This is a genomic window from Streptomyces sp. Mut1, assembly GCF_030719295.1.
GTDB classification, from domain to species: Bacteria; Actinomycetota; Actinomycetes; order Streptomycetales; family Streptomycetaceae; genus Streptomyces; species Streptomyces castrisilvae.
Genome location: NZ_CP120997.1, coordinates 288,358 through 345,319, shown reverse-complemented (window position 1 = coordinate 345,319; position 56,962 = coordinate 288,358). Strand labels below are relative to the sequence as shown.

General features: G+C 72.7%; 53 protein-coding genes and 2 pseudogenes (2 of these 55 running past the window's edge). 39 read left to right on the top strand and 16 right to left on the bottom strand.

Annotation, left to right across the window (positions count from 1 at the left end; all coding sequences use genetic code 11):
* The 12 genes and pseudogenes from P8A18_RS01375 to P8A18_RS01320 all read left to right on the top strand — a co-directional run.
* Positions 1-147, top strand: partial view of an extracellular solute-binding protein gene (locus P8A18_RS01375; protein ID WP_306050944.1) — the final stretch only. Its footprint begins 1,278 nt before the window's first position; only the last 147 of its 1,425 coding nucleotides appear in the window; its start codon lies beyond the left edge, outside the window; the stop codon is at positions 145-147.
* 93 nt (positions 148-240) lie between these two features.
* Positions 241-1,200 carry a carbohydrate ABC transporter permease gene (locus tag P8A18_RS01370; protein ID WP_306050942.1) on the top strand — a complete coding sequence of 320 codons (960 nt, stop codon included), beginning with the start codon at positions 241-243 and terminating at the stop codon, positions 1,198-1,200.
* Positions 1,201-1,214: 14 nt separating this feature from the next.
* On the top strand, positions 1,215-2,174 hold the full coding sequence (locus P8A18_RS01365; protein ID WP_018551025.1) for a carbohydrate ABC transporter permease: 960 nt from the start codon (positions 1,215-1,217) through the stop codon (positions 2,172-2,174).
* Positions 2,175-2,295: 121 nt separating this feature from the next.
* Complete coding sequence (locus tag P8A18_RS01360) at positions 2,296-3,921, top strand: glycoside hydrolase family 13 protein (RefSeq protein WP_306050940.1); 1,626 nt, start codon at positions 2,296-2,298, stop codon at positions 3,919-3,921.
* A 103-nt stretch (positions 3,922-4,024) separates the two neighbouring features.
* Positions 4,025-4,351 carry a cupin domain-containing protein gene (locus P8A18_RS01355; protein WP_018551027.1) on the top strand — a complete coding sequence of 109 codons (327 nt, stop codon included), beginning with the start codon at positions 4,025-4,027 and terminating at the stop codon, positions 4,349-4,351.
* 98 nt (positions 4,352-4,449) lie between these two features.
* Positions 4,450-5,076 (top strand): GNAT family N-acetyltransferase, encoded by a 627-nt coding sequence (locus P8A18_RS01350; RefSeq protein WP_306050938.1) that lies wholly within the window; start codon positions 4,450-4,452, stop codon positions 5,074-5,076.
* A 97-nt stretch (positions 5,077-5,173) separates the two neighbouring features.
* Positions 5,174-6,046 carry a substrate-binding domain-containing protein gene (locus P8A18_RS01345; protein WP_306050937.1) on the top strand — a complete coding sequence of 291 codons (873 nt, stop codon included), beginning with the start codon at positions 5,174-5,176 and terminating at the stop codon, positions 6,044-6,046.
* 112 nt (positions 6,047-6,158) lie between these two features.
* Positions 6,159-7,403, top strand: a complete 1,245-nt coding sequence (locus P8A18_RS01340) for a beta-ketoacyl-[acyl-carrier-protein] synthase family protein (RefSeq protein WP_306050935.1) — start codon at positions 6,159-6,161, stop codon at positions 7,401-7,403.
* 50 nt (positions 7,404-7,453) lie between these two features.
* Positions 7,454-9,355 carry an acyl-CoA dehydrogenase family protein gene (locus tag P8A18_RS01335; RefSeq protein WP_306050933.1) on the top strand — a complete coding sequence of 634 codons (1,902 nt, stop codon included), beginning with the start codon at positions 7,454-7,456 and terminating at the stop codon, positions 9,353-9,355.
* Positions 9,356-9,598: 243 nt separating this feature from the next.
* Positions 9,599-9,859 (top strand): acyl carrier protein, encoded by a 261-nt coding sequence (locus P8A18_RS01330; protein WP_306050931.1) that lies wholly within the window; start codon positions 9,599-9,601, stop codon positions 9,857-9,859.
* Positions 9,856-11,079, top strand: a complete 1,224-nt coding sequence (locus P8A18_RS01325) for a beta-ketoacyl-[acyl-carrier-protein] synthase family protein (RefSeq protein ID WP_306050929.1) — start codon at positions 9,856-9,858, stop codon at positions 11,077-11,079. Before P8A18_RS01330 ends, P8A18_RS01325 begins: the two co-directional genes overlap by 4 nt.
* A gap of 87 nt (positions 11,080-11,166) precedes the next feature.
* Positions 11,167-11,496: pseudogene (locus P8A18_RS01320) on the top strand (ATP-binding cassette domain-containing protein); the annotation flags it as partial.
* Between the two features lie 93 nt (positions 11,497-11,589).
* Here the strand turns inward: P8A18_RS01320 and P8A18_RS01315 are convergent.
* On the bottom strand, positions 11,590-12,621 hold the full coding sequence (locus tag P8A18_RS01315; RefSeq protein WP_306050927.1) for a PRC and DUF2382 domain-containing protein: 1,032 nt from the start codon (positions 12,619-12,621) through the stop codon (positions 11,590-11,592).
* 367 nt (positions 12,622-12,988) lie between these two features.
* Between P8A18_RS01315 and P8A18_RS01310 the strand changes: the two genes are divergently transcribed.
* The 8 genes from P8A18_RS01310 (at position 12,989) to P8A18_RS01275 (ending at position 20,560) form a co-directional block, all read left to right on the top strand.
* Complete coding sequence (locus P8A18_RS01310; RefSeq protein WP_371933751.1) at positions 12,989-13,672, top strand: adenosylcobinamide amidohydrolase; 684 nt, start codon at positions 12,989-12,991, stop codon at positions 13,670-13,672.
* Positions 13,669-14,574 carry an NAD(P)-dependent oxidoreductase gene (locus tag P8A18_RS01305; RefSeq protein ID WP_306050926.1) on the top strand — a complete coding sequence of 302 codons (906 nt, stop codon included), beginning with the start codon at positions 13,669-13,671 and terminating at the stop codon, positions 14,572-14,574. Before P8A18_RS01310 ends, P8A18_RS01305 begins: the two co-directional genes overlap by 4 nt.
* Before the next feature lie 246 nt (positions 14,575-14,820).
* On the top strand, positions 14,821-15,738 hold the full coding sequence (locus P8A18_RS01300; RefSeq protein WP_306050925.1) for an NADP-dependent oxidoreductase: 918 nt from the start codon (positions 14,821-14,823) through the stop codon (positions 15,736-15,738).
* The gene (locus P8A18_RS01295; RefSeq protein ID WP_306050923.1) at positions 15,735-16,487 is read left to right on the top strand and encodes a GNAT family N-acetyltransferase; all 753 of its coding nucleotides are present in this window, start codon (positions 15,735-15,737) and stop codon (positions 16,485-16,487) included. The genes P8A18_RS01300 and P8A18_RS01295 overlap by 4 nt, the downstream gene beginning before the upstream one ends.
* 171 nt (positions 16,488-16,658) lie before the next feature.
* The gene (locus P8A18_RS01290) at positions 16,659-17,873 is read left to right on the top strand and encodes a PP2C family protein-serine/threonine phosphatase (RefSeq protein ID WP_306050921.1); all 1,215 of its coding nucleotides are present in this window, start codon (positions 16,659-16,661) and stop codon (positions 17,871-17,873) included.
* A 98-nt stretch (positions 17,874-17,971) separates the two neighbouring features.
* Positions 17,972-18,640 carry a TetR family transcriptional regulator gene (locus tag P8A18_RS01285; protein WP_306050919.1) on the top strand — a complete coding sequence of 223 codons (669 nt, stop codon included), beginning with the start codon at positions 17,972-17,974 and terminating at the stop codon, positions 18,638-18,640.
* On the top strand, positions 18,637-19,413 hold the full coding sequence (locus P8A18_RS01280; protein ID WP_306050917.1) for an SDR family NAD(P)-dependent oxidoreductase: 777 nt from the start codon (positions 18,637-18,639) through the stop codon (positions 19,411-19,413). The genes P8A18_RS01285 and P8A18_RS01280 overlap by 4 nt, the downstream gene beginning before the upstream one ends.
* A gap of 106 nt (positions 19,414-19,519) precedes the next feature.
* On the top strand, positions 19,520-20,560 hold the full coding sequence (locus tag P8A18_RS01275; protein WP_306050915.1) for an NAD(P)-dependent alcohol dehydrogenase: 1,041 nt from the start codon (positions 19,520-19,522) through the stop codon (positions 20,558-20,560).
* Positions 20,561-20,636: 76 nt separating this feature from the next.
* Here P8A18_RS01275 and P8A18_RS01270 read toward each other — a convergent pair whose 3' ends face one another.
* From P8A18_RS01270 to dhaK, 4 genes are read right to left on the bottom strand one after another with little or no spacing between them, the layout of a single operon-like run.
* The gene (locus P8A18_RS01270; RefSeq protein ID WP_306050912.1) at positions 20,637-21,128 is read right to left on the bottom strand and encodes an NUDIX hydrolase; all 492 of its coding nucleotides are present in this window, start codon (positions 21,126-21,128) and stop codon (positions 20,637-20,639) included.
* 47 nt (positions 21,129-21,175) lie between these two features.
* Positions 21,176-21,586 (bottom strand): PTS-dependent dihydroxyacetone kinase phosphotransferase subunit DhaM, encoded by a 411-nt coding sequence (locus P8A18_RS01265; RefSeq protein WP_018551048.1) that lies wholly within the window; start codon positions 21,584-21,586, stop codon positions 21,176-21,178.
* Positions 21,583-22,197 (bottom strand): dihydroxyacetone kinase subunit DhaL, encoded by a 615-nt coding sequence (dhaL, locus tag P8A18_RS01260; RefSeq protein ID WP_306050910.1) that lies wholly within the window; start codon positions 22,195-22,197, stop codon positions 21,583-21,585. Before dhaL ends, P8A18_RS01265 begins: the two co-directional genes overlap by 4 nt.
* A 30-nt stretch (positions 22,198-22,227) precedes the next feature.
* Positions 22,228-23,220: a dihydroxyacetone kinase subunit DhaK gene (gene dhaK, locus P8A18_RS01255; protein WP_306060615.1), complete on the bottom strand. Its 993-nt coding sequence runs from the start codon at positions 23,218-23,220 to the stop codon at positions 22,228-22,230.
* A 150-nt stretch (positions 23,221-23,370) separates the two neighbouring features.
* Here dhaK and P8A18_RS01250 point away from each other — a divergent pair, with 150 nt between their 5' ends.
* Entirely contained in the window at positions 23,371-23,916 is a 546-nt protein-coding gene (locus P8A18_RS01250) for a DUF1697 domain-containing protein (RefSeq protein ID WP_306050908.1), read from the top strand.
* A gap of 16 nt (positions 23,917-23,932) precedes the next feature.
* Here P8A18_RS01250 and P8A18_RS01245 read toward each other — a convergent pair whose 3' ends face one another.
* The gene (locus tag P8A18_RS01245; RefSeq protein WP_306050906.1) at positions 23,933-24,328 is read right to left on the bottom strand and encodes a TOBE domain-containing protein; all 396 of its coding nucleotides are present in this window, start codon (positions 24,326-24,328) and stop codon (positions 23,933-23,935) included.
* 98 nt (positions 24,329-24,426) lie between these two features.
* Here P8A18_RS01245 and P8A18_RS01240 point away from each other — a divergent pair, with 98 nt between their 5' ends.
* The 6 genes from P8A18_RS01240 to P8A18_RS01215 all read left to right on the top strand — a co-directional run bounded on the left by P8A18_RS01240 (position 24,427) and on the right by P8A18_RS01215 (position 33,090).
* Positions 24,427-25,932 (top strand): MFS transporter, encoded by a 1,506-nt coding sequence (locus tag P8A18_RS01240; RefSeq protein WP_306050904.1) that lies wholly within the window; start codon positions 24,427-24,429, stop codon positions 25,930-25,932.
* A gap of 28 nt (positions 25,933-25,960) precedes the next feature.
* A complete protein-coding gene (locus P8A18_RS01235) occupies positions 25,961-26,992 on the top strand; it encodes a glutathione S-transferase family protein (protein ID WP_306050903.1) in 1,032 nt (343 codons plus the stop codon).
* 101 nt (positions 26,993-27,093) lie between these two features.
* Positions 27,094-29,313, top strand: coding sequence for an NADP-dependent isocitrate dehydrogenase (locus P8A18_RS01230; protein ID WP_306050901.1), 2,220 nt, complete (start codon positions 27,094-27,096; stop codon positions 29,311-29,313).
* Between the two features lie 174 nt (positions 29,314-29,487).
* A complete protein-coding gene (ctaD, locus tag P8A18_RS01225) occupies positions 29,488-31,218 on the top strand; it encodes an aa3-type cytochrome oxidase subunit I (RefSeq protein ID WP_306050899.1) in 1,731 nt (576 codons plus the stop codon).
* A 74-nt stretch (positions 31,219-31,292) separates the two neighbouring features.
* Positions 31,293-31,595 carry a hypothetical protein gene (locus tag P8A18_RS01220; protein ID WP_051094592.1) on the top strand — a complete coding sequence of 101 codons (303 nt, stop codon included), beginning with the start codon at positions 31,293-31,295 and terminating at the stop codon, positions 31,593-31,595.
* Positions 31,596-31,728: 133 nt separating this feature from the next.
* Positions 31,729-33,090 (top strand): NAD(P)/FAD-dependent oxidoreductase, encoded by a 1,362-nt coding sequence (locus P8A18_RS01215; protein ID WP_306050897.1) that lies wholly within the window; start codon positions 31,729-31,731, stop codon positions 33,088-33,090.
* A gap of 12 nt (positions 33,091-33,102) precedes the next feature.
* Here the strand turns inward: P8A18_RS01215 and rho are convergent, their stop codons facing one another.
* From rho to mutA, 4 genes are all read right to left on the bottom strand, one after another.
* Positions 33,103-34,245 (bottom strand): transcription termination factor Rho, encoded by a 1,143-nt coding sequence (gene rho, locus P8A18_RS01210; protein ID WP_306050895.1) that lies wholly within the window; start codon positions 34,243-34,245, stop codon positions 33,103-33,105.
* A gap of 314 nt (positions 34,246-34,559) precedes the next feature.
* Positions 34,560-35,558, bottom strand: a complete 999-nt coding sequence (meaB, locus tag P8A18_RS01205; protein ID WP_306050893.1) for a methylmalonyl Co-A mutase-associated GTPase MeaB — start codon at positions 35,556-35,558, stop codon at positions 34,560-34,562.
* Between the two features lie 11 nt (positions 35,559-35,569).
* Positions 35,570-37,771, bottom strand: coding sequence for a methylmalonyl-CoA mutase (scpA, locus tag P8A18_RS01200; protein ID WP_306050891.1), 2,202 nt, complete (start codon positions 37,769-37,771; stop codon positions 35,570-35,572).
* Complete coding sequence (gene mutA / locus P8A18_RS01195) at positions 37,771-39,627, bottom strand: methylmalonyl-CoA mutase small subunit (protein ID WP_306050889.1); 1,857 nt, start codon at positions 39,625-39,627, stop codon at positions 37,771-37,773. Before mutA ends, scpA begins: the two co-directional genes overlap by 1 nt.
* Positions 39,628-40,130: 503 nt before the next feature.
* Between mutA and P8A18_RS01190 the strand changes: the two genes are divergently transcribed.
* Positions 40,131-40,934, top strand: coding sequence for a tyrosine-protein phosphatase (locus P8A18_RS01190; protein WP_306050887.1), 804 nt, complete (start codon positions 40,131-40,133; stop codon positions 40,932-40,934).
* A gap of 87 nt (positions 40,935-41,021) precedes the next feature.
* Here P8A18_RS01190 and P8A18_RS01185 read toward each other — a convergent pair whose 3' ends face one another.
* Positions 41,022-41,591 (bottom strand): hypothetical protein, encoded by a 570-nt coding sequence (locus tag P8A18_RS01185; RefSeq protein ID WP_306050885.1) that lies wholly within the window; start codon positions 41,589-41,591, stop codon positions 41,022-41,024.
* Positions 41,588-42,163, bottom strand: a complete 576-nt coding sequence (locus P8A18_RS01180; RefSeq protein ID WP_306050883.1) for a hypothetical protein — start codon at positions 42,161-42,163, stop codon at positions 41,588-41,590. Before P8A18_RS01180 ends, P8A18_RS01185 begins: the two co-directional genes overlap by 4 nt.
* 266 nt (positions 42,164-42,429) lie before the next feature.
* Between P8A18_RS01180 and P8A18_RS01175 the strand changes: the two genes are divergently transcribed.
* Together P8A18_RS01175 and P8A18_RS01170 are read left to right on the top strand one after the other, a co-directional pair.
* Positions 42,430-42,831, top strand: coding sequence for a DnaJ family domain-containing protein (locus P8A18_RS01175; protein WP_306050881.1), 402 nt, complete (start codon positions 42,430-42,432; stop codon positions 42,829-42,831).
* A gap of 30 nt (positions 42,832-42,861) precedes the next feature.
* On the top strand, positions 42,862-43,353 hold the full coding sequence (locus P8A18_RS01170) for a GNAT family N-acetyltransferase (RefSeq protein WP_306050879.1): 492 nt from the start codon (positions 42,862-42,864) through the stop codon (positions 43,351-43,353).
* A gap of 8 nt (positions 43,354-43,361) precedes the next feature.
* On the opposite strand, the gene P8A18_RS01165 is transcribed toward P8A18_RS01170, so the two are convergent.
* Together P8A18_RS01165 and P8A18_RS01160 are read right to left on the bottom strand one after the other, a co-directional pair.
* Positions 43,362-44,189: a VOC family protein gene (locus P8A18_RS01165; protein WP_306050877.1), complete on the bottom strand. Its 828-nt coding sequence runs from the start codon at positions 44,187-44,189 to the stop codon at positions 43,362-43,364.
* Between the two features lie 165 nt (positions 44,190-44,354).
* The gene (locus P8A18_RS01160) at positions 44,355-44,687 is read right to left on the bottom strand and encodes a DUF6479 family protein (protein WP_306050875.1); all 333 of its coding nucleotides are present in this window, start codon (positions 44,685-44,687) and stop codon (positions 44,355-44,357) included.
* Between the two features lie 206 nt (positions 44,688-44,893).
* Between P8A18_RS01160 and P8A18_RS01155 the strand changes: the two genes are divergently transcribed.
* The 7 genes and pseudogenes from P8A18_RS01155 to P8A18_RS01125 all read left to right on the top strand — a co-directional run bounded on the left by P8A18_RS01155 (position 44,894) and on the right by P8A18_RS01125 (position 53,798).
* On the top strand, positions 44,894-45,280 hold the full coding sequence (locus P8A18_RS01155) for a hypothetical protein (RefSeq protein WP_306050873.1): 387 nt from the start codon (positions 44,894-44,896) through the stop codon (positions 45,278-45,280).
* Positions 45,281-45,374: 94 nt separating this feature from the next.
* Positions 45,375-45,947 carry a 2Fe-2S iron-sulfur cluster-binding protein gene (locus P8A18_RS01150; protein WP_306050871.1) on the top strand — a complete coding sequence of 191 codons (573 nt, stop codon included), beginning with the start codon at positions 45,375-45,377 and terminating at the stop codon, positions 45,945-45,947.
* Positions 45,944-46,930, top strand: coding sequence for an FAD binding domain-containing protein (locus P8A18_RS01145; protein ID WP_306050869.1), 987 nt, complete (start codon positions 45,944-45,946; stop codon positions 46,928-46,930). Before P8A18_RS01150 ends, P8A18_RS01145 begins: the two co-directional genes overlap by 4 nt.
* 10 nt (positions 46,931-46,940) lie before the next feature.
* Entirely contained in the window at positions 46,941-49,040 is a 2,100-nt protein-coding gene (locus tag P8A18_RS01140; RefSeq protein WP_306050867.1) for a xanthine dehydrogenase family protein molybdopterin-binding subunit, read from the top strand.
* Between the two features lie 190 nt (positions 49,041-49,230).
* Positions 49,231-49,764 (top strand): ATP-binding protein, encoded by a 534-nt coding sequence (locus P8A18_RS01135; protein WP_306050866.1) that lies wholly within the window; start codon positions 49,231-49,233, stop codon positions 49,762-49,764.
* Between the two features lie 191 nt (positions 49,765-49,955).
* Positions 49,956-51,368, top strand: a complete 1,413-nt coding sequence (locus tag P8A18_RS01130) for an NADP-dependent succinic semialdehyde dehydrogenase (protein WP_306050864.1) — start codon at positions 49,956-49,958, stop codon at positions 51,366-51,368.
* Positions 51,369-51,411: 43 nt separating this feature from the next.
* A pseudogene (locus P8A18_RS01125) lies at positions 51,412-53,798 on the top strand (phosphoketolase family protein).
* Positions 53,799-53,879: 81 nt separating this feature from the next.
* Here P8A18_RS01125 and P8A18_RS01120 read toward each other — a convergent pair.
* Entirely contained in the window at positions 53,880-54,995 is a 1,116-nt protein-coding gene (locus P8A18_RS01120; RefSeq protein WP_306050862.1) for a baeRF3 domain-containing protein, read from the bottom strand.
* Positions 54,996-55,143: 148 nt separating this feature from the next.
* Here P8A18_RS01120 and P8A18_RS01115 point away from each other — a divergent pair, with 148 nt between their 5' ends.
* On the top strand, positions 55,144-55,710 hold the full coding sequence (locus P8A18_RS01115) for a hypothetical protein (protein ID WP_306050860.1): 567 nt from the start codon (positions 55,144-55,146) through the stop codon (positions 55,708-55,710).
* A gap of 30 nt (positions 55,711-55,740) precedes the next feature.
* On the opposite strand, the gene P8A18_RS01110 is transcribed toward P8A18_RS01115, so the two are convergent.
* Entirely contained in the window at positions 55,741-56,562 is an 822-nt protein-coding gene (locus P8A18_RS01110) for an endonuclease I family protein (RefSeq protein ID WP_306050858.1), read from the bottom strand.
* A 248-nt stretch (positions 56,563-56,810) separates the two neighbouring features.
* Here P8A18_RS01110 and P8A18_RS01105 point away from each other — a divergent pair, with 248 nt between their 5' ends.
* Positions 56,811-56,962: the 5' portion of a hypothetical protein gene (locus P8A18_RS01105; RefSeq protein ID WP_306050856.1), read on the top strand. Its footprint extends 49 nt past the window's final position; 152 of the gene's 201 nt are visible here — the first part of the coding sequence; the start codon lies at positions 56,811-56,813; its stop codon lies off the right edge, out of view.

Below are 56,962 nucleotides of genomic sequence, written 5' to 3'. Positions count from 1 at the left end.
GGCAAGGCCGAGCCGCCGAAGGCGCAGGAGATCTACAAGATCCTCGACAACGCCATGTCCGGCGTCCTGACCAACAAGAACGCGGACGTCGACAAGCTGCTGTCCACCGCCGAGAAGCAGGTCAACCAGGTTCTGGCGAACCAGTAACGGACGCGCGGGGCCGGGTCACGCGGACCCGGCCCCGCATCCGAACCCCGTGCGCGTACCGCGCTCGACGTTCACCGGCACCGAGGAGACACCATGTCGGCCCCTACCCTGTCCCCCCGCAAGGCGACCAGGCCTCGCCCAGGACATTCAGGCCCCGCACGCCGGGACTCCGCCCGCGAGGAGTTCCTGCGCGCCGTGCGCCGCAACATCTCAGCCCACGGCTTCCTCATCGGAGCGGTGCTCTGCTTCTCGCTCTTCTCCTGGTATCCGATGGTCCGGGAATTCATCCTGGCCTTCCAGAAGAACGAGGACGGCAAAACCACCTGGGCCGGCTGGTCCAACCTGACGTACGTCTTCAACGACCCGGCGTTCTGGCAGGCCTGGCGCAACACCCTCCTGTTCACCGTCCTCGCCCTGCTGCTCGGCTTCCTCGTCCCGTTCGTCATCGCCGTCGTGCTCAACGAGTTCCGGCACGGACAGGGCTACCTGCGGCTCCTGGTCTACCTCCCCGTGATGCTGCCGCCGGTCGCCTCGGTCCTGCTCTTCAAGTACTTCTACGACCCCGGCTACGGCCTCTTCAACCGCATCCTGGCCATCTTCCACCTGCCCGAACAGCAATGGCTCCAGGACACCACCACCTCGATGCTCTCCGTCGTCATCGCGGCGACCTGGATGAACATGGGCGGCGCGACGCTCATCTACCTCGCCGCGCTCCAGGGCATCCCGGGCGAGCTGTACGAGGCGGCCGAGCTCGACGGCGCGGGACTGCTGCGCAAGATCTGGCACGTCACCATCCCGCAGACCCGCCTCATCCTCTCGCTGCTGCTGCTCATGCAGATCATCGCGACGATGCAGGTCTTCACCGAACCTTTCCTGCTCACCAACGGCGCCGGCCCCGAGGGCTCCACCACCACCGTCGTCTACCTCATCTACCAGTACGCCTTCAACTTCAACAACTACGGCAGCGCGGCGGCACTCGGCCTCGTCCTGCTCGTCGTCCTCGCGGGCTTCTCCGCGGTGTACGTACGACTGAGCCGCAGCAGCGAAGACTAGGACGGGAGCACACCATGGCATCGAACACGCTGGTCTCCCGGCGCGGGAGCACCGCACGCAAGTCGGCCCGGCGCGGGAACGAGGGCGCCGCCGACCGCAGCCGGCAGCGCACCCTGATCTCACCGGCCCAGCTCGGCAGACGCCGCGGCAAGGTCTTCTACTGGGTCGTCTTCGCCCTGGTGATGGTCCTGTTCACGGTGGTCTTCCTCGGCCCCCTGTACTGGATGGTCACCGGCGGCCTCAAGACCACCCAGGAAGTGGTGCAGAGCCCGCCCACCGCCTTCCCCAGCTCCATCCACACCGAGAACTACAAGCAGGCCTGGACCGTGATGGACCTGTCCAGGCTGCTCTTCAACACCCTGTACTACGCCTTCGGAGCGCTCGCCTTCCAGCTGATCTTCGACGTCGCGGCCGCCTACTCGCTCTCCAAGCTGCGGCCGGTGTTCGGCAAGGTCATCCTCGGCATGATGCTGGCCACCCTGATGATCCCCGCCACCGTGCTCGTCGTCCCGCAGTACCTCACGGTCCTGGACGTGCCCGTCTTCCAGCGGAACCTCGTCAACTCGCCCTGGGCAATCTGGCTGCCGTCGGTCACCAACGCCTTCAACATCTTCCTGCTGAAGCGGTTCTTCGACTCCATCCCCGGCGAACTGCTCGACGCCGCCGCCATGGACGGCGCCTCACCCCTGCGCACCCTGCGCTCGATCGTCCTGCCCATCTCCCGGCCGATCCTCGGAGTCGTCTCCATCTTCGCCGTCGTCGGCGTGTGGAAGGACTTCCTCTGGCCGATGCTCACCCTGCCCGACCCGAACAAGCAGACGCTCAACGTGGGCATCTACTCACTGGCCAGCGGTGTACCGGAGAACGTCCTCATCGCCGCACTCACCATCGCCTCGATCCCCACGCTGCTCATCTTCCTGATCTTCCAGCGCAACATCATGAGCGGTCTGACCGCGGGCGGCCTCAAGGGCTGACCCCCGCCCCGGGGGCACGCCCCCGGACCGCCACCCCCTCAGCACTCCGCCGCCGGCCCTTCCATCCTGCCCCGCTTGCCGGGCCGGCGGCGGAGTACCACCTGCCCGAAAGGAACGCCACGTGGCAGCCAACCGTCCGTCCGAGGCCACCGCACACTGGTGGCGCGACGCCGCCATCTACCAGATCTACGTACGCAGCTTCGCCGACGGCGACGGCGACGGTACCGGCGACCTGGCGGGGGTACGGGCCAAGCTTCCCTACCTCGTGGAACTGGGCGTGGACGCGCTCTGGTTCACCCCCTGGTACCTGTCGCCCCTGGCCGACGGCGGCTACGACGTGGCCGACTACCGCACGATCGACCCCGCCTTCGGCACCCTCGCCGAAGCCGAGAAACTGATCGCCGAGGCCCGCGAACTGGGCATCCGCACCATCATTGACATCGTGCCCAACCACGTCTCCGACCAGCACGCCTGGTTCCGCGCCGCCCTCGAAGCCGGCTCCGGCAGCCCCGAGCGCGACCTCTTCCACTTCCGCAAGGGACGCGGCGCGAACGGTGAGATCCCCCCCAACGACTGGGTCTCCGAATTCGGCGGCACCCCCTGGACCAGGCTGGAGGACGGCGAGTGGTACCTCCACCTCTTCGCCACCCAGCAGCCCGACCTCAACTGGGCCCACCCCGCCGTCCGCCAGGAGCACGAGGACGTGCTGCGCTTCTGGTTCGAACGCGGCGTCGCCGGCGTGCGCATCGACTCCGCCGCCCTGCTCGCCAAGGACCCCGCGCTGCCCGACTTCGTCATCGGCACCGACCCGCACCCCTTCGTGGACCGGGACGAACTGCACGACATCTACCGCTCCTGGCGCGCCATAGCCGACGAGTACGGCGGGGTCTTCGTCGGCGAGGTCTGGCTCCCCGACACCGAGCGGTTCGCCCGCTACCTGCGCCCCGACGAACTGCACACCGCCTTCAACTTCAACTTCCTGGCCTGCCCCTGGGAGGCCGGGCTGCTCCGGACCGCCATCGACGACACCCTCGCCGAGCACGCCTCGGTCGGCGCGCCCGCCACCTGGGTGCTGTGCAACCACGACGTGACCCGGACCGTCACCCGCTACGGCCGCGCGGAGACCGGGTTCGACTTCGCGGCCAAGACCTTCGGCACGCCCACCGACCTGGCTCTCGGCACTCGCCGGGCCCGCGCCGCGGCCCTCCTCTCGCTGGCCCTGCCCGGCGCGGCCTACCTCTACCAGGGCGAGGAACTCGGGCTGCCGGAGGCCGACATCCCGCTGGACCGCATCCAGGACCCGATGCACTTCCGCAAGAACGGCACCGACCCGGGCCGGGACGGCTGCCGCGTCCCGCTGCCCTGGGCGGCCGGCGAACCGTACGCCGGATTCGGGGCCACCACGGACCCCTGGCTCCCGCAGCCGGACGGCTGGTCCGGGTACGCCGCGGACGTGCAGAACACGGACCCGGACTCGATGCTCGGCCTCTACCGCGAGGCCCTGCGGCTGCGGCGTGCCGAACCCGGCTTCGGGACCGGAGGGGAGCCCGGCATCCAGCGGCTGACCTGGCTGGACGCCGCGCCCGGCGTGCTCGCCTTCGCCCGTACCGACGGACTCCTGTGCGTCGTCAACCTGGCCGCCGACGCCGCGGCCCTGCCCCCGCACAGCGCGCTGCTGCTCGCCAGCGGCCCCCTGGACGAGACGGGACGCCTCCCGCAGGACACGGCGGTGTGGCTGCGCGCCTGACACCGCCGCGGCCGCACCCCGGCCCGGTCGCGGACGCGTGGGAGCGCGACCGTGACCGGGCCGCAGGTTCGCGGCCGGGCCGGGGCTGCGGCACAGTGGGCATATGGACGCTCCCAACGATCTGAACGCCCTCGCCGCCGAGCACCTGGCCGCCGCCCGCACCTCCCCGCACGGCCGCAGCGCCCACCTCCTGCTCCACCAGGACCCGCTGCGCCAGACCGTCATCGCGCTGACCTCGGGCTCCGCGCTCGACGAGCACAACGCCCCGCCCGCCGCCTCGCTCCAGGTGCTGCGCGGCTCGGTCCGGCTCACCGCCGCGTCCGGCGACGTGGAACTGGCTCCCGGCCGCCTGCACCCGATCCCGCAGGAGCGGCACGGGCTGCTCGCCCTGGAGGACGCCGTCGTCCTCCTGACGGCCGTCAATCCCTGAGAACGCCCCGCCCCTGGCCGGTTCTTCGCGGTGACATCCTCCGCGAAGATCCGGCCCGGCCCTTGTGGGAGCGCTCTCAGAATCGGCACGATGACTCCGTGACCCAGCTCCCCGGCCCACGGCCCTACCACCCCGGCGACCGCGCCGCCCTCTCGGACATCTGCATACGCACGGCCGCGGGCGGCGACGACGTCCGGCACCTGTACCCCGACCCCGAACTGGTGCCGTCGATCTTCGCCACGCCCTACGCAGTCCTGGAGCCCGACCTCACCTTCGTCCTCGACGACGGCACCGGCCGCGCGGTCGGATACATCCTCGGCACCGCCGACACACCGCGCTTCGTGAAGCAGTTCCGCGAGCGGTGGCTGCCCCGGGTGGAGGACCGCTATCCGCGCCCCGAAGGCCCGCCGCGCAGCCCCACCGACGAGATGGCCTCCCTCCTGCACGACCCCGAGCGGATGGTCCTGCCCGAACTCGCCGCCCACCCCGCCCACCTGCACATCGACCTGCTGCCCGACTGGCAGCGCAAGGGGTACGGCAGGGACCTGATGCGCACCTTCCTCGCGGCCCTGAACACGAGAGGGGTCGCGGGCGTCCATCTGTCCATGCTCACCGCCAACACCCCGGCCAGGGCCTTCTACGACCGGCTCGGCTTCAGCGAGATCCACGTCCCCGACCCCGGGCCCGTCACCTACCTGGTACGGGGCACCAAGGCGGATCTGTAGGACCTTTCGTCACTCCGGAGGGTGCCGCCGGGATTCGCTGGGCAGGTACTCGTTGACCGCCGCCGCCGGGCGGCGTTCCGGCTGGGAGGCGTGTGACGTGAGGGAACGGACCGGGTGGCAGTTCACCGACGACCGCGGGCAGTTGGCGGCCCGCGACGAGCGCCCGCAGCGGGTGCTCGCCTACATCCAGGCAGGCGCGACCCTGTGGGACCACGGGATACGGCCGGCCGGCCTGTTCGGCTCCGGCCACGACGACCCCGCCGCGCCCGACGCGGCGAAGACCGGCTCGCTCCCCCTGGACGAGATCGCGTACGCCGGGGCGGGCCCCACCCTGGACGTGGACGCGCTGCTGCGCGGCGCGCCGGACCTCGTGGTCGCCGTCAGCTACGGCGGCGGCCAGGTCTACGGCCTTGACCCGGAGACCGCCAAACACCTGGAGGGCCACGTCCCCGTCGTCGTCATCGACGTCGGCCAGGCGCGCACCCTCGCCGAGATCGGTGAGCGCTTCGCCCAACTGGCCCGCTCGCTCGGCGCCGAGGAGCCCGCGGCGGCGACCCGGGAGCTGGACGCCGCCAGGAACCGGCTGCGCGCGCTCAACGCGGGAGGTGACGGGCCGACGGTCCTCGCTCTGTCACCGGCGGGCCAGGAACAGGCGCACCTGGCCCGCCCCCGCATGTGGCCCGAGCTGCGGGTGCTGAGCGAACTGGGCGTCAACCTCGTGGAGCCCGCCGAAGGGCCCGGTGCCAACTGGTCCACGACCGCCTACACCGAGGCCGCCGGCCTGCGCCCCGCCGTCGTCCTCGCCGACATCCGGTCCAACGCCACGCCGCTGGACGAGCTTCGGTCCAACGCCGGCTGGACGGCCGTCGCGGGCGCGGCCCGGGTGGTGCCGTGGAACCCGGAACCGGTGTGCAGCGCCCATGCCCACGCCAGGTTCCTGGAGCTCGTGGCCGACGCCCTGGAGAACTGAGGACACCGGCCGCCCGCCGGCGGACACATTCGGGCCGGCTGCCCGCACCCTCGGCGGTGCCTGCCGCGTTGGCCCTTCGGTGGGTCCGAACGAGGCAGGGGAGGTCCGCGGCATGGCGCGGGAGAAGGACACGACCGTGGTGACCGGCCTGGGCCTGGTGACGCCCGTGGGCGCCGACGAGGACGCCTTCTGGGCCGGCCTGTGCGCGGGCAGGTCGGTGGCCAGGCACTGTACGGAACTGGCCGGTCTGCCGGCCGACTTCGCCTGCCGGGCCGACGGGAGCGACCTGGACGAAGCGGTCGGCGGGCGGGCCGGCTGGCGGATGGCGCGGTTCGTGAAGCTGGCCCTGGTCGCCGCGCGCCGCGCCGTCGCCGACGCCGGGCTGCGCCCGCCGGGCTGGGACGGCGACCGGGTGGGCGTCGTGCTGGGCGTCGGCGTCGGCGGCGTCACCGCCCTCGTGGACAACGTCCGCAGGCTCGACAGCGGCGGCCCGCAGGCCGTCTCCCCGCTCCTCGCCCCGATGATGATGCCCAACGCGGCCGCCGGCGAGATCGCCATCGACCTGGGGGCCCGCGGCCCGAGCCTCGCCCCGGCCACGGCCTGCGCCTCGGGCGCCACCGCCCTCGCCACCGCCCACGACCTCCTGGCCACCGGCCGGTGCGACATCGTGATCGCGGGCGGCGCCGAGTCCGTGCTGACCCCCCTGGTGGTGACGGCCTTCGCGCAGATGGGCGCGCTGTCCACGCGCACCGCGGACCCGTCCGCCGCGTCCCGGCCGTTCGCCGCCGACCGCGACGGCTTCGTCCTCGGCGAGGGCGCCGCCGTGCTGGTCCTGGAGCGGTCCGGGCACGCGGCGGCCCGGGGAGGCAGGGCGCGGGCCGTCCTCGCCGGGGCCGGGGCCGCCACGGACGCCCACCATCCCACCGCCCCCGACCCCGGTGGCCACGGCGCCCGGCGCGCCGTCGAAGCGGCCCTGGACGGCGCCGGATGGGCCGCGCACGAGGTCGACCACATCAACGCCCACGGCACCTCGACCCCGCTGAACGACGCGATGGAGGCCGGCCTGATCGCCCGCCTCTTCCCCCACCGCCCCTCGGTGACCGCCCCCAAGGGCGTCATCGGCCACACCCTCGCCGCCGGCGGCGCGATCGAGGCCGCCGCCACCGTGCTGACCCTGGAACACGGCGTCGTCCCGCCCATCGCCAACCTGGAGGCCCCGCCCACCGAGTGGGACATCGACTGCGTGACCAAGCAGCCGCGACACCAGCGGGTGGAGCGGGCCGTCAGCCACTCCTTCGGCTTCGGCGGACACAACGTCGCGCTCGCCTTCGAACACATCCGGCACGCCGGCAGGTGAACAACTGCGCGATCACGGTGTCCTGACGGTGCGCCGGTCGTTCCCCGTGTATGACCACCACTCTCGACAGCCCCGACGCCCCGGGGACCGGTGCCGACCCCCTCGCCCGCCCGCTCACCTCCGTGCTCCTCGGCGCCGACGCCCACCGCGAGCACGGCTTCTGGCGCCGGCTCATCGCCACCGAACCGTTCCGCCTGCCCACCGGGCCGCGGACGGGCGGCACCCCGGAGGAACGCCTCGCACGCGCGTACGCCCGGCTGCGCACCCTCAACAACGCCCTGGACAGCGCGGCCCGCCCGGCCTGCGACCCCCGGGCCCTGGCCGCGCTGCACGAATGGCTCGCCCCGGTCGACCCGGCGCTCGCCACCATCGCCGGCATCCACTACAACCTCTTCCTCGGCAGCCTCATCGACCACGACACCGGCTGCCCCCGCGACCTGTCGGACTACCTGCTGCTGCGGCGCACCGGGACGTTCCTGTGCACGGAGGTCGACCACGGGAACGACGCCGCCGCCATCGAGACGACCGCCACCTACGACCCCGTACGCGACGGGTTCGTCGTGCACACCCCGCACTGCGGCGCCCAGAAGTTCATGCCCAACACCGGACCGGCCGGCGGCCCCAAGTCCGGGCTCGTCGCCGCCCGCCTGATCGCCGACGGCACCGACCACGGCGTCTTCCTCCTGCTCGTGCCGCTCACGGACGCCGCCCGCCCACTGCCCGGCGTACGCGTCCGCAGGCTCCCGGCACGGATGGGCAGCCCCGTCGACCACTGCCTGACCTCCTTCGACCAGGTCTTCGTACGCCGCGACGCCCTGCTCACCGGCCCCCAGGGGCGGATCGACGACGACGGGGTGTTCCGCAGCGCCACCGAGGGCCGCCGACGCCGCTTCCTCGCCTCGATCGCCCGGGTCGTCACCGGCCGCATCTGCATGAGCGCCAGCGCCGTCGGCTCCGCCCGCGCCACGCTGGCCGTCGCCGTGCGCTACGGCGGCCACCGGTACGTCTCCGCGGGCCGCCGCTCGCCGCGGGTGCCGGTGATCGCCCACCGCAGCCACCACGGGCCGCTCGCCGAGGCCATGGCCACCGTCTTCGCCATGAGCCTGCTGCACCGCAGGGTCCTGGACCGCTGGGAGGCCGCCGCGGCGGGCCTCGCGGCCGAGCGCGAGGCGGCCGAGCGGCTGGTCGACATCGCCAAGGGGTGGATCACCTGGCGGGCCCGCGAGGTGATCGTCGAGAGCCGGGAACGCTGCGGCGCCCAGGGCCTGCTGGAGAACAACGGGCTGACCGCGCTCGTCACCGGGGTGGAGGGCGCCATCACCGCCGAGGGCGACAACCTCGCCGTCCACGCCAGGGCCGCCGCCGCCATGGTCTTCGCCGCCACGGCCGGCCCCTCGCACGAGCCGGCCGCCCCTCCGCCGGCCGGCGACCTCACCGACCTGCGGTTCCTGGCCCGGCTCCTGGAGCGGGTGGAGGAGATCCACTTCGCGCGGGCCGCGGCGCGCATGGCCCCGGTGGCGCACGGCGACCCGCTGGAGCGGTGGAACGCGGCGTCCGGACCCGCACTGCGCGGGGTCGAGACGCACGCCGCCCGGCAGGCCGCCGAGGCGTACGCGGACGCGGTCGACGCCCTGCCCGCCGGGCCGGACCGCGACCGGCTGGACGAACTCGCCCGGCTGTTCGCCCTGGGCCAGGTCGCGCGCGGCAGCGGGGACCTGCTCGCGGCGGGCCACCTGGGCGCCGGCCAGGTCGAGGACCTCACCGAGTGCGTCGAGCGGCTGATCGGCGCGGTGGCGCCCCGGCTGCCGGAACTCGCCGACTCCTTCGCGTTTCCCGGCGAGGTGCTCGCCGACTGGCCGATCACGGGGGCCCGTTACGCCGACGCGTACGACGACCCGGACGCCCACTGGCACACCGCCGCCGCCCGGAAGGAAGCGGGGGAGAGCCGATGACGGGCGCGCGGACGCGTCGCGCGGCGGACGCCGGACAGGCCCTCGTGGCAGGCGCCGTACTCCTCGCCTACTGGAGCACCGTCGCCCTGTTCGCGCGCTGGTGCGTCCCGCCGCGACCGGGCAGTGGCGAATCGGTTCGCCGCAAGGCGTAACCGGAACGACGCTGCCGAGTTACTCCGGCGTCGGGTGACGCGCGCCGCCGCCCGGACGCCCCCACCGGATGGGAATGAGGAAAGGAAGACCATGAGCACGATTCACCCCCGGATCACCGACGTACTCAGCCGTACCTTCAAGGTGCCCGTGGCCGAGATCCTCCCGGAATCCACGATGGACAGCCTGGACATGGACTCTCTCGCGGTCGCCGAGTTCGCCGTCGTCCTCAGGGAGACCACCGGGGTCGAACTGGACTCCGCCACCCTGCACCGGCAGACCACCCTCGCCGCTCTCACGGAGTTCCTCCACGCGTCGGCCGACGGCGGGGCCCCGGTGAGCAACGCCCGATGAAGACACCGGCCATCGCCGTCACGGGGCTGGGCATGATCACCCCGGTCGGCAACGACACCGAGTCCACCTGGGACGGCGTGTGCGCCGCCGTCAGTCCCGCCCGCACCGTCGCCGCGCTCGAAGGGTGCGAGATCGACTTCGCCTGCATGGTCGACGGCATCGACCTGGACGCGACGGTCGGCCGCCGTACGGCCTTCCGCATGGGCAGGTACGTCAAGTTCGCGGTACTCGCCGCCCGCGAGGCGGTCGCCGACGCGGGCCTCGACCCGGCCGGCTGGGACGGCAGCCGGGTCGCCGTCGTCGTCGGCACCAGCAGTGGCGGTTCCGCCCACCTCACCGACCAGGCGCTGGTGCTGGAAAGGAGGGGGCCGGAGGCGACCTCGCCGGCCGGCGTCCTGCTGACCATCCCCAACATGCCGGCCGCCGAGATCGCCATCGAGATGCGGGCCACCGGCCCCAGCATGGCCCCCTGCACGGCCTGTTCGTCGGGCGTCACCGCGCTGTCGGTCGCCCGGGACCTGCTCGCCACCGGGCAGTGCGACGTGGCCATCGCGGGAGCCACCGAATCGACGGTCTTCCCGATCGCCATGACCGGATTCGCCAGGTCCGGGGCCGCCGCCCGCGCGGACGGCGACCTGTCCCGGCTCAGCCGGCCCTTCGCCGCCGACCGGGCCGGCCTCGTCATGGGAGAGGGCGCGGCCGTCATGGTGCTGGAGCGGGCGGACGACGCCGAGGCCAGGGGCGCCGAACCCCGCGCCCTGCTCGCCGGTACCGGCGCCACCACGGACGCCCACCACCCCACCAGCCCGCACCCCGACGGCCGGATCGCCCAGGCAGCCGTCGAGGCCGCCCTGCGCGACGCGGGCTGGCGGGCCGAGGAGGTCGAGCACATCAACGCCCACGGCACCGCCACCCAGCGCAACGACGCCGCCGAAGCCGCGCTCATCAGCCGTGTGTACCCGCACCGGCCCCCCGTCACCGCACCCAAGGGCGTACTGGGCCACTGCATGGGCGCGGCCGGGGCGATCGAGGCCGGGCTGACGATCCTCACACTCCAGCGCGGAGTCATCCCGCCCGTCGCGAACCTGGACGCCCCCGCGCCCGGGTTCGACATCGACTGCGTCACCAAGCAGCCGCTGGTGCGGCCCGTCGGCCGCGCCATCAGCCACTCCTTCGGCTTCGGCGGTCACAACGCCGTGGTGGCGCTCAGGCGCCCCTGACCGCCGGGCCGGCCGGTGGCGGACGGGGCCGTCCGCCACCGGCTGTTACCGCCGCTGAGCTGCGCGGACGCTCGTGGCAGCGTGCCGGAGCTCGCCCGCGCGCTCGCCCAGCAGCCGCGCGAACTCCTGCTGGACGAACCGACCAGCCATCTGGACATCCAGCACCAGCTGGAGCCGCTGTCGCTGGTCGCCGCACTGCCGCTGACCGCCGTCATCGCCCTGCACGACCTCAATATGGCCGCGACGTTCTGCGACCGGATCGTGGTGATGAGCGGGGGACTGGCGGTCGCGGGCGGCACCCCGGACCAGGTGATCACCGAGGAGCTGATCGAGGACGTCTACCGGGTGCGGGCCGTCGTGACACCGGAGGGTCCGCAGGGGCGGCCCTCGGTGCGCTTTTGCCCGCGGTGGCCCTGAGCGGGACCGGCCCGGAAGACGTACGAGAGGGCGGACCCGGCTGCGGGTCCGCCCCTCGCTCTTCGTGCGGTAGGGCCGGTACGGCGGCGGGGGTCAGCGGTGGCGTCCCCGGCCGAATTCGCCGCCCGTGTCCTTTCCGCCCATGTCCTTGCCGCCCTTGGTGGTGCCGTCCGCGTAGTCGATCTGCTCCTTGCGCAGCTCGGCGGAGACCTCCTTCTGCTCCGTCACCTTCTTGGTTTCCATCCGCACGCGTTCGACCGGGACGGCCTCCTTGCGCATGGTGGCGCGCTCGGCGTGCAGCGTGACCTCCACGTCCTGCTCGGCGAGGTCCCCACGGCCGGCTCCCTTGTCGCCGGGCTGCAGGGGTTCACGAACCACCCGCACCTCCTCGTGCGAGACCGGCACCGTGCGCGTGACGTTCTCGGTGACGACGTACTTGTGCAGGCGGGCCCTGCCGCTCTCGTACTCCTCGGTGCCGATGTGCAGCTGTTCCTCGGAGCGGATCAGTTCGTCCTTGCCGCCCGGGTCGGCGGCGGACCGTTCGGCGCCCGCACCGGCTCCGACCAGCGGACGGCCCGTGCCGGCGGCGTCGGCGTCCCGGTGCTTTCCGGTACCGGTCATACCGGCGGCCTCCGGGGTGGTGCCGGCCGTCCGCGTCCGGTCGTTGCCGGACCTGCCGGCCGCGCCCATGGCCCCGGCCCCGGCTCCCGCGGCCGCGCCCGTGCCCGCCGCGCCCATCGTGCCGGTGCCCGTGGTGGTCGGGGCGTCGGCACCGGAGCGGTTGCCGAGGTTGTCCTTGGTGTTCCGGGTCAGGCCGTAGTGCCGGTACAGCTCCTCCTCCTCGGAGACGGACAGATGCGCGTCCGCGTCCACCCGGGGAGCTTCCTTGACCTGGTCCTTGGGGTGGGATATGTGCAGGTCGGAGCCCACTCGACGGGCTCCGGCGAGAGGCACGAAACTCTCCTTCATTCCGAACAGGCCGGTCTTCACCGTGATCCAGTCCGGGCGGCCGGTGCTGTCGTCGACATACACCCGGCCCACGTTGCCGATCTTTTCGCCCTCGGTGTCGTACACCGTCAGGCCGTCGAGCTCTCCGGAATCCGTGAAACCGTCAGCGGCTCCCATGTCCGATTCCTCCTCGCCCGGGCGCGTCCTGTGGGTGGGTCCAGCAGAGAAGGCGCGTCCGGATTCCATCGCGCCTCACCCGGATGGACGCTGCAACCGCCCGGCCGCCGGGGGCGGCCTGCCGTATCCGCTCAGGACCGGCGCAGGCCCAGCACCACGCGGCTGCGGGCCTCCTGCGCCAGTTACGCCAATCGGGTGAACGGGGCCGGTCGGGGAGCGGCCGGAACGGGGGAGCGGGGCGGCTCCCGCAGGCCCCTGCCCCGGCACATATGATCAGCGCGTCCCATGCCGACCCGCGTCCTGCCGCGCCACCCGGGGGTGCCCCATCCGTTCCGTACGCATCCGGCTCCCCGAGCAACGCGGAGAACTGCTGGCCCGGCGCGAGGACGGCCTCGACCTGCACCACCTCGTGTGGCGGCTGGGGCCTGGCTGGCGGGTCTGCGGCAGCGCGGTGCTGGGCGGCGGCATCGGCCCGCGCGAGTGGATCCTCAACGCCCAGGTGCCCGGCGGATACCCGCGCATGGACCCCGACCGCCACCTGGCCGAGATCGCCGCCGCCGCACAGCTCACCGGCCCCGGCGCGGGACTGATGACCGCCGCCGACGTCACCGCGCACACGGTCGCCTCCGACGAGGGCGTGAGCGCGACCGCCACCTGCGGCCTCGGCGTACGCGGCTGGGCCGCCGCACCCGCCGACGGCACCGGCGGACCGCCGCCCCCCGGGACCGTGAACATCGTCGTCACGCTCCCCGTGCCCCTGACCGACGCCGCCCTCGTCAACGCCGTCGCCACCGCCACGGAGGCCAAGGTGCAGGCGCTCCTGGACGCCGGGCTCGACTGCTCCGGCACCCCCACGGACGCCGTCTGTATCGCCGTCCCCGCCCCGGCGGCCGGCGCGGGCGAACCGTTCGCAGGGCCGCGCTCCGTGTGGGGCGCGCGACTCGCCAGAGCCGTGCACGCTGCCGTGCTGGAGGGCGCGGCCAGGCAACCCTGGGACGCCGAAGCCGCCGCGCACCGGACCGGGGCGCGGCCGATGAAGGGAACCCCATGACCTCAGCAGTCCCCGCGGCCCCGCAGCAGCCGGTCGTCGCCGTCCTCGGCACCGGGATCATGGGCGCGGCCATGGCCCGCAGCCTGCTCCGCGCCGGTCTGGAGGTCCGGGCCTGGAACCGCACCCCGGCCAAGGCCGCACCGCTCGCCGCCGACGGCGCCACCGTCACCCGGACCGCGGCCGAGGCCGTGCGCGGCGCCCACCTCGTGCTCACCTCGCTCAGCGACACGACGGCCGTCGCCGCCGCGCTCGCCGCCGCGTCCGAGGGGCTGCACCGGGGCCAGGTGCTGCTGCAGACCTCGACGGTCGGGCCGGACGGCGCCGTCGAGCTGGCCCAGCGCGCCGCCGACCTCGGGCTCGTCCACCTCGACGCCCCGGTCGCCGGGACCCGGCAGCCCGCGGAGGCGGGCGCGCTGACCGTCCTCGTCTCCGGCCCCTCGGCCGCCCGCGCGGTGGCCGGACCCGTGCTGGACGCGATCGGGCAGCGCACGGTCTGGGTCGGGGAGGAACCGGGGGCGGCCTCCCGGCTGAAGCTCGTGGTCAACACCTGGGTGGTCAACCTGGTGGGCGGCGTCGCCGAGTGCCTGAACCTCGCCGAGGGCCTGGGCGTCGACCCGCGCGCTTTCCTGGACGTCGTCAGGGGCGGGCCGCTCGACACGGGCTATCTGCAGAGCAAGTCCGCCGCCGTTCTGGACGGGGACCTGACGCCCAGCTTCGCCCTGTCCACGGCCCTCAAGGACACCCGGCTCATTCTCGAAGCGGCCGGGCGGGCCGGTGTCCGGCTGGACCTGACCGCCGCTTCGGCCGCGCGCTTCGAGCGGGCGGAGGCGGACGGACACGGCGACGAGGACATGGTCGCCACCTATTACGCGGGCCGGGCCCCGGAGCGGGACGGCGACTGATCCGGCCGCGCGCCGCCCCGTCGTACGACGGCGAGGACCGCCCCACCGGTACGGGGGAGCCCGGTGGGACGGCCGCCACCCAGAGTGCCACAGGCCGGAGCGCGGCAGGAGCCGACCGGCTCATATCCGGCGGTAGTTGAGTCGAAATCGACGGTCGGGGGAATAGCCGCGCGCCATGCGTCCTTGCCGCAGCTGTGGCGTCCGGAAGCAGGGCGCCGGAGCACGGAACAGGGGAAGAAGGAGCTCATGCCGAAGGCGTACGTGTTCACCCGCAACGGCGGACCGGAAGCGGAGGCCCTCGTCGACCTGGAGACGCCGGTCCCGGGCCCGGGGGAACTGCTCGTCGCGGTCCGCACGGCAGGCGTCAACCCGGTCGACTGGAAACTGCGCACCGGATACACCAGGCCCGGCAGCGAGCCGCCGCCGTTCCCCACCGTCTTCGGCAGCGAGGCCGCCGGAGTGGTCCGCGCGACCGGACCGGGGGTCGAGGGGTTCGAGCCGGGCGACGAGGTGTTCGGCAATCCGGTGACCGGCGGGTACGCCGAGTACACACTCCTGCCCGTCGCGGTGACCGCCCACAAGCCGGCCGGTGTCTCGTTCGCCGACGCGGCCGTACTGCCCGTCGCCGCCGCCACCGCCTACGACGGGGTGCGACAGCTCGGGCTCGGCCCGGGAGCCACGCTGCTGGTCACCGGGGCGGGCGGCGGGGTGGGCAGCGCCGCCGTCCAGCTCGCCCGGCATGCCGGTGTCCGGGTCATCGGCGCCGCGAGCGAGCCCAAGAAGGACTTCGTGGAGTCGCTCGGCGCGGTGCACATCCCCTCCGGACCGGGACTCGCCGACCGGGTACGGGCCGCCGCACCCGACGGCGTCGATGCCGTCTTCGACCTCGTCGGCGGCGACACGCTGCGCGATGCGGCCACGCTCGTCGCGCCCGCCGCACTGATCAGCGCCGGCGGGAAGCCGCTCGTGGAAGAGCTGGGCGGGGCGGCCGTCCGGCGGGCCCGCACCGCCGCGGTCCTGGACGAGGTGGCACGGCTGGTCGCCGAAGGCGTCCTGCGGACCTATGTCACCCGGACCTTCCCGCTCGACCGGGCGGGCGAGGCGCTGCGCGCGGTGGAGGACGGTCACGCGCTCGGCAAGACCGTGATCGAGGTGACCGCGTGAGCGAGTCCCTGATCCCGGCCGGCCACCCGCTGGACGACCCGGTGGGCACCGCGCTGACGGGCCCGCACGCCCACTTCGCCGAGCGCCGGGGCCGCGTCCTGCGCTACCCGCCGGACGTCACCCCCTGGGTCGCGATCCCGCCGGACCCGGGGCCCGCCGACTGGGCCGACGTCGCCGCGCTCGCCGGACCGGGCGGTTCCGTCACCCTCACCGCCTTCCGGCTGCCCCCGCCCGCCGACTGGGAGGTCTCCTTCCACGCCGAGGGCGTCCAGCTCGTGGACGCGGGCGTGGCGGCCGCCCCGCACCCGGAAGCCGTACGGCTCGGTCCCGCCGACGTACCGGAGATGCTCGACCTGGTCGCCCGCACCAGGCCGGGCCCCTTCAAACCCCGTACCGTGGAACTCGGCACCTACCTCGGCATCCGCCGGGGCGGAGCCCTGGTCGCCATGGCCGGCGAACGCCTGCGGCCACCGGGCTGGGGCGAGATCAGCGCGGTCTGCACGGACGAGTCGGTGCGCGGCCAGGGGCTCGGCGGCGGGCTCGTGCGCGCCGTCGCCCATGAGATCAAGCAGCGCGGTGACACCCCGTTCCTGCACGCGGCCGCCTCCAACGCCGGGGCCGTCCGGCTCTACGAAACGCTCGGCTTCGCACTCCGCCGCCGGACCGTGTTCCTCGCCGCGCGCGTCCCCGGCCATCCGGTGGTCCCGGAGCCCGGCCGCCGGGCCGGCACCGCGGCGGCGGGCCGCTGATCCAGGGCCTTCGGCCTCCGGCATGGGGGTCCGAAGGCACCGCCGCCGCCCTTTTCCGGGACCTTCGGCAGGGACGTGAGGCCGTAAGCCTCGTGTGCTCCACCCCGTTCGCCGGGTCGAATGGAAGGAAAGGCCGGCGCCCGGCCGGCAGACCCCCGGAAGGAGAGGACCTTGACCATCGGACTCCTGAGCCGGTCCGCGACCCGGCAGGTGTCGCTCCCCGGCACCGACGCGGGCGAGGCGGCCGTACGCGCCCAGCGCGTCGGGAACGGGGCGCTGTTCGGCGGACTGGTCCTGCTGACCGCAGTGATCGCCGGCCTCGACTTCCTCTCCGGCGAGGACCTGCGCCTGGTGCCGCTGCTGGTGGTCGTGCCGGCCCTCGTCTCCGTCTTCGGGACGATGGCGCAGACCGTGGGCGCCGCCTCCTGGGTCGTGGTGGTGGCCGTCGGCTCGCGGCTGATGAGCGGCGGGACCTTCTGGGACATCGCCAGCAGCATCATCTTCACCGTCGTGGCCTGCCTTCTCGGGATCGGTGCCTGCGCCCTGCGCATCCGGCACGCCATCGAGATCGCCCGGCTCCGGTCGGCCGCCGTCGCGCTCCAGCGCCAGATCCTGCGCCCCCTGCCCATCCCCACCGACCAGCTCACCGCTCACGGCACCTATACGCCGATCGAGGAGGACCGCCTGGTCGGCGGGGACATCTACGAGGTCGTCCAGTCGGCCTACGGCACCCGCGTGATCATCGGTGACGTCCAGGGCAAGGGCGTTCCCGCCATCGGTGCGGGCTTCGCCGTCCTCGGCGCGTTCCGCGAGGCGGCCATCCGCGAGCCCTCCCTGACCGGCGTCGTCGATGCCCTGGAGGACGCCGTCGCACGGCACAACGCCTTCTCGGCCCAGACCGGCGAGACGGAGCGCTTCGTGACCGCCCTGGTCCTCGGCTTCGACGGCGACGGCCGGGTCCAGGCCGTGAACTGCGGCCACCTGCCGCCCCGACTGGTGCACGACGGGGTGGCCGTCGCGGTCCCGCTGCGCCGGACCTCGGTGCCGCTGGGCATGGCGGAGCTCAGCAACGAGGGCCGCAGCGCGGAGCGGCTGGACTTCCCTCCCGGCGCGACGCTCCTGCTGTTCACCGACGGAGTGACCGAGGCCCGTGACGCCGACGGCGACTTCTACCCGCTGGACACCCGGCTCGGCCGCTGGGCCCGCCTGGAGCCCCGGGAACTGCTCGACGCCCTCGAACAGGACCTGGAGGACTTCTCCGGCGGGGTGCGACGCGACGACATCGCCGTCCTGGCGCTGCGCAGGGCTCCCTCCGCGGCCCCCCGCCCGGCCGAGCCCGCGGGCCAGGAGGCGATGCGCGCGGCCTCGGTGTTCAGCGGGATGTAGAGCGGGAGAACGGGCCCCGCTCCAAGCGGACCAGGGCACTTCATGTCCCGGCGAGACTTATGTCGCGTCGGGACATTTTCGGGTGTACGGTGAAAAACATGCAAGCGGAACAGAAGCTTCCGGAAAGGCGGAGCCGCAAGGCGCGCCGGACCCGGGAGGCCCTGGCCGGGGCGGCATTCGAGCTCGTACTCGACCGCGGTCTCAGGGACGTGACGGTCGAGGAGATCGCGGAACGCGCGGACGTCGACCGCCGCACCTTCAGCCGGTACTTCGCGAGCAAGGAGGACGCCGTCCTGGACTCCGTCCGGGGCGACGGCGACCGGATCAACGACGCCCTGCGGGCCCGCCCGGCCGAAGAGCCCCCGCTCACCGCCTACCGCCGGGCCGTACTGGACTGGCTGGCGGACCCGGCAGCGCCGGCCTGGCACCGCCGCCCGAGGATCTTCGAACTGATGGTCCTCGCCGAGCGGGAGCCGACCCTCTACGCCGCGTTCCACCACATCCGGGTGGACGCCCAGGAGGACTCGGTCACCATCGTCGCCGACCGGATCGGGGCCGACCCCCGCAGCGACCTGCGGCCGGCCGTCACGGTCGCCGCCGGAGCCGGCGCACTCCTCGCCGCCCAGGCCGCCTGGGTGCGCGGGAACCGCCCCGACGAGCTGCCCCGGCTCGTCGAGCGGGCCTTCGACGCCCTGGCCGCGGAGCTGTCCGCCCGGCCCGCGTCACAGAGCACCACCAGCACCACGGAAGGAAACGGCACCTCATGAGCACCACCACCGCCACCCCCAACGCCCAGGAATTCGCGGGCCGCACCGCGCTCGTCACCGGAGGAGCCTCCGGCATCGGCCTGGCCCTCGCCCGCCGGCTCTCCGGCGCGGGCGCCCCGGTCGTCGTGGCCGACTACAACGAGGAGAGCGCCCGCGCGGCGGTCGCCGAACTGGAGAGCGCCGGCGGCCGGGCCGCCGCCGTGGCCATGGACGTCACCGACCCCGCGTCCGTGGAGGCGGGCGTGCGGTTCGCCGTCGACACCTTCGGCGCACTGCACCTCGCGGTGAACAACGCCGGCATCGGCGGGCCGAGCAGCCCGACCGGCGAGTACGCCGTCGAGGACTGGGACCGGGTCGTCGCCACCAACCTCAGCGGCGTCTTCTACTCGATGCGCTACGAACTGCCCGCCATCATCGCCGCGGGCGGCGGCGCGATCGTCAACATGTCCTCGATCCTCGGTACCAACGGCTTCGCCGGCTCGCCGGCCTACGTCGCCGCCAAGCACGGCGTCGTCGGCCTCACCAAGACCGCCGCCCTCGAATACGCCGCGCAGAACGTCCGGATCAACGCGGTGGGCCCCGGCTTCATCGACACCCCGCTGCTGCGCGACACCGAGGGACCGGCCCGCGACCACCTGATCTCGCTGCACCCGGCCGGGCGTCTCGGCACGGCGGAGGAAGTGGCGGAGCTCGCCGCCTTCCTGCTCTCCGACCGCGCCTCGTTCATCCACGGCAGCTACCACCTGGTGGACGGTGGCTACTCCGCCTCCTGAGCGGCGGACGGGGGCGAGGACGAGGGACGACAACGGGGGAGACCGGGGGAAACGGGGGCTCGGGGGCCGGAGACAGCCAGAGATCGACAGAGGTCAAGGAGGACCCATGAAAGCCGTCCAGTACCGCGAGATCGGTGCCGCACCCGAGGTCGTCACCGTGCCCGACCCGGAACCGGGCCCCGGGCAGGTGCTGCTGAAGGTCACCGCGGCAGGCGTCTGCCACTCCGACATCGCCGTGATGAGCTGGCCCGCCGACCAGTTCCCCTACCCGCTGCCGCTCACCCTCGGCCACGAGGGCGTCGGCACGGTCGCCGCACTCGGTGCCGGCGTCAGCGGCCTCACGACCGGCCAGTCCGTCGCCGTCTACGGCCCCTGGGGCTGCGGCACCTGCGTCAAGTGCGCCGAGGGCAAGGAGAACTACTGCCTGCGCGCCCAGGAGCTGGGCATCAACCCGCCCGGACTCGGCTCGCCGGGCGCCATGGCCGAGTACATGATCGTCGACGACCCGCGCCACCTCGTCCCCATCGGCGACCTCGACCCGGTGCGGACGGTGCCGCTCACCGACGCCGGCCTCACCCCGTACCACGCCATCAAGCGCTCCCTGCCGAAGCTGGTACCCGGGGCCACCGCCGTCGTCATCGGCACCGGAGGGCTCGGTCACGTGGCCATCCAGCTGCTGCGCGCCCTGACCGCGGCCCGGGTCATCGCCCTCGACGTCACCGAGGAGAAGCTCGACCTCGCCCGCACCGTCGGGGCGCACGAGGCGGTGCTGTCGGACGAGCACGCCGCGGAACGCATCCGGGAGCTGACGGGCGGCGTCGGCGCCCAGGTCGTCCTGGACTTCGTCGGCGCCACACCGACCGTCGCCACGGCCGGAGCGGCGGCCGCCATCGACTCCGACGTCACGATCGTCGGCATCGGAGGCGGAGCCCTGCCGGTCGGCTTCGGCGTACTGCCGTTCAACACGACGGTCAGCGCCCCGTACTGGGGATCGCGCTCCGAACTGGCCGAGGTCCTCGACCTCGCCCACGCCGGCGCGGTCGACGTGCACGTCGAGACGTACACCCTGGACGAGGCGCCGCTGGCCTACGAGCGGCTGCACGCCGGCAAGATCAACGGCCGGGCCGTCATCCTCCCGCAGGGCTGACCCCGCCCGAGGACCCGCGCAAGGAGGCGGGCCGTCGCTCCGGGCGACGGCCCGCCTCCGCGCTCGTGCGCCCGGTTCAGTCCCCGTCACCCGCCAGACGCGCGCGCAGCCGCTCCACGAAGACCCGCTGCCCCTTCACCAGCCGCTCGGCCGCGACCGTCGGGGCGCACCAGGCGAACCGGTCCATCTCCGGGAACTCCCGCAGCACCCCGGAGCCGCGCGGCCACTCCATCGTGAACGTGCCCGGTACGGCGGACGCGGGATCGATCCCGGCCCGGAGCGCCCACACCGTCACCGTCTTGCCGCTGGGCTGCCGGGCCTCGCCCAGCGCCAGCCACTCACCGTCCGGCACCGGGCGGCCGAACTCCTCCTCGAACTCCCGGCGGGCCGCCGCCCGGGGCTCCTCACCGGGGAGGTACTCGCCCTTGGGCACCGACCAGGCGGCCTGCTCGCGGCCCGCCCAGAACGGGCCGCCCATGTGCCCGATGAGAACTTCGAGCCCATGCCCGGCACCGGTACGGAACAGCAGCAGGCCCGCGCTGCGGCGGGGGTTCTTCGTGGCCGTCATACCGTCAAGTGTGCGCGGCGACGGCCCTCACGCCCCGGTGACACCCCCTACGCCTTGCGGTAGTCGTACGCCTCCGACGCGGCCGCGGCCACGGCGTCCAGGTCTCCGCCGGCCGAGGCCGTGACCAGGGCCGCCACCGCGCCCTCGACGAACGGGGCGTCCACCAGCCGTGCCCCGTCCGGGAGTTCGTCCCCCTCGGCGAGCATCGCCTTCACCGTCAGCACCGCGCTCCCGAGGTCGACGAGCACGGCTATCCCCGCGCCCGCGTCCACCGACCGGGCCGCGTCGGCGATCAGCTCCGCGCTCGTCCCGAGGCCGCCCGCCCGCGTGCCGCCGGCCGCGGCCACCGGGGCGGTCGCACCGCCCGCCGCGAGCCCCCTGGCCAGCTCCGCCACCGCCTCGGCCACCGGCCCGCTGTGCGAGACCAGGACGATGCCCACCTGTGCGTCCGTACTCATGCCGCGCCCCCGGCCGTGTCCTCGGTGTCCGCCAGCGCGGCCATCAGGAGCGCCGCGGACGCGGCCCCCGGGTCCTGGTGCCCGATGCTCCGCTCGCCCAGATAGCTCGCCCGGCCCTTGCGCGCCTGGAGCGGAACAGTCGCCTCCGCGCCCGCCAGCGCCGCCTCCCGCCCCGCGGCGAACGAGGTCCCGAGCGCGTCGACGGCCGGCAGCAGCGCGTCGAGCATCGTCTTGTCACCGGCCCGCGCCCCGCCCAGCTGCGCCACGGCCGCCACTCCTGTGCCGAGGGCCTGGGCCAGCTCGTCGGCCGTCACGGCGGGGGCGTCGCCGAGCGCCTTGCCCGTACGCCGCAGCAGTGTCCCGTACAGCGGTCCCGATGCCCCGCCGACGGTTGAGATCAACTGCCGTCCGGCCAGGGCCAGTACGGCTCCCGGGGTCTGCTGCGGCTCCTTCTCCAGGGCCGCCGAGACCGCGGTGAAACCGCGCCGGAGGTTGCTGCCGTGATCGGCGTCCCCGATCGCGGAGTCCAGCTCGGTCAGCCGTTCCGCCTCGCGGTCGACGAGGGCGGTGACCGTGGTCATCCAGCGGTGGAAGAAAGCGGCGTCGAGCACATCATCTCCTTGGTCCGTGGAACGAGCGGGTCAGCGGCCCCAGCGCAGGGCGGGCGTCTGGACCGGCGCGTCCCACAGCCGTACCAGCTCCTCGTCCGCCTGGCACAGCGTCACCGAGCAGCCCGCCATGTCGAGCGAGGTCACGTAGTTGCCCACGAGGGTACGGGCCGCCACCACACCCCGCTCGGCCAGCACCCGCTGCACCTCCGCGTTGAAGCCGTACAGCTCCAGCAGGGGCGTCGACCCCATGCCGTTGACCAGGACGAGCACCGGACCCCCGGGCCGCAGATCGTCCAGCACGGCGTTGACCGCGTAGTCGGCGATCTCCCCCGAGGTCATCATCGCCCGCCGCTCCCGGCCGGGTTCCCCGTGGATGCCCACGCCCAGTTCGAGTTCACCGGCGGGCAGGTCGAAGGTGGGGGAGCCCTTCGCGGGGGTGGTGACGGAGCTGAGAGCGACACCGAAGCTGCGCGAGGACTCGTTCACCCGGCGGGCGAGCGCGGCCACCCGGTCCAGCGGGGCGCCCTCGTCGGCCGCCGCGCCGGCGATCTTCTCCACGAACAGCGTCGCCCCCGTGCCCCGCCGTCCGGCGGTGTAGAGGCTGTCGCTCACCGCGATGTCGTCGTCCACGAGCACCTGGGCGACCCGCACCCCCTCCTCGTCGGCGAGTTCGGCGGCCATCTCGAAGTTGAGGACGTCACCCGTGTAGTTCTTGACGACGAACAGCACACCCTCGCCGCTGTCGACGGCCGCCGCGGCCCGCACCATCTGGTCCGGCACCGGAGAGGTGAACACCTCACCGGGGCACGCGGCCGACAGCATCCCCGGGCCGACGAACCCGGCGTGCAGCGGTTCGTGCCCGGACCCGCCGCCGGAGACCAGGGCCACCTTGCCCGCGACGGGGGCGTCACGGCGGACGACGACGCGGTTCTCGACATCCACGGTCAGTTCGGGGTGGGCTGCCGCGATGCCACGCAGCGCGTCGGCGACCACGGTTTCGGGCACATTGATCAGCATGCGCAACGGAATCTCCCAGGAGGGCTGTCGGACCCGGACGGCGTCGACACCACCGTAGGCCGTCATCGGCCCTGTGCGAAGAGCCACCGGGCTACGCTGTCGGGCGTCTGCCGCGCCCCCTTCCCCGCCTCTCTTCGTGCGAACAGGTGATCGGACTTGCTGTACATCGCGTTCCTGCGAGGACTGAACGTCCCGGGCCGTTCCGTGAAGATGGAGCGCCTGCGCGGCCTGTTCACGGAGATGGGCCTCGCGTCGGTGCGCAGCTACATCCAGAGCGGCAACGTCTTCTTCGAGACCGACGAGACCGACCGCTCCGCGCTCACCGCCCGGATCGGCGGCCACCTCGCCACCACTCTCGGCTACTCCGTCGCGGTATGCCTGCGTACGGTCCCGGAACTGAAGGCGCTCATCGCGCTCGACCCGTTCAAGGACATCACCGTCACCGACGACATGCGCTGCTGCGTGGTGTTCACGACCGAGCGGATCGATCCGGACCTGGCGCTGCCGCTGCTCTCCCCGAAGAAGGACATGGAGATCATCGGCAGCACGGAGTACGACGCCTTCGTCGTCTGGTACCTCCTCAACGGCAAGGCACCGGCCGCGAAGGGCTTCCAGGAGAAGGTCCTCGGACGGGACGCGACGACCCGCTTCTTCCACACCGTGGTGAAGATCCTCGCCGCGGCCGAGCAGGGCGCGGCCTGAGGGTCCGGCCCGCGGGTCAGGCGCGGTCGATGTGCACGCTGGTCGACTTCACCCGGGCGGTGGCCTGCACACCGACCTCCAGACCCAGTTCCTCGACGGCCTCCCGGGTCAGCAGGGACACCAGCCGGTGCGGGCCGGCCTGGATCTCGACCTGCGCGGCCACGTCACCGAGCTTGACGGCGGTGACGATCCCCGGGAACGCGTTGCGGGCGGAGGTGTACGAGACGTCCGAATCGCCCGCGCCGCCCTGGGCGACCTCGACGGAGAACGCCGCCAGGTCGCGGCCGTCGATGAGGCGCCTGCCGCCCTCGTCCCGGTGCGTCGCGACGCGGCCTGCGTCGGCCCAGCGCCGTGCGGTGTCGGGGCTGACCCCGAGGAGGCGGGCCGCCTGCCCGATCGTGTAGGACTGCATGCGCCGTACCCTAACCGGCCCGGGCGCGGGCCATCCCGGCACGGCCGGGTGGACCTGCCGGGATGAGGAATCGCGGTGCGCGTCCTAGGGTGCGAACCATGGCAGAGAGCGCGGCGGACCGGGGTTCCGCGGGACGGGGTACGGACTCCGCTTCCGGCCACGGCACACCCGACCCCCGGCGGTGGCGGGCGCTCGCCGTCTGCCTGGTCGCCGGCTTCATGACCCTCCTGGACGTCTCGATCGTCAACGTCGCGCTGCCGTCCATCAGGGAAGGCCTGCACACCCCGGAGTCCGACCTGCAATGGGTCCTGTCCGGATACGCCCTGGCCTTCGGCCTGTTCCTGATCCCGGCCGGGCGGCTCGGCGACGCGCGCGGCCGGCGCGCGGTGTTCATGGCCGGGCTGACGCTCTTCACGCTCTCGTCCGCGGCCTGCGGCGCCGCCCAGTCCAGCCTCTGGCTGGTGATCGCCCGACTGGTCCAGGGACTGGCCGGCGGCATGGTCTCGCCGCAGATCTCCGCCCTCATCCAGCAGATGTTCCAGGGACGGGAACGCGGCCGGGCCTTCGGCATGTTCGGCACGGTGGTCGGCATCTCCACCGCCGTCGGCCCGCTCCTCGGCGGCCTGCTCATCCAGGCGGCCGGAGCCGAAGAGGGCTGGCGGTGGGTGTTCTACGTCAACCTGCCGCTCGGCCTGATCTGCCTCCTGCTGGCCCGCCGCCTGCTGCCCGACACCCCGTCGGCCGGGCCGGTCAGGCTGCGGGACCTCGACCCGCTGGGGGTCCTGCTGCTGGGCACGGGGGTGCTGACACTGCTGCTGCCGTTCGTCCAGTCCCGGCAGTGGCCCGGCGACGGCAAATGGCTGCTGCTCATCCTGGCCGTGGCACTGCTCGCCGCCTTCGTGGCCTGGGAGGGCCGGTGCGGCCGCCGCGGCACCCAGCCGGTGATCGACCTCAGACTCTTCCGGGTGCGCTCCTACTGGCTGGGCTGCCTGCTGATCCTGCTGTACTTCGCGGGATTCACCTCGATCTTCTTCATCACGACCCTCTATCTCCAGAGCGGTCTGCACTACACCGCCCTCCAGGCGGGTCTGGCCATCACCCCGTTCGCCCTGGGCTCCGCCGTCGCGGCGAGCCCCGGCGGCCGGCTCGTCGGACGGTTCGGCCGCCCCCTCGTCGCCGTCGGACTGGCCGCCGTGGCCGTGGGCCTCGGGGCGACCGCCCTCGCCGTCCACCTGGTGCCCGGCCGGGGCGCCGGCTGGGCGATGGCCGCACCCCTGCTGTTCGCCGGACTCGGCAGCGGCCTGGTCATCGCACCCAACCAGACCCTCACCCTCTCCGAGGTTCCGGTGGCCACCGCGGGCAGCGCTGGCGGCACCCTTCAGACCGGCCAGCGCGTCGGCTCCGCGATCGGCATCGCCGCCGTCGGCTCGGTCTTCTTCGCCCGGGTCGGTTCCGACGGCTGGTCCAGCGCCTACGACCACGGGCTCGTCGTCTCGGTCGCCTTCGTCGTCGCCGGACTGCTCGTCGCGCTGGCCGACGTGGGCGGCGCCCGGCGGGGTAGGAACCGGGGGCGGCGCTCCGTACCTCCCGCAGCCGCCTCGTAAGCCTCGCACGCCTCGTAAGGAGAACGCGATGAACGACACCGCCGGCACCGGATCCGACGGCAACAGCGCGTACGGGCATAAACCGTTCAAGCGCTCCCGCAGCCACTTCGCCGACCGCATCACCGCCGACGGCCGCGACGGCTGGCCCGTCGAGGCGGGCCGCTACCGGCTCGTCGTCAGCCGCGCCTGCCCCTGGGCGAGCCGCGCCCTGGTCTCCCGCAGGCTGCTCGGCCTGGAGAGCGCCCTCTCGCTCGGCGTGACCGACCCGTTGCAGGACGACCGCAGCTGGCGCTTCACACTGGACGCCGGCGGCCGGGACCCGGTGCTCGGCATCCGCTACCTGAGCGAGGCCTACGACGCCAGGGAGCGCGACTACCCGGGCGGCGTCAGCGTGCCCGCGATCGTCGACGTACCCAGCGGGATGCTCGTCACCAACGACTACCAGCAGATCACCCTGGACCTCGCGACCGAGTGGACCGCCCTGCACCGGCCCGGCGCGCCCGACCTCTACCCCGAGCCGCTGCGCGCGGAGATCGACGAGGTCATGGAAGGCATCTACCAGGACGTCAACAACGGCGTGTACCGCGCCGGATTCGCGGACGGCCAGAGCACCTACGAGGCCGCGTACGAGGCGGTCTTCCGCAGGCTGGAGCAGATGTCGCAGCGGCTCGCAGACCACCGCTACCTCGTCGGGGACACGATCACCGAGGCCGACATCCGGTTCTTCACCACCCTGGTGCGCTTCGACGCCGTCTACCACGGCCACTTCAAGTGCAACCGCCGGAAACTGGCCGAGGACCCGGTGCTGTGGGCGTACGCCAGGGACCTCTACCAGACCCCCGGGTTCGGGGACACGGTCGACTTCCACCACATCAAGCAGCACTACTACCGGGTGCACACCGGCATCAACCCCACCGGGATCGTCCCCGTGGGACCCGACCTGTCCGGCTGGCTGACCCCGCACCACCGCGAACAGCTCGGCGGCCGTCCCTTCGGCGACGGAACCCCGCCGGGCCCGGTGCCGGACGGAGAGGCGGTTCCCGCCCCGCACCGGCCGTAGGGCGTGTTCCGGCCGGTGCGGGGCGGGGCCCTGTCGAGTCGGCCCCACTCACGAGATATCTTGATGTCAAGCAATGTTGCAGACGTGGAGCGGAGCACAGGGTGACTGACTCGACCATCATCTATACACACACCGACGAGGCCCCGGCCCTGGCGACGTATTCGTTCCTGCCCGTGATCGAGGCCTACGCCTCCAAGGCCGGGGTCACCGTGGAGAGCCGTGACATCTCCCTGGCGGGCCGGATCATCGCCGGCTTCCCCGACCGCCTCCCGGAGAACCAGCGCGTCGACGACGCCCTCGCCGAGCTCGGCGCGCTGGCCACCACCCCCGGGGCCAACATCATCAAGCTGCCCAACATCTCGGCCTCGATCCCGCAGCTGAAGGCCGCGATCGCCGAGCTCCAGGGCCAGGGCTACGCCCTCCCGGACTACCCCGACGACCCGAAGACCGACGAGGACAAGGACGTCCGCGCCCGTTACGACAAGGTCAAGGGCAGCGCCGTCAACCCCGTCCTGCGCGAGGGCAACTCCGACCGCCGCGCCCCCGCGTCGGTCAAGAACTACGCCAAGACCCACCCGCACCGCATGGGCGCCTGGACCGCCGACTCCAAGACGAACGTCGCCACCATGGGCGTCGACGACTTCCGGGCCACCGAGAAGTCCGCGGTCGTCGCCGAGCCGGGCAGCCTGCGCATCGAGCTCGCCGGTGACGACGGCACCACCACCGTCCTGCGCGAGTCCGTACCGGTCCTGGCGGGCGAGGTCGTCGACGCCTCCGTCATGCGGGTCGCCGCGCTGCGCGAGTTCATCACCGCGCAGATCGCCCGCGCCAAGGCCGAGGGCGTGCTCTTCTCCGTGCACCTCAAGGCCACGATGATGAAGGTCTCCGACCCGATCATCTTCGGTCACGTCGTGCGTGCCTTCTTCCCGAAGACCTTCGCCGAGCACGGTGACGCGCTCGCCGCCGCGGGCCTGACCCCGAACGACGGCCTCGGCGGCATCCTCAAGGGCCTGGAGGCGCTGCCCGAGGGCGCGAAGATCAAGGCGTCCTTCGAGGCCGAGCTCGCCGAGGGCCCCGCCCTCGCGATGGTCGACTCCGACAAGGGCATCACCAACCTGCACGTCCCCAGCGACGTCATCGTGGACGCCTCCATGCCGGCCATGATCCGCACCTCCGGCCACATGTGGGGCCCGGACGGCCAGGAGGCCGACACCATCGCCGTCCTCCCGGACAGCAGCTACGCCGGTGTCTACCAGGTCGTCATCGACGACTGCCGCGCCAACGGCGCCTTCGACCCGTCCACGATGGGCTCGGTGCCCAACGTCGGTCTCATGGCGCAGAAGGCCGAGGAGTACGGCAGCCACGACAAGACCTTCGAGATCCCCGCCACCGGCACGGTCCGCGTCGTCGACGCCGCCGGCAACGCGGTGCTGGAGCAGGCCGTCGGCGCCGGTGACATCTTCCGGATGTGCCAGACCAAGGACCTGCCGATCCAGGACTGGGTCAAGCTCGCCGTGACCCGCGCCCGCGCGACCGGCGACCCGGCCGTCTTCTGGCTGGACGAGGGCCGCGCGCACGACGCACAGCTCATCGAGAAGGTCCGCACCTACCTCGCCGAGCACGACACCGAGGGCCTGCGGATCGAGATCAAGACCCCCGAGGAGGCCACCGCCTTCTCCCTGGAGCGCATCCGCCGCGGCGAGGACACCATCTCCGTCACCGGCAACGTGCTCCGTGACTACCTGACGGACCTCTTCCCGATCCTGGAGCTCGGCACCAGCGCGAAGATGCTCTCCGTCGTCCCCCTGATGAACGGCGGCGGCCTCTTCGAGACCGGCGCCGGCGGCTCCGCGCCCAAGCACGTGCAGCAGCTCGTCAAGGAGGACTACCTGCGCTGGGACAGCCTGGGCGAGTTCCTCGCCCTCGCCGTCAGCTTTGAGCACCTCGCGCAGACCACGGGCAACGCCCGCGCCCAGGTCCTCGCCGACACGCTGGACCGCGCCACGGCCACGTTCCTCAACGAGGACAAGTCGCCCAGCCGTCGCCTCGGCGGCATCGACAACCGCGGCAGCCACTTCTACCTGTCCCTGTACTGGGCGCAGGAGCTGGCGCGGCAGACCGCCGACGCCGACCTCGCCGCCGCGTTCGCCCCGCTCGCCAAGACGCTGGCCGAGCAGGAGCAGACGATCATCGACGAGCTGATCGCGGTCCAGGGCAAGCCGGCCGACATCGGCGGCTACTACCAGCCCGACCCGGCCAAGGCCGCGGCCGTCATGCGTCCCTCCGCGACGTTCAACCAGGCGATCGCGAGCCTCGCCTGATCTGACGCGCGATGCCCCGGCCGGCCTCCGCCGCGCCGGGGCACCGCCGTCTCCGCCGCGACCACCCTGACGGGTGAAAGTCGCGCCACGGCGGGTGCCGGGCCGCGTCCGGGGGCCCCTTCGCTGGTTTGCTGCACCGGTAATGCGCGGCTGACCGGATCGAAGGAGCGGGCCTTGACGACGACGGGCACAGCAGGTACGGCGGAGGACGAGGAGTCGTACGCCAACGAGCTACCGGTGCACAGCAGGGAGCCCGGCAACGTCGTCATCAAGTGGGCGACCACCACCGACCACAAGACGATCGGCTCGCTCTACCTGGTCACTTCGTTCGCGTTCTTCCTCGGCGGCGGGCTGCTCGCGCTGTTCATGCGCGCCGAGCTGGCCCGTCCCGGCATGCAGATCATGTCGAACGAGCAGTTCAACCAGGCGTTCACGATGCACGGCACGATCATGCTGCTGATGTTCGCGACGCCGCTGTTCGCCGGATTCGCGAACTGGATCATGCCGCTCCAGATCGGCGCGCCCGACGTGGCGTTCCCACGGCTGAACATGCTGGCCTACTGGCTCTACCTCTTCGGCTCGCTCATCGCGGTGGCCGGCTTCCTCACCCCGAACGGCGCCGCCGACTTCGGCTGGTTCGCCTACTCGCCGCTGACCGACGTGGTCCGCTCGCCCGGGATCGGCGGTGACCTGTGGATCATGGGTCTGGCCCTCTCCGGCTTCGGCACGATCCTCGGCTCGGTCAACTTCATCACCACGATCATCTGCATGCGCGCCCCCGGCATGACGATGTTCCGCATGCCGATCTTCGTCTGGAACGTCCTGCTGACCGCCCTGCTGGTCCTGCTGGCCTTCCCGGTGCTCGCCGCGGCACTCCTGGCGCTGGAGGCGGACCGCAAGTTCGGCGCGCACGTCTTCGACGCCGCCAACGGTGGTGCGCTGCTCTGGCAGCACCTCTTCTGGTTCTTCGGCCATCCCGAGGTGTACATCATCGCCCTGCCGTTCTTCGGCATCGTCTCCGAGATCATCCCCGTCTTCAGCCGCAAGCCGATCTTCGGCTACATCGGCCTGGTGGCCGCGACGATCTCCATCGCCGGCCTCTCGATCACCGTGTGGGCGCACCACATGTTCGTCACCGGTGCGGTGCTGCTGCCGTTCTTCTCGTTCATGTCGTTCCTCATCGCGGTGCCCACCGGGGTGAAGTTCTTCAACTGGATCGGCACGATGTGGAAGGGCTCGTTGTCCTTCGAGACACCGATGCTCTGGTCCATCGGCTTCCTCGTGACGTTCCTCTTCGGCGGACTGACCGGAGTGCTCCTCGCGTCGCCGCCGATGGACTTCCAGGTCTCGGACTCGTACTTCGTGGTCGCGCACTTCCACTACGTCGTCTTCGGCACCGTGGTGTTCGCGATGTTCGCCGGGTTCCACTTCTGGTGGCCGAAGTTCACCGGCAAGATGCTGGACGAGCGGCTCGGGAAGATCACCTTCTGGACGCTGTTCGCAGGGTTCCACGGCACGTTCCTGGTACAGCACTGGCTGGGCGTCGAGGGCATGCCGCGGCGTTACGCGGACTACCTCGCCGCGGACGGCTTCACCGCGCTGAACACGATCTCGACGATCTCCTCGTTCCTGCTCGGTCTGTCGATGCTGCCCTTCCTCTACAACGTCTGGAAGACCGCCAAGTACGGCAAGAAGATCGAGGCGGACGACCCCTGGGGCTACGGCCGCTCGCTGGAGTGGGCGACCTCCTGCCCGCCGCCGCGCCACAACTTCGTCACCCTGCCCCGTATCCGCTCCGAGTCCCCGGCCTTCGACCTGCACCACCCGGCCGTGCGTGAGCTGGAGGAGGCCACCACCCACCCAAACCGCTCCGTCACGGTGGCACCGGGGGACAAGCAGGCGTGAGCGCCAGGGACGGCCGCAAGGAGAACCGGGTGGCGAGCGGCCCGGACACCGAGAGCGCCCGGGGGCTGGCCCAGATGGAGGGCTACCTGCTGTGGAACGCCGAGGTCGAGCAGGCGCGCAGGCTCGCCCGCCGCTTCACCGACCAGCTGCCCTGGCTCACGACGGCCCAGCGCGAGGACGTGGAGCGTGTCTACACGGCGGAGCGCACCATGGATTCCCGGCTGATGCTGGCGCGGATCTCGGCCCGCGCCACGCAACTGCGCGGCGAGTACAGCGAGCGCTACCGCAGGCTCCGCGCCCGCTGTGTCGCCACCGCGCTGGTCTGGGCGGGCGCGGCGGGCGGCGCCTGCGGTGTGGTGACGTACCTGGCCAGATGAGGGGCGAGGTCGTCCGTTCTGCCGTCCCAGCGGGCGGACCGCCACCTTCGTCGTGAAGATGAGAGGTGACGTGCGCGTGTGACGGGGCAGGCGAACGGACGACCGTGCAGACCCCCCAGAAGGGACGATCACTGTGGCACGACCCAGGATTCTCGTTGTCGGAGCCGGTTTCGCCGGGGTCGAGTGCGTGCGCCGTCTGGAGCGGCGGCTGCGGCCCGGTGAAGCGGACATCGCACTCGTCGCCCCGTTCTCGTACCAGCTCTACCTGCCGCTGCTGCCCCAGGTGGCCTCCGGTGTGCTGACGCCGCAGTCCGTCGCGGTGTCCCTGCGGCGCAGCAGCCGCCATCGCACGCGCATCATTCCCGGCGGGGCCATCGGGGTGGACCCCAAGGCGAAGGTGTGCGTGGTCCGCAAGATCACCGACGAGATCGTGGACGAGCCGTACGACCACCTCGTACTGAGTCCCGGCAGTGTCACCCGCACCTTCGACATCCCCGGCCTCCTCGACAACGCCCGCGGCATGAAGACGCTGGCCGAGGCGGCCTACGTACGCGACCACGTGATCGCGCAGCTCGACCTGGCGGACGCCAGCGACGACGAGGAGGAGCGGGCTTCGCGGCTCCAGTTCGTCGTGGTCGGCGGCGGGTACGCGGGCACCGAGACCGCGGCCTGCCTCCAGCGGCTCACCACCAACGCGCTCAGGCACTACCCCCGCCTCGACCCGGAGCTCATCAAGTGGCACCTGATCGACATCGCGCCCAAGCTCATGCCCGAACTGGGCGACAAGCTCGGCAACAGCGCCCTGAAGGTGCTGCGCGACCGGGGGATCGAGGTGTCGCTCGGCGTGTCGATCGCCGAGGCGGGGCCCGACACCGTGAAGTTCACCGACGGCCGGGTGCTGCCGTGCCGCACGCTGATCTGGACGGCCGGAGTCACGGCGAGCCCGCTGGTCGGCACCTTCGACGCGGAGACCGTGAAGGGCCGCCTCGCCGTGACCCCGGAGATGACACTGCCCGGCTACGACGGCGTGTTCGCGCTCGGCGACGTGGCCGCCGTGCCCGACCTGGCCAAGGGAGACGGCGCGGTCTGCCCGCCGACCGCCCAGCACGCCATGCGCCAGGGCCGCAAGCTCGCCGACAACCTCCTGGCGACCCTCCGCGGCCGGCCGCTCCAGCCGTACGTCCACAAGGACCTCGGGCTCGTCGTGGACCTCGGCGGGAAAGACGCCGTCTCCAAGCCCCTCGGCATCGAGATGCACGGGATCGGTGCCCAGGCCGTGGCCCGCGGCTACCACTGGACGGCGTTGCGGACCAACGTGGCCAAGGCCCGCGTCATGGCGAACTGGCTGATCAACGCCTCCGCCGGCGACGACTTCGTCCGCACCGGGTTCCAGATGCGCAAACCGGCGACGCTGCGGGACTTCGAGTACACCGACAGCTATCTCACCCCGGAGCAGGTCCGCAAGCACACGGCCGCGCTGCACGCCCGGATGTGACCCGGACGCCGGTCAGGCGGACGGCACGGTGGTGCGGATCAGCCGCAGGAACGCGGCGTTGTCCGGGGTGCGCCGGACGCGGTCGAGCAGCGTCTCCAGGGACGTCTGCGCGTCCCGGCTGTGCAGGGCCCGCCGCAGCCCCCGCACAGCGGCCAACTCATCGGCCGGTACGAGGAGTTCGTCGCGGCGGGTGCCCGATGCGGCGATGTCGACCGCCGGGTGGACGCGCTTCTCGGCCAGTGCGCGGTCGAGCCGCAGCTCCATGTTGCCGGTGCCCTTCAGCTCCTCGAAGAAGTACTCGTCGGCCCGGGAGCCGGTCTCGACGAGGGCGGTGGCCAGGATGGTCAGCGACCCGGCCTCCTCGGTGAGGCGGGCGGCCCCGAAGAGGCGCTTGGGGCCGAGCAGCGCCGCGGCGTCCACCCCGCCGCTGAGGGTGCGTCCGCCGCTGCCCGCCGCGTTGTTGTGGGCCCGGCAGAGCCGGGTGAGCGAGTCGAGCAGCAGAACGACGTCCCGGCCCTGCTCGACCAGCCGCTCGGCGCGGGCGAGCGCGAGTTCGGCGAGGGCGATGTGCTCCTTGGCGGGGCGGTCGAACGTGGAGGCGTAGACCTCGCCGCGCACCGAACGGCGCATGTCGGTGACCTCTTCGGGCCGTTCGTCCAGGAGCACCACCATCAGATGGCTCTCGGGGTGGTTCTCGGCGACGGCGGCCGCGATCTGCTGGAGCAGGACCGTCTTGCCGGTCCTGGGCGGCGCGACGATCAGACCGCGCTGTCCCTTGCCGACCGGGGCGACCAGGTCGACGACGCGTGTCGCCGGGCTGCCGGCCGCCGTCTCCAGACGCAGCCGCTGCCGGGGGTGGAGCGGGGTGAGGTCACGGAAGTGGGGGCGGCCGCGCAGTGCCTGCGGGGGAAGGCCGTTGACGCGTTCGACGGTGCTCAGGGAGCGGGCGCGTTCGCACATGCCCTCGACGACGTCGCCCTTGCGCAGGCCGTACCGGCGGATGAGCGCCGAGGGGACCTGTACGTCGCGGGGGGCGGGGTGCCCCTGGGGCGAGCGCAGGGCGCCGTTCCCCTGGTGCGTGACGTCGAGGATGCCGGCGGCGGCCGTGGGGGTCGCGGGCCGGGTAGTGGTGGGGTGTTCGAGTGTGGTGGTCATGCGGGTGGTCCTTTCGCGGACATGCGAATGAAGGGGCCCGGCAGAGACGGGGGCGGATGGTCACGCCCCGGACGACGGGCGGGAAAGCCCGGTGCGAGGAGTCCGTACCGGACTGGGGAAACGGTGTGACGAAGCTGGATCACCGGTCGCGATGACGGGCGCGTCAGCTTGAGAAAAATGAACCGGCACCGGCGTCTGCGGAACGAGACGTACACAAGTACCGATGGAAATGTACCACGCCCACCGGGCGGGACCGCGAAAGCCGCCCGGCCCCAGAGGACCGGACGGCTGGGCTGTTCAGGTGTTCCGGCTGGTCAGGACGGTGGCCCGGACCCCCGGAACGCCTCCAGGATCTCTTCCGCGGCCAGCGACGCCGGCAGCGTTCCCTCCCGCACCCGCCGTTCGAGCTCGGGTGCCAGCGCACGCACCCCGGCGTGCCCGCGCAGGCTCTCCAGCAGTTCGTCCCGCACCATCGTCCAGGTCCAGTCGACCTGCTGCTCGCTGCGCTTGTGCGCGAGCCGGCCGGTCGACTCCAGCAGTGTCCGGTGCTGTTCCAGCCGCTCCCACAGGGTGTCGAGCCCGCTCGACTCGCGGGCGCTGCACGTCAGGACCGGCGGGGTCCACGCGGCGTCCACCGGGTGCATCAGCCGCAGCGCGCCCGCGAGTTCGCGGGCGGCGGCGCGCGCGTCGCGTTCGTGCGGGCCGTCGGCCTTGTTCACCGCGATGGCGTCCGCCAGTTCGAGCACGCCCTTCTTGATGCCCTGCAACTGGTCACCGGTGCGCGCCAGGGTGAGCAGCAGGAAGGTGTCGACCATGTTGGCGACGGCCGTCTCCGACTGGCCGACGCCGACGGTCTCCACCAGCACCACGTCGTACCCCGCCGCCTCCATCACCACGATGGACTCGCGGGTCGCCTTGGCCACCCCGCCCAGGGTGCCGGCGGTGGGGGAGGGGCGCACGAAGGCGGCCGGGTCCACCGCGAGCCGCTCCATCCTGGTCTTGTCGCCCAGGATGGAGCCGCCGGTACGGCTGGACGACGGGTCGACGGCCAGTACCGCGACCCGGTGCCCGAGCCCGGTGAGCATGGTGCCGAGCGCGTCGATGAACGTCGACTTGCCGACCCCGGGTACGCCGCTGATGCCGACGCGGCGGGCGTTGCCCGAGTGCGGCAGCAGTTCGCGCAGCAACTCCTGGGCCAGCGCCCGGTGGTCGGGGCGGGTGGACTCGACGAGGGTGATGGCGCGCGCGATGTGCGCGCGTTTCCCGTCGAGTACCCCCTTCACATAACTGTCGAGATCGATCCTGGGGGCCATGGGTCAGCGGCTCACAGCTCGTGACCGAGAGCGGCGCCGAGGCGTGTCACCAGGTCGTGCGCCGCCTCCGGGATCACTGTGCCGGGCGGGAACACAGCGGCGGCACCCGCCTCGCGCAGTGCCTCGATGTCCTGCGGCGGGATGACCCCGCCCACCACGATCATGATGTCCTCGCGCCCCTCGGCGGCCAGTTCCTCGCGGAGCGCCGGGACGAGCGTGAGGTGGCCGGCGGCCAGGGAGGAGACGCCCACGATGTGCACGTCCGCCTCGACCGCCTGCCGGGCGACCTCGCCCGGCGTCTGGAAGAGCGGGCCGACGTCCACGTCGAAGCCCAGGTCGGCGAAGGCGGTCGCGATGACCTTCTGGCCCCGGTCGTGCCCGTCCTGGCCCATCTTGGCGACCAGGATGCGCGGACGGCGTCCCTCCGCCTCCTCGAACGCGTCGACCAGCGCGCGGGTCCGGTCCACGGACGGCGACTCCCCTGCCTCGTTGCGGTACACACCGGAGATCGTACGGATCTGGCCGGCGTGCCGGCCGTACACCTTCTCCAGCGCGTCCGAGATCTCGCCCACCGTCGCCATCGCACGGGCCGCGTCCACGGCCAGGGCGAGGAGGTTGCCTTCCAGACCGGGGCCGGGAGCCCGTCCGGCGGCGTCCGTCAGGGCGCGCAGCGCGTCCTGGCAGGCCCGCTCGTCGCGTTCCTCGCGCAGCCGGCGCAGCTTCTCGATCTGCTGGGTGCGTACGGAGGAGTTGTCGACCTTGAGGACGTCGATCTGCTCGTCGGTCTCGACGCGGTACTTGTTGACGCCGATGACGGGCTGGCGCCCGGAGTCGATGCGGGCCTGGGTGCGGGCGGCTGCCTCCTCGATGCGCAGCTTCGGGATGCCCGCGTCGATGGCCTTGGCCATGCCGCCGGCGGCCTCGACCTCCTCGATGTGCTGCCACGCCCTGCGTGCCAGGTCGTACGTCAGCTTCTCCACGTACGCGCTGCCGCCCCACGGGTCGATGACCCGGCCGGTGCCGGACTCCTGCTGGAGCAGGAGCTGGGTGTTGCGGGCGATGCGGGCGGAGAAGTCGGTGGGCAGGGCCAGCGCCTCGTCCAGGGCGTTGGTGTGCAGCGACTGGGTGTGTCCCTGCGTCGCCGCCATCGCCTCCACGCAGGTCCTGGTGACGTTGTTGAACACGTCCTGCGCGGTCAGCGACCAGCCGGAGGTCTGCGAATGGGTGCGCAGGGAGAGGGACTTGGCGTTCTTCGGGTCGAACTCCCGGACCAGCTTGGCCCACAGCAGCCGGGCGGCGCGCAGCTTGGCGATCTCCATGAAGAAGTTCATGCCGATCGCCCAGAAGAACGACAGCCGGGGCGCGAACGCGTCGACGTCCAGACCCGCTTCCCGGCCCGCACGGATGTACTCGACCCCGTCGGCCAGGGTGTAGGCAAGCTCCAGATCGGCCGTGGCCCCGGCCTCCTGGATGTGGTAGCCGGAGATGGAGATCGAGTTGTAGCGCGGCATCCTCCGCGAGGTGAACGAGAAGATGTCGGAGATGATCCGCATCGAGGGCTTCGGCGGATAGATGTAGGTGTTGCGGACCATGAACTCCTTCAGAATGTCGTTCTGAATGGTCCCGGCCAGCTTCTCGGGCGGCACGCCCTGCTCCTCGGCGGCCACGATGTACAGCGCGAGGACGGGGAGCACCGCGCCGTTCATCGTCATCGACACCGACATCTTGTCGAGCGGGATGCCGTCGAAGAGCCGGCGCATGTCGTAGATCGAGTCGATCGCCACCCCGGCCATGCCGACATCGCCCGTCACCCGGGGGTGGTCGCTGTCATAACCCCGGTGCGTCGGCAGGTCGAAGGCGACCGACAGACCCTTCTGCCCGGCCGCGAGGTTGCGACGGTAGAAGGCGTTGGACTCCTCGGCGGTGGAGAAGCCCGCGTACTGCCGGATCGTCCAGGGCTGGTTGACGTACATCGTCGGGTACGGGCCACGCAGATACGGCGCCACACCCGGGTACGTACCCAGGAAGTCGAGCCCCTCCAGGTCGTGGCCGGTGTACAGCGGCTTGACCGCGATGCCCTCAGGGGTCTCCCACAGCAGGTCGCCGTCGGAGCTTCCGGAGGACTCCTTGACCGCGGCACGCCACTGGTCCTCGGTCACCTCGGCGCCGCCGCCCGGACCGAGCTCGATGTCGGAGAAGTCGGGGATCCGCATTACGCCACACCCATACGGTCGAGAAGGGAAGAGAGCACGGCCACCGCGTCGCAGCCGGCGAAGACATACGCGTCCACGCCGGGGTACTCGCCGGGCCGCCCCGCCAGGTACACGCGCCGCGCACCTGCCGCGACCAGTGCGCGGACGACCTCGTCCGCCTGTTCGGCGTAGAGCGCGTCGGTGGAGCACAGGCAGGCGACGTCCGTGCCGGAGGCCGCGAACGCCTCGGCCACCGAGGAGGCGTCCACCCGCACCGGCTCGTGCACGGGCTCGATGCCGCCGGCCTGGAAGAGGTTCGCGGCGAACGAGGCCCGCGCGGTGTGCGCCGCCGCCGGACCGAGCGCCGCGATGAACACCCGCGGCCGGCTGCCGGTCGCCGCCAGATGGGCGTCCGAGCGGGCCCGCAGCGCCTCGAACGCCTCGTCGCGCCGGACCACGGGAAGCCCGCCGCCCACGGGGGCCGGCGGCAGCGGCTCGCGCTCCACCGGGCGCTCGTTCAGCGAGGGGAACTCGCTGACGCCGGTGATGGGTTCCTTGCGGCGGGCCAGGTCCTTGCCGCGTGCCTCCCAGGTGGCCGCGATCCGCTCCGCGACCAGACCGGAGCCCAGGGCGGCCGCCTGCCCGCCCGCCCGCTCGATCTCCTGGAAGAACGTCCAGGCCGCGCCCGCGAGTTCGTCGGTCAGCCGCTCCACGTACCAGGACCCGCCCGCCGGGTCGATGACCCGGGCCAGATGCGACTCCTCCAGCAGGATCGTGGAGGTGTTGCGGGCGATACGCCGGGCGAACGCGTCGGGCCGGCCCAGCGCGTGATCGAAGGGCAGCACGGTCACGGAGTCGGCCCCGCCCACGCCCGCGCCGAGACCGGCCAGCGTGGTGCGCAGCATGTTCACCCACGGGTCACGCCGGGTCATCATCACCGGCGAGGTCACCGCGTGCTGCCGCTGGGCCCCCGCGCCGGGAGCCCCGCAGGCCTCGGCGACCCGCGCCCAGAGCCGGCGCGCCGCGCGCAGCTTGGCGATCGTCAGGAACTGGTCGGCGGTGGCCGCGTACCGGAACTCCAGCTGCCCGCACGCCTCTTCGAGGCCGAGCCCGGCGTCGGTCAGCGCCCGCAGATACGCGACGCCGGTGGCCAGCGAAGTGCCCAGCTCCTGGGCCGCCGAACCGCCCGCCTCGTGGTACGGCATCGCGTCCACGACGATCGCCCGCAGCCCCGGGTACTCCTGCGCGCAGCGCCGCGCCCAGTGGACCGCCCGCCCGAGCTCCGGCCCGGTGCCGGTGCGCGCGGCCCTCCCCAGCGGATCGGCGCCGAGGCTGCCCCGCACCTGCTGTGCCGGCACCTCGCGTTCCGTGTGGAGCCGCAGCAACTCGGTCGCCGCCGCGTCCAGTTCGTCACCCGCGTCGAGAATGACGGGCGCCAGATCGAGGAGTACGCCGTCCAGGGCTCGGGCCAGACCGGACACCGGTACGCCGTCGGGGCCGCCGACGGCCAGCCACAGCGAGGTGACGCCGTTCTCCAGGTCCGTCAGCACAGCCTCGTTCAGCCGGACGGGATCTGTGTACGCGTGCCGCTGGCGTACCCCCCAGCCGCCCGTCGTGGACCCCTCGGGCTTGCTGCCGCGGGTGAAGGGGGCGAAGCCGGGGAGACCGGCATCGGGCGCGTCGTCGCGCGAGGTGTAGAGGGGCCGGGTGATGAGCCCGTCCTCCACCGTGGTGGACAGCGCTTTCTCGGCGGCCGGTCCCGAGACATCCTTGCCCGATTTGCGAAGCACACCCTCGACGAGGCTCTGCCACTGCTCATGGGCGGGGTCAGGGAATCCGGCGGCCAGCGAAAGCCCGTCAGCAGGCTGGACCGTCATGGCCCAGATGCTAGGGCAGGTCCCGGGGGTGCAGCAGTGCGTCGGCCTGTGACCTTGCCCTCCCTCACAGCACCTGATCCTTCACGCACGGTCGCGTCCGCCGGGCCCTTCGCCGTGCGGCGCTTTGTCACAGTGCGGCACTGAATGCCCGAAGTTATGCTGCTGGCAATCCATCCATCCGGAGAGGACACGCCCGTGGCTGTGGGACCAGTGGAGTACCTCGTCGAGGCGCGGAGGACCGGGCCTCCGGCGGAATGAGGGCGGCGCGCCGGTCCGTGCCCCAGAGGCACTCCATTCCGCCGCCATTCCGCCTCCAGTCCGTCTCCAGGTGAACGGGAGAACGGGACGGGAACCGGCGCCCGCGCACCCCTTCCGCCCCGCCGCGCGCCCGATCGATGATCCCCGGCGTTTTACTTTGTCGATTTGCCGACATCATGCGACTTTTGATCCGGCCAAGCCGAAGGCTCCCTTCGGATTCGTGTCGGGAAAAGAGGAAACCCATCGTGCAAACCGTCAGGGCCGTCCCGACCGCTTCCGCCCTCAATCTGCGCGATCTGGGAGGCATCCCCCTGGGCCCCGGCCGGCAGGTGCGGCAGGGCGTGGTGCTGCGCTCCGGACGCCTGAGCGGGCTCGACCCGGTGGACGCAGCCTCCGTCGCCGCGCTCGGCATCCGTACGGTCGTCGACCTGCGCAGCGCGGACGAGCGCGGCTCGGCCCCCGACGCGCTCCCGCCCGGCTCCCGGCTGTTCGTCGCCGATGTGCTCGGGGGCAACCCGGGCGTGGCCCCCGCCCGCTTCCGCGCGCTGCTCGCGGACCCGGTCGAGGCGGAGCGGCTGCTCGGGAACGGCAGGGCCGAGGAGATGTTCGCCCAGTCCTACCGGCAGATGGTGCTCTCGCCGGGCGCCGCGGCCGCGTACCGCGCCTTCATCGACACGGCCGCCGACACCTCGGCCCGGCCGGTGCTGTTCCACTGCACGACGGGCAAGGACCGCGCGGGCTGGGCGGCCGCCCTCCTGCTCCTGCTCCTCGGCGCGTCGCGGGACGCCGTACGGCAGGAGTTCCTCGCGGTGAACCCGGTGGTGCGGGACGCCTACCGGCCGTACGTACAGGGGTTTCTCGACGCGGGCGGCGACCCGGAGATCGCCTCCGCGATCATTGAGGTGCGCCCCCGCTACCTCGACACGGCGCTGGACGCCATGGACGAGCGCTGGGGCGGCCTGGACGGCTATGTGCGCGACTGCCTGCGCGTCCGCGGCCTCACACTGCGGCGCCTGCGCAGCGAACTGGTGGTGTACGCCCGCCCGTAGCGGCCGCACCACGCGGCACTCCGCCCCCGGCGCGCGCCGGGGGCGGAGTCCTGTGTGGGGTGCCGGGTCTCCCGCCGGCCGGGCTCCTCACACCTTCAGCAGTCGTTCGGTGATGTCACGGTAGTGCTGGAGGGTGACCCGCAGCTCCTCGGTCCGGGAACCGGGGTCCGAGCCGTCCCCGTCCGGGACGTGCAGGGTGCGGCGGCGTTCCCGGAGCGCGTCCGTGAGGCCGGTGACGGCCGCGTCGAAGGTGGATTCGGCCTCCTCGACCGCCCGGTGCGGGCTCTCCACGAAGTCCGTGACCGCCTGCTGGAGGCGGTGGGCCAGCTTGTCCTGGTCGCCGGTCGCGATCAGGGGCCGCGCCGCGTCGGGCGCGCCGTGCGGCGCGGTGCCGCCGGCCGGTACGGGTGCGGCCGCCGTGTGCCCGGTGTCCATGTCCGTCTCACCGGTCGGGGCGACCGATGCCGTGCGCGCGGCGTCCGCGGCGCCCGGGGGAGCGGGGGCCGTCGTCCGCGGGGGCCGGGCCGAGGCGTCGTCCGAGGGGCGGGCGGCCCCCGTTCCGGTGCCGGCGGCCGGTTCCGGGACGACCGGGCGGTTCGTGGGTGCTCCGGGAGCCTCGGCGGGGGTCCTCGGTGCGCGGTCGGTGTCCTTCGTCATGCCGTGCCACTTCCTTCCGCATGGTGGGGGTCCCGGCGGACCGGGCCGTCCGTGCCGTTCGTTACCAGGACGTCGAACAGGCCGCGGGCCTCGACCAGGGCCGTCCTCATCTCCTCCGTGTCGCCCTCGCCCCGCCCGGCGGCGTGGACCCGCCGGTAGCCGCCGACCTGTTCGGCGTGGTGGACGGAGAGCGCGTCGCTCTGCTCGCCGAAGTCCTCGCCGTCGGGGAAGCCCAGATCCCGGGCCAGTTCCGCGAGGAGCGCGTCGGCGTCGGCCACCGCCTGCTGCGGCGAGTCGACGAACCGGTCCTGGACCCGCGCCCAGCGTGCGGTGTACTCGGTCCGCTCCTCGGGCGTCAACGGGCGCTCGTCCAGCGAGCGGTGACGCTTCAGCCGCTCGCTCAGCTCGTGTTCGGCGGCCTTGGTGTCGCCGTCGTGCCGGGCGACGGCACGCTCGTACTCGGGCCCGAAGCGGCGCCGCAGTCCGTGCCCGCCGGTCGTCCGGCCGAAGGCGAGGAACAGCCCGGCGGCCACCACCACGACGACCGCGAGGATGATCACGAGGGTCGTCATGGTCACCACCCCCGGCGGTAGTCGGTCCGCAAGTCGCTGTGTTCCACTCCCACCATCCCTTTCGGTTCGCTGCCCGGCTTCCGTTCCGGCCGGGCGTGAAGCCCGTGTACCCCTGCGAACGCGTTCGAGACGCGCCAGGCGCGCGTTCCTCGTATCGCGTGCCGGGCGCGGGCCGCCTGACACCGCCCCGCGCCGAACGGGCCGCGCGGGGCGCCTCGGTAGGCTGGAGGGGCCGCAGCAGGAGCATTCCGAGAGGGGCGGAACACGTGACAGAGCGCAAACCCGCGGGTGTCAGCTTCGAATCCTGGGTCGATCACCAGATCCGGGAGTCCGAACAGCGTGGTGACATCTCCCGGCTGCCGGGATTCGGCAAGCCCCTCGAAGCGCTGAGCGCCCCGTACGACGAGGCGTGGTGGATCAAGGCGAAGATGCAGCGCGAGGGGGTGTCGGTGCTCCCGCCGGCCCTGGCGCTGCGCAAGGAGGCCGAGGATGTGCTCGCCCGCCTGCCGAGGATCCGGACGGAGGCCGAGGTGCGCCGCGTGCTGACCGAGGTGAACGAGAAGATCCACGAGGCCGTCCGGCGTCCGCCGCCCGGACCCCTGCTCAACCTCCGGCCGTTCGACGTGGCGGCCCTGATCGAGGAGTGGCGCGAGGCGCGCGCCTCCTGAGACCGGCGGCGGATGCGTAATACTCGCTCCATGAGATCAAGCGTTACGCCGTCGGGCCGGGGCGAGCCCGGCGGCCCGGTCCGCATCCGGCGGGCGACCGCGCGGGACGCCAGGCGGCTGACCCGCCTGGTCCGGTCCTCGCGGGCGTACGAAGGCCCGTACGCGCCGATGGTCGCCGGATACCGGGTGGGTCCCGACTACATCGAGACGCACGCCGTCCACGTGGCCGTGCAGGAGGCGACGCAGCGGGTGCTCGGCTTCTACGCGCTGGTCCTCGACCCGCCCGAGCTGGACCTCCTCTTCGTCGCCGACGACGCGCAGGGCACCGGAACCGGACGGCTCCTCATCGGCCACCTGCGCCAGGAGGCCGCCGCCCGCGGGCTGCCCGGCGTACGCGTCGTCTCGCATCCCCCGGCGGAGGGCTTCTACCTGCGGGTGGGCGCGCGGCGGACCGGCACCGTGCGGGCCACGCCGCCCGCCGTGATGTGGGACCGCCCCGAGCTGCTGCTGCCGGTCGCCTGAGGCGTCAGTCAGGCCGGTCCGGCGTCGGAGGCGCGGTGGACGTCCGTGACGGTGAACAGTCCGCCGTCCGGGTCGGTCAGTGTCGCCTCCCGGCCCTCGGCGCGGGTCAGCTCCTCCACGAGCGAGCCCCCGTGCTCCCGCGCCGCCCCGATCGTGACGCCCACGTCGGCCACGGGAAAGTTCACCTGCCAGTGCGGGCGGACCAGTGGGTCCGGCGCCGCCTCGACCGCGCCCGAACCGATCCGGGCCAGCTGGCGCCCCCCGCACTCCACGACGACCTCGTCCTTGGCGTACGCCACCTCGCAGGCGCCGGGCCGGCCGCTCGCCCAGTCCAGGACCTCGCCGTAGAAGATCGCGGCGTCGAAGGCGCTCCGGGTCCGCAGCCGCAGCCAGGCGTGCGCATAGTCGTCCGGGGCGGGCGGTGACGTCGCCGGCGCGGTCCGCTCCCAGATGCCGAAGCCGGCCCCATCCCGGTCGGCGGCCAGCGCGCCGCGCCCCTTGCCGAGCGTCAGCGGCCCCACCGCGACCGTGCCGCTGCGCTCCCGGATGCGGGCGGCGGCCACATCGGCGTCCCGGACGGCGAAGTACGGGGTCCAGGCGACCGCGACGCGGAAGGCGGTGGCCACGGCGCCGATGCCGGCGACCGGGACGTCACCGCGGCGGGCCACCGAGAACTCCTGGCCGAGCCTCCCGGGCCGGAAGGACCAGCCCATCACCGGGCCGTAGAACTCCTGGGCGGACCGCAGGTCCCGGGTCATGAGATTGACCCAGCAAGGAGCAGCGGACCCGGTCAGAGCCGCGCGCACGGGCGCCGTGCCGGAGGTGCTTGGGGTCATGGTCGTACTGCCTTCATCGGGAGTGCGGCAGGTGTGCCGGGCCTTCGGGGCCCTCACCAGCCTCACCGCGGGCGGCCGCTCCCGCAACACGCGGGGCCGCCGCCCGGCGCCACCGCCGCGGGGGCCGGGACGGCCCGCCGCCGGTGCCCGGGACCCCCGGCAGGGTCAGTCGCGCTTGTCGTCGTCCTCGTGCCGGATCGGCTCGTTGCCGCTCTCGCCGAGCTCGTACGGCGAGAGGCCCCTGCCGTCGGCCGGGAAGTGGTCGTCGCCGTGGACGTCGGCCTGCTCGACGTGGCTGCGGTGGTCCGGGCCGACGGGCTGCTCGTCCGGGCGGGGCGGGGGCAGCTCCTGGTCGTGCCGTCGCTTGCCCAGCCAGAAGGCGCCGATCAGCATGGCCACCAGGAGCACGCCGATCACGCCCAGCACGACTCCGGTCGCTCCGCGTCCGTCCGCGAGGGTGACTGCCAGGGAATTCAGGGCTCCATCCGAAACGTCCATGCTTGCCGGATACCCCAGGAGGAAGGCGTCACTCGGAGTGGAGATTGAATTCATGTTTTAAGTGGATATAGGTACGAAAATGTTTCGTTCCGTGTCCGGACCCGCCCGGCCACCGGACACGGGTGGTCCGGCCCCTCGTGTCGCACCCGCCTGCCGGCGGGGTGAGCCTGGAGGGGACGGCATTGCCCTCTTCGGAAGGAGCAGCGGTGAACAGCACACAGCAGCAGGCGCCGGAGGACCACCACGACCAGGAGGTGTCGGTGGTCGTCAGCGGCTGCCCGGAGGGCGACGCGCGTACGGTCTTCGACGTGCTGCGGGCCGCCTTCACCACCGACCGCTCCTCGACCGACATCCCCCACGAGGTCGCCGACAAGCGGCCCACCGCGTGGGCCGCCACCGTCGATGTGTCCGAGGCCCGGACGGTCTCGGGCTCCGTCGCCCTCTCGGCTCCCGTCACGGCCGAGGTGCAGGGCGGCTACCAGGCCGTGGACCGGCTCCGGCGGGGCCTGGCCGACGCCTTCGCGGTGCGGGTCGTGGGCGCGGTCTCGGGCGACCAGGAGGAGGAAGTGCGGCTGCGGCTGGACAACAAGTAGGCCGAACGCCCGCAGGCGGCCCCGGCGGCGCACCGAACGACGGTTCACATCTGGTAGAACTCGGACAAAGTGACCTCGTTGAAAGGTGTCGCACGTGGACCCGACCAGTGGGTGGGAGGGCGGCGCCGGCCAACCGCAGGCGCCCGGCGACCTCCCCTCGGCCACCCTGACCCTGCACATCAACGGCGCGGAACGCACCCTGACCCTGGACCACCGCACCACCCTCCTGGACGCCCTGCGCCACCACCTGGACCTGACCGGGGCGAAGAAGGGCTGCGACCACGGCCAGTGCGGCGCCTGCACGGTCCTCGTGGACGGCAGGCGCGCCAACAGCTGCCTGCTCCTGGCCATCGCCCAGGAAGGCTCCCGCATCACCACCATCGAGGGACTGGCGGACGGCGACCGGCTGCACCCACTCCAGGAGGCCTTCCTGGACCGTGACGCGCTCCAGTGCGGCTACTGCACACCCGGCCAGATCTGCTCCGCCGCCGGTGTCCTCGCCGAGGCCGGCCAGGGCTTCCCCTCCCACGTCACCCCGCACGACGCCCCCGTGGGCGCCCCGGCCCGGCTCGACGCCGAGGAGATCCGCGAGCGGATGAGCGGCAACCTCTGCCGGTGCGGCGCCTACCCCCGCATCGTCGAGGCGATCGAGGACGTGGCGCTGTGAAACCCTTCGCCTACCTGCGCGCCGCATCCGTCACCGACGCGGTCCGCGCGTGCGCCGCCCACCCCGGGGCCAGATTCCTGGGCGGCGGCACCAACCTGGTCGACCTGATGAAGCTCGGCGTGGAGACGCCCGGCATGCTCGTGGACGTGAGCCGGCTGCCGCTGGACCACGTCACGGACACCGCCGACGGCGGCCTGCGCGTCGGCGCCACCGTGCGCAACAGCGACCTGGCCGCCCACCCCGCCGTGCGCACCCGCTACCCCGCCCTGTCCCAGGCCCTGCTCGCGGGCGCGTCCGGGCAGCTGCGCAACATCGCTACCACCGGCGGCAACCTCCTCCAGCGCACCCGCTGCACCTACTTCCAGGACGCGTCCAAGCCCTGCAACAAACGGGAACCCGGCACCGGCTGCCCCGCTCGCGACGGCGCCCACCGCGACCTCGCCGTCATCGGCCACTCCGAGGAGTGCGTCGCCACCCACCCCTCCGACATGGCCGTCGCGCTGGCCGCCCTGGACGCGGACGTCGTCCTGCACGGACCGGACGGCGAACGGACCGTGGCGATGACCGGCTTCCACCGGCTGCCCGGCGACAACCCCGACGCCGACACGGTCGTCCGGCCGGGCGAACTCGTCACCGAGGTGCTGCTGCCGCCCCTGCCCGCAGGCGCGGTCAGCCTCTACCACAAGGCCCGCGACCGCGCCTCGTACGCCTTCGCCCTGGCCTCCGTCGCCGCCGTCCTGCGCGTACGCGACGGGCAGATCGAGCACGCGGCGCTGGCGTTCGGCGGACTCGCCCACCGGCCCTGGCGGGCCCGTACCGCCGAGCGGATCCTGCACGGCGCGCCCGCCACCGACGCCACCTTCCTGCGGGCCGCCGACGCCGAACTCGCCGCGGCCCGCCCGCTGCGCGACAACGCCTTCAAGGTCCGCCTCGCCCGCCACCTGGCCGTCGACGCCCTCGCCGAACTCGCCGCCCGACCCTAGGACCCCCGCCATGAGCCAAGCCCCCCAGCCACTGGGCGCCCCCGTCGTCCGCCGCGAGGGCCGGGACAAGGTCACCGGCGCCGCGCGCTACGCCGCCGAGCGCGGGCTGCCCGGCTGCCTGTACGCCTGGCCCGTACCCGCCGCCGTGCCGGCCGGCCGGGTCACCGCCGTCCGCACCGTCGACGCCCTCGCGCAGCCCGGCGTCCACAGCGTCCTGACCCATGACAACGCGCCCCGCATCCAGGAGCCGGACGACCCGATCCTCGCCGTCCTCCAGAACGACCGGGTGCCCCACCGCGGCTGGCCCGTCGCGCTCGTCGTGGCCGACACCCTGGCGAGCGCCCGCGCCGGAGCCCGGGCGCTGCACATCACCTACGAGACGGCCCCGCACGACGTCGTGCTGACCGAGGACCACCCGGGCCTCTACACCCCGGAGAACGCCAACGGCGGCTATCCGGCCGTCCGGGAACGCGGCGACTTCGACCGGGCCTTCGAAGCGTCCCCCGTACGCATCGACGCCACCTACACCCTCGGCGCCCTGCACAACCATCCGATGGAACCGCACGCCTCGACCGCCCACTGGTCGCCCGACGGCCATCTCACCGTGTACGACTCCAGCCAGGGTGCCACCACCGTGCGCGACACCCTCGCCGCCGCGTTCGGGCTGCGGACGGACCAGGTCACCGCCGTCTCCGAACACGTCGGCGGCGGCTTCGGCTCCAAGGGCACCCCGCGCCCCCAGGCCGTGCTCGCCGCGATGGCCGCGCTCCACACCGGGCGCCCCGTCGAACTCGCCCTGCCCCGGCGCCAGATGCCCGCGGTCGTCGGACACCGCGCGCCCACCGTGCAGCGCGTCAGGCTCGGGGCACGGCCCGACGGCACCCTCACCGCTCTCGCCCAGGAGGTCGTCACCCACACCTCCACCATCAAGGAGTTCGTGGAGCAGGCAGCCGTACCGGCCCGCGTCATGTACGGCTCACCGAGCAGCCGCACCACGCACCGGGTCGTCGCCCTGGACGTCCCGACCCCCTCGTGGATGCGCGCCCCGGGCGAGGCCCCCGGCATGTACGCCCTCGAATCCGCCATGGACGAACTCGCCGCGGAACTCGGCATCGACCCCGTTCAACTGCGGCTGCGCAACGACCCGGCCGACGAACCCGACTCCGGGAAGCCCTTCAGTAGCCGCGGTCTGGCCGCCTGTCTGCGCGAGGGCGCCGAACGCTTCGGCTGGCACGAGCGCGACCCCGCCCCCGGCACCCGCCGGGAGGGCGCCCTGCTGATCGGTTCGGGCGTCGCCTCGGCCACGTACCCCGTATACGCCTCCGCCTGCCACGCCTCGGCGCACGCCGCCGCCGACGGCTCCTACCGCGTCGCGGTCAACGCGACGGACATCGGTACCGGGGCCCGTACCGTCCTCGCGCAGATCGCCGCGGACGTCCTGCGCACCCCGCTGGACAACCTGACGATCGACATCGGCGACAGCGACCTGCCCGACGGGCCGGTGGCAGGCGGCTCCTCGGGTACCGCCTCCTGGGGCTGGGCCGTGCACAAGGCGGCCTCCGCGCTCGTCGAACGGCTCGACGCGCACACCGGGCCGCTGCCCGACGGGGGAGTGACAGCCACCGCCGACACCACCGAGGAGACCGCCGAAAAATCCCCGTACGCCCGCCACGCCTTCGGGGCGCACTTCGCCGAGGTCGCCGTCGACACCCGCACCGGAGAGGTCCGGATGCGGCGCATGCTCGGTGTCTTCGCGGCGGGCCGCATCCTCAACTCCCGTACCGCACGCTCCCAGTTCATCGGGGGCATGACCATGGGGATCGGCATGGCGCTGACCGAGGGCAGCACCCTGGACCCGGTCTTCGGCGACTTCACCGAGCGCGACCTCGCCTCCTACCACGTGCCCGCCTGCGCCGACGTGCCCGGCATCGAGGCGCACTGGATCGAGGAGGACGACCCGCACCTCAACCCCATGGGCAGCAAGGGCATCGGCGAGATCGGCATCGTCGGAGCCGCCGCGGCCATCGGCAACGCCTTCCGGCACGCCACCGGCGTCCGGCTGCGCACCCTGCCGCTCACCCCCGACCGGGTGCTCACCCGGCTGCCCTGACCGCCGAGCGTCCCCCGGATGCGCGAACGCGCCGGTCACCGGGGGTGCGCGCCCCGACGTGTTGCGCGAGCGGCCCAGCCGGGTCACCCTGTGGAGTGACCCAGAAGAGACATCTGCTCACTCTTCGTATTCGGGGGTCGTTGGTTCAACGGGGCGAAGAACGTGGGCCTCGATGTGAGGAGCCTCGACGATGACCGTTCCACTCGACCGGCACTATCTGGTCGAACTCCAGGTTTCCGCGGACCGTGTGGACCAGCTGCGACGGATAGTCGCCGCCCACCTCCGCCACTGGAGTCTCGAACTCCACATCCGGCCCGTGTGCCGTGCTGTGGAGGAGCTGCTGACCAATGTCCAACGGCATGTCGGTGACGACAACCGCTGCGTCGTCGAACTCCGCTGGTCCGGACGGCACCTCACGGTCTCCGTCGCCGACAGCGGCTCCGAGATGCCGCGCCTGCTCCACGAGGGCGGCGGCCTGAGCCGGGTCATGGCCCTCAGCGACAGCTGGGGCACCTGCCGGACCGCCGAGGGCAAGGTCGTCTGGTTCACCCGGTACGCCCAGGAGCCGCAGCACATCGAGCTGGTCCCGCTGCCGCCGCTGCCCGGCGTCCGCGAGTCCCGCCGCCCGCCGGCCGTGGTCGCGGAGATCCCCGAACCCGTCCCGGCAGGCAGCGGCGAGACCGTCCACGTCCACACCTCCGATGCCGCCCCCGCCCTGGTCTGAGGCGGGGCCCGGCCCGGAGCCGCCCACCGGCCCCCTCACCGCGGCCCCCCGGCGCGGATCGCGTGCGCGCAGTACGCATGATCCGCTCCGGCCGGGTACGCGGTGGCGGGGCCGCGGTGTGCCCCGGCCCGCGTTGCGGCCCGGCGCGCGGCGCGGCACGGTCGAGATACCGAGGCAAGGAGGCCACAGTCATGCCCATCGCGACGGTCAATCCCGCGAACGGGGAGACACTCAGGACGTTCGACGCGCTGGAAGCCGACGAGATCGAGCGGCGGCTCACCGCGGCCGACGCCGCCTTCCGCGAGTACCGCACCACCGGATTCGCCGAACGGGCCCGGCTGCTCGACCGGGCCGCCGACCTCCTCGACGAGGACCAGCAGGACATCGCGCGCACCATGACCCTGGAGATGGGCAAGCCGGTCTCGGCCGCCCGCGCCGAGGCCGCGAAGTGCGCCAAGGCGATGCGCTGGTACGCGGCGCACGCCGAGGAACTGCTCGCCGACGAGCACCCCGCGCCCGCCGACGTCGAGGACTCCGGTGCCTCCCGCGCCTTCGTCCGCTACCGGCCGCTGGGCCCGGTGCTCGCCGTGATGCCGTGGAACTTCCCGCTCTGGCAGGTCGTGCGCTTCGCCGCCCCCGCGCTCATGGCCGGCAACACGGGGCTGCTCAAGCACGCGTCGAACGTGCCGCAGACCGCGCTGTACCTGGGCGACCTGTTCCGCCGCGCCGGCTTCCCGGCCGGCTGCTTCCAGACCCTCCTGGTGGGCTCCAAGGCCGTCGAAGGCATCCTGCGCGACCGCCGGGTGGTGGCCGCCACCCTGACCGGCAGCGAACCGGCCGGACGCTCCGTCGCCTCCGTCGCGGGCGACGAGGTCAAGCACACCGTCCTGGAACTCGGCGGCAGCGATCCCTATCTCGTCCTGCCCTCGGCGGATGTCGCCAAGGCCGCCCGTACCGCTGTCACCGCCCGCGCCCAGAACAACGGGCAGTCCTGCATCGCCGCCAAGCGGTTCATCGTGCACACCGCCGTGTACGAGGAGTTCGCCGAACGCTTCACCGTCGGCATGCGCGACCTGACCGTCGGCGACCCGCTGGAGGAGTCCACCGACGTCGGACCGCTCGCCAGCGAGCAGGGCCGCGCCGATCTGGAGGAGCTGGTGGACGACGCGGTGCGCCGGGGGGCGAGCGCCCTGTGCGGCGGCGGCCGGCCCGGGGGACTGCGCGGCGGGCTGGAGAACGGCTGGTTCTACGCCCCCACCGTGCTCGCCGGGATCACGTCCGACATGCGTATCCACCACGAGGAGACCTTCGGCCCCGTCGCCTCCCTCTACCGGGTGGACAGCCTGGACGAGGCCGTGGAGCTGGCCAACGACACCCCGTTCGGGCTCAGCTCCAACGTCTGGACCCGCGACACCGAGGAGACCGAGCGCTGTATCCGCGACCTGGAGGCGGGCGGTGTCTTCTTCAACGGCATGACCGCCTCGCACCCCGCGCTGCCCTTCGGCGGCGTGAAGCGCTCCGGCTACGGGCGCGAGCTCGCCGGACACGGCATCCGTGAGTTCTGCAACGCCACCACCGTGTGGTTCGGCCCCCAGCCCCGGTGACCGCACACGTGGCACCCCCGCACCCGCCCGCTGAGAGGTGACCATGAGCGACGCCCCACCGTCCCCGCCGGCGGCCGGCCCGTCCGAGGAGGAGATCGACGCGCTCGACGCGCACTGGCGGGCCGCCAACTACCTGGCCGTGGGACAGATCTACCTCATGGACAACCCGCTGCTGACCCGGCCGCTCACGCCCGAGGACATCAAGCCGAGGCTGCTCGGGCACTGGGGCACCTCACCGGGCCTCAACCTCGTGTACACCCACGTCAACCGGCTGATCAGGGCGCGCGGCACCCACGCCCTGTGTGTCTGGGGGCCCGGTCACGGCGGTCCCGCCGTCCTCGCCGGCTCCTGGCTGGAGGGCAGCTACTCCGAGACGTATCCCGATGTCAGCCGGGACGCCGAGGGCATGCGCCTGCTGTTCAAGCAGTTCTCCTACCCCGGCGGCGTGCCCAGCCACGTCGCGCCCGAGACGCCGGGCTCCATCCACGAGGGCGGCGAACTCGGCTACTCCCTGGGCCACGCCTACGGCGCCGCCCTGGACCACCCGGACCTGCTGGTCACCTGCGTCATCGGCGACGGCGAGGCGGAGACCGGACCGCTCGCGGGCTCCTGGCACGCCAACAAGTTCCTCGACCCGGTCCACGACGGGGCCGTCCTGCCGGTCCTCCACCTCAACGGATACAAGATCGCCAACCCGACGGTGCTCGCCCGCCTCCCGCAGGCCGAACTGGACGCCCTGCTGCGCGGCTACGGACACGAACCCCTGTACGTGGAGGGGACGATCCCCGCACCGTGCACCGGGAGATGGCCCTCGCCATGGACCGGGCCGTCGACCGCGTCGAGGAGATCCAGGCCGCCGCCCGGACCGGCGGCGAGACGGACCGGCCGCAGTGGCCCATGATCGTGCTGCGCACCCCGAAGGGCTGGACCGGCCCCGCCGAGGTCGACGGGCTGCCCGTCGAAGGCACCTGGCGCGCCCACCAGGTCCCGCTGCCCGGCGTCCGCGACAACCCCGCCCACCTGCGTCAGCTGGAGGCGTGGCTGCGCTCCTACCGGCCCGGGGAACTCTTCGACTCCGAGGGGCGCCCCACCCCGCAGGTCCTGGACTGCGTGCCCGAGGGGACCGCCCGCCTCGGCGCGTCCCCGTATGCCAACGGCGGCCTGCTCCTGCGCGACCTGCCCATCCCCGGCCTGGACGGATTCGCCGTCCAGGTGGAGCGGCCGGGCACCACCCTGCGGGAGCCGACCCGGGTGCTGGGCGGGCTCCTCGAAGCGGTCATGGCGGCGACGGCCGACCGCAGGGACTTCCGGGTCGTCGGCCCCGACGAGACGGCGTCCAACCGGCTCGACGCGCTCTACGAGGCCAGCGGCAAGGCCTGGCAGGCCCGTACGCTCCCGACCGACGAGCACCTCTCCCGCGACGGCCGTGTCATGGAGGTCCTCTCCGAGCACCTGTGCCAGGGCTGGCTGGAGGGCTATCTGCTGACCGGCCGGCACGGGCTGTTCTCCTGCTACGAGGCCTTCGCGCACATCGTGGACTCGATGGTCAACCAGCACATCAAGTGGCTGCGGACCTCGCGCCGGCTGGCGTGGCGCCGCCCCATCGCCTCGCTCAACTACCTGCTCACCTCGCACGTCTGGCGCCAGGACCACAACGGCTTCTCGCACCAGGACCCCGGCTTCGTGGACCACATCCTCAACAAGAGCCCCGAAGTCGTACGCGTCTACCTGCCGCCGGACGCCAACACCCTGCTCTCGGTGGCCGACCACGCCCTGCGCAGCCGGGACTACGTCAACGTCATCGTGGCCGGCAAACAGCCGGGTTTCGACTGGCTCACCCTCGACCAGGCGCGGGTGCACTGCGCGCGCGGCGCCGGGGTGTGGGAGTGGGCGGGCACCGAGGACGGCACCCGGGAACCCGACGTCGTGCTCGCCTGCGCCGGGGACGTCCCCACGCTGGAGACCCTGGCCGCGGCCGGCCTCCTGCGGCGCCATCTGCCGGAGCTGGCGGTGCGGGTGGTGAACGTCGTGGACATGGCCCGGCTCATGCCGCAGTCCGAACACCCGCACGGGATGCCGGACTCCGAGTACGACGCGCTGTTCACCCGGGACAGGCCGGTGATCTTCGCGTATCACGGCTATCCCTGGCTGATCCACCGGCTGGCCTACCGCCGGACCGGCCACGGTGGACTGCACGTGCGGGGCTACAAGGAGGAGGGCACGACCACCACGCCCTTCGACATGGTCGTCCGCAACGACCTCGACCGCTACCGCCTGGTCATGGACGTCATCGACCGGGTGCCCGGCCTCGGCGTCCGGGCCGTGGCGGTGCGTCAGGAGATGGACGACATCCGGACCCGCCACCACGCCTGGATCCGCGAGCACGGCACCGACCTGCCCGAGGTGGCCAATTGGGTCTGGGAGGGCTGAGGCCACGCCCGCCGCCACGCGGACAGGCCCGGACGGAGCGATCCGTCCGGGCCTGTCCGTGAGCGTGGCGGAGCCGGCGCCTCAGTAGCGCAGGGCCGCCGCGACCCGGCCGTGCTCCTTGAGCGAGTCGTCCGCGACGAAGACCACGTCCGCGCCGCTGTCCAGCGCCGACTCGACCAGCTCGTCCACGATGTCCTCGCGGACGTCCTCGTCCGTCAGATCCGCGTTGTCCCCGACCGGCTTCAGGTGCTCCCGGTCGACCCGGACCGTCTGCTGGTAGTGCTCCTCCACCGCCACCAGACCGGCGCGGCCCTCACGCACGGCGGCCCACACCTCGTCCAGCCCGCCGGCGAAGGTCTTGCGCCCGCGCGCCTCGTCCAGCTTTCCGTCGATCTCCGCCGCGAACCGCTTCCGCCGGGCCTCCAGGGCCGGGCGCAGCTCGGTCAGCAGATCCCCGGGCCCCGAGTTCTCGGCCGGAGCGCCCTTGGTGACCCGGCCCGCCGAGCCCTTCGCGCTCTCGCCGACCTCGTCGAACAGGGCGAGCGCCGGGGCGAGCCCGACCAGGTACAGCGGCCGGGGGTCGGTGGCCAGGACGGCGCGCAGCTTCTCGTCCACATCGCGCAGGAAGTTGCGGGTGTCCTCGTTGGTGAAGTTGCTCGGCGTGTCGCCGATCCGCTCCTCGCGCTGCGGGTTGGGGTCCCAGTGCGGGGCCTTCAGCGGGAAGCCGCCGATGTGCGCCTCCTGCGCGGAGTCGGCCGTGCCGCTGTAGAGGGCGGCGTGGTCGGACGACACGGTGAGCGCCCAGAAGGGCTGGGCCTGCGCCTTCGCGGCGACGAGGTTGCGGGTCAGGTAGCTGTCGCTCAGCACCACCCGTTCGGGTGCGGTACGCGGCAGCCGCCAGATCCGGTACTCGTCGGCCGTCGCCAGGAGCACCAGCGCGTCCAGGGCCCGGCGCTGATCGAGTTCGCCCACCGCACGGTCGAGCTGCTGCCTGATCGCGGTGCGTGCCTCGCGGGTGACCGCCGGGTCCGCCTCCAGCCTGCTGGCCGCCTCGGAGAGCAGGTTGCGCAGCCGCACGGCGTCCTGGGCGTTGTCCGGGGCGCGCCGGTGGGTCGGCATGGTCAGGGACAGGGCCGGATAGGGCTTGGCCGCGCGCAGCTCCTGCAGCAGGCCGGCGGTCAGAGCGTCCGTGTCCATCAGTTCCCTCCCGGGGAATTACGCGCACGGCGTGCGGAGCGGGTGATTCAACGAGTCAATTCATACCTTTTGATCATAATATGGGCGAGTTGGTCATTCCGGGCACGGGAGTCCCGCTTCCCGCGCCCCTTCAGTAGACGGAGCGTTTGTGAACCGGACCAGCCCCGTGCGGCGCGCCCTCGGTGGCCGCGCCGCCCGCAGCCTGACCCCCGCCGTGCTCGCCGCGGTGCTCGTCGCCGGTGTCGCCGCCTGCGGCAGCTCCGACACCTCGTCGCCCGGCACGGCGCGCAGCACGCGCACGCTGTCCGCCGCGCCGTCGGCGAGCCCCAGCCCGACCCCGAGCGAGCGCTCCCAGGCGGACTTCGCGGCCTCGGTCTCCGCCGAGGAGGAGCGCAGCCGGCAGAAGGCGGAAGCCACTCTCAAGGGCGTCGAGGGCAAGGGCGACGCCATCGACGACGTCTCCGTCAGCGGCCTTCCGGTCGAACCGTCGGAGCGGTTCCGCAGCGCCCTGGTGCGGGTGACCAACCGCACCGACAAGGAGGCCTTCTACGCGGTGCGCGTGGAGTTCGTCGACGCGTCGGGCAAGGTGCTGGACTCCGTGGTGCTCGGCTTCTCCGACACCCCGCCCGGCCGCACCGTCAGTGAGCACGCGAACAGCCGCAAGGCCGCGGGCGTCAAGACGTTCCCCCGGATCGCCCAGGCGCAGCGGGGCTGACGCCGGGGCGACCGGGCAGGGCCGCCCCCGTCACCAGATGGCTTCCACCCATTCGGGGTGGTCGATGAACGGGTTCCGGTTGTGCTGGTACTGGTCGAATATGACGTCGTTGCGCCGCTTCTCGAAGGAGTCCGGCGGGTCCTGCTCGCTCCAGGTCTTCAGTACCGAGAGCCGGCCGATGTTCGGGGCGGAGCCGTTCGACACGCTGTCGTTGGGCTCCAGATCGGCGAACGAGTCGTCGCCCTCGTAACGCACCGCCATGTAGAGGATCATGCGCGCCACATCGCCCTTGACGGCGTCGCGCGGCTCGAAGGAGTCGCTGTCGGTGTAGTTGCCCGGCGCGCCGCTCACCGCGCTGCCGCCGTTGTCGAAGTCCTTGTTGCCGCGCGTGGAGTTGACCTGGACGTCCGAGGGGCGCAGGTGGTGGATGTCGGTACCGGGGCCGGTGGCCGTGCCGAAGTTGCCGTGGGACTTGGCCCAGACGTGCTCGCGGTTCCACTGGCCGACGCTGCCGCCGTTGTTGCTCTTGGGCTCGGAGCGGCCCGTGTACAGCTCGATCACGTTCGAGGGGTTGGCGGGGTCCTCGTCGGTGTCCTTCAGGGCGTCCCACACCTGGCTGTAGGTGATCTTGCTCTGGTCGCTGATGATCGTGTGCAGTGCGCTCTTGAGCGCGGTTCCGGTCTTGCCGACCGCGTCCTGGTAGTAGGTGTCGTCCAGCGGGGCGAGCGGGGCGGCGGCGGTGGACGGTGCGGCCGGGGCCGGTGCGGCCGCGGCGGTTCCGGTGAGCACCGCGAGTACGGCGAGCGCGGCGGGCAGGGAGCGCCGCGGGTGAAGGTGGTGACGACGGGACATGTGGGGTGTCCTCTCCGGGAAAACACACACCGCGGCGCCGTCACGAGGTGGGGGGCGGCTCCGCGGTGGTCGTGTTCGCTATGTGGTGAACGGAGCCTTCCATGCGGACCGTGACGATGTGTGAACGCGTCGTATCTATCATGTGCAGGTCAAGTGAGGGCCCGGAGTCCCCTCCCCGGCCACCGCACGGCACCGGATGCGGGCCCGGCGGCGGAGGACGAGAATGACGGGAAGGACAAGGAGGCGGCATGAGCGACGAGTCCGAATCCGTATCCAGTACCCGGGGCGTGACCCCGGACGCCCTTCTGCACACCGGCGCCAGCGACGATCCCTCGGCGGAGGACCTGGTGCTCGCATCGGGGCGCGACCTGACACCGCAGAGCCTCGAGTGGGCGCGGCG

Bases quoted from the DNA above. Each gene is read 5' to 3' on its own strand.
- P8A18_RS01370 (WP_306050942.1), top strand. From the start codon at position 241: ATGTCGGCCCCTACCCTGTCCCCCCGCAAGGCGACCAGGCCTCGCCCA.
- P8A18_RS01365 (WP_018551025.1), top strand. From the start codon at position 1,215: ATGGCATCGAACACGCTGGTCTCCCGGCGCGGGAGCACCGCACGCAAG.
- P8A18_RS01355 (WP_018551027.1), top strand. From the start codon at position 4,025: ATGGACGCTCCCAACGATCTGAACGCCCTCGCCGCCGAGCACCTGGCC.
- P8A18_RS01340 (WP_306050935.1), top strand. From the start codon at position 6,159: ATGGCGCGGGAGAAGGACACGACCGTGGTGACCGGCCTGGGCCTGGTG.
- P8A18_RS01335 (WP_306050933.1), top strand. From the start codon at position 7,454: ATGACCACCACTCTCGACAGCCCCGACGCCCCGGGGACCGGTGCCGAC.
- P8A18_RS01330 (WP_306050931.1), top strand. From the start codon at position 9,599: ATGAGCACGATTCACCCCCGGATCACCGACGTACTCAGCCGTACCTTC.
- P8A18_RS01325 (WP_306050929.1), top strand. From the start codon at position 9,856: ATGAAGACACCGGCCATCGCCGTCACGGGGCTGGGCATGATCACCCCG.
- P8A18_RS01315 (WP_306050927.1), bottom strand. From the start codon at position 12,621: ATGGGAGCCGCTGACGGTTTCACGGATTCCGGAGAGCTCGACGGCCTG.
- P8A18_RS01305 (WP_306050926.1), top strand. From the start codon at position 13,669: ATGACCTCAGCAGTCCCCGCGGCCCCGCAGCAGCCGGTCGTCGCCGTC.
- P8A18_RS01300 (WP_306050925.1), top strand. From the start codon at position 14,821: ATGCCGAAGGCGTACGTGTTCACCCGCAACGGCGGACCGGAAGCGGAG.
- P8A18_RS01285 (WP_306050919.1), top strand. From the start codon at position 17,972: ATGCAAGCGGAACAGAAGCTTCCGGAAAGGCGGAGCCGCAAGGCGCGC.
- P8A18_RS01280 (WP_306050917.1), top strand. From the start codon at position 18,637: ATGAGCACCACCACCGCCACCCCCAACGCCCAGGAATTCGCGGGCCGC.
- P8A18_RS01275 (WP_306050915.1), top strand. From the start codon at position 19,520: ATGAAAGCCGTCCAGTACCGCGAGATCGGTGCCGCACCCGAGGTCGTC.
- P8A18_RS01270 (WP_306050912.1), bottom strand. From the start codon at position 21,128: ATGACGGCCACGAAGAACCCCCGCCGCAGCGCGGGCCTGCTGCTGTTC.
- P8A18_RS01265 (WP_018551048.1), bottom strand. From the start codon at position 21,586: ATGAGTACGGACGCACAGGTGGGCATCGTCCTGGTCTCGCACAGCGGG.
- P8A18_RS01245 (WP_306050906.1), bottom strand. From the start codon at position 24,328: ATGCAGTCCTACACGATCGGGCAGGCGGCCCGCCTCCTCGGGGTCAGC.
- P8A18_RS01240 (WP_306050904.1), top strand. From the start codon at position 24,427: ATGGCAGAGAGCGCGGCGGACCGGGGTTCCGCGGGACGGGGTACGGAC.
- P8A18_RS01235 (WP_306050903.1), top strand. From the start codon at position 25,961: ATGAACGACACCGCCGGCACCGGATCCGACGGCAACAGCGCGTACGGG.
- P8A18_RS01220 (WP_051094592.1), top strand. From the start codon at position 31,293: ATGGAGGGCTACCTGCTGTGGAACGCCGAGGTCGAGCAGGCGCGCAGG.
- rho (WP_306050895.1), bottom strand. From the start codon at position 34,245: ATGACCACCACACTCGAACACCCCACCACTACCCGGCCCGCGACCCCC.
- meaB (WP_306050893.1), bottom strand. From the start codon at position 35,558: ATGGCCCCCAGGATCGATCTCGACAGTTATGTGAAGGGGGTACTCGAC.
- scpA (WP_306050891.1), bottom strand. From the start codon at position 37,771: ATGCGGATCCCCGACTTCTCCGACATCGAGCTCGGTCCGGGCGGCGGC.
- mutA (WP_306050889.1), bottom strand. From the start codon at position 39,627: ATGACGGTCCAGCCTGCTGACGGGCTTTCGCTGGCCGCCGGATTCCCT.
- P8A18_RS01185 (WP_306050885.1), bottom strand. From the start codon at position 41,591: ATGACGAAGGACACCGACCGCGCACCGAGGACCCCCGCCGAGGCTCCC.
- P8A18_RS01180 (WP_306050883.1), bottom strand. From the start codon at position 42,163: ATGACGACCCTCGTGATCATCCTCGCGGTCGTCGTGGTGGTGGCCGCC.
- P8A18_RS01170 (WP_306050879.1), top strand. From the start codon at position 42,862: ATGAGATCAAGCGTTACGCCGTCGGGCCGGGGCGAGCCCGGCGGCCCG.
- P8A18_RS01165 (WP_306050877.1), bottom strand. From the start codon at position 44,189: ATGACCCCAAGCACCTCCGGCACGGCGCCCGTGCGCGCGGCTCTGACC.
- P8A18_RS01160 (WP_306050875.1), bottom strand. From the start codon at position 44,687: ATGGACGTTTCGGATGGAGCCCTGAATTCCCTGGCAGTCACCCTCGCG.
- P8A18_RS01140 (WP_306050867.1), top strand. From the start codon at position 46,941: ATGAGCCAAGCCCCCCAGCCACTGGGCGCCCCCGTCGTCCGCCGCGAG.
- P8A18_RS01135 (WP_306050866.1), top strand. From the start codon at position 49,231: ATGACCGTTCCACTCGACCGGCACTATCTGGTCGAACTCCAGGTTTCC.
- P8A18_RS01130 (WP_306050864.1), top strand. From the start codon at position 49,956: ATGCCCATCGCGACGGTCAATCCCGCGAACGGGGAGACACTCAGGACG.
- P8A18_RS01120 (WP_306050862.1), bottom strand. From the start codon at position 54,995: ATGGACACGGACGCTCTGACCGCCGGCCTGCTGCAGGAGCTGCGCGCG.
- P8A18_RS01110 (WP_306050858.1), bottom strand. From the start codon at position 56,562: ATGTCCCGTCGTCACCACCTTCACCCGCGGCGCTCCCTGCCCGCCGCG.